At 60.4% G+C, this 57,671-nt stretch carries 45 protein-coding genes (2 of these 45 cut by a window edge); 22 read left to right on the top strand and 23 right to left on the bottom strand.

Annotated elements, in window-relative coordinates:
• From CAG02_RS20440 to kdgD, 3 genes are all read right to left on the bottom strand, one after another.
• Positions 1-1,351, bottom strand: the 5' portion of a protein-coding gene (locus CAG02_RS20440; protein ID WP_085711879.1) for an MFS transporter. Its footprint begins 14 nt before the window's first position; the window shows 1,351 of its 1,365 coding nt (coding positions 1-1,351); the start codon lies at positions 1,349-1,351; the stop codon falls past the left edge of the window.
• Between the two features lie 98 nt (positions 1,352-1,449).
• Positions 1,450-2,889 carry an aldehyde dehydrogenase family protein gene (locus CAG02_RS20435; protein WP_085711804.1) on the bottom strand — a complete coding sequence of 480 codons (1,440 nt, stop codon included), beginning with the start codon at positions 2,887-2,889 and terminating at the stop codon, positions 1,450-1,452.
• 61 nt (positions 2,890-2,950) lie between these two features.
• The gene (gene kdgD, locus CAG02_RS20430) at positions 2,951-3,862 is read right to left on the bottom strand and encodes a 5-dehydro-4-deoxyglucarate dehydratase (RefSeq protein ID WP_007953624.1); all 912 of its coding nucleotides are present in this window, start codon (positions 3,860-3,862) and stop codon (positions 2,951-2,953) included.
• Between the two features lie 234 nt (positions 3,863-4,096).
• On the opposite strand from kdgD, the gene CAG02_RS20425 reads away from it, so the two are divergent.
• The 3 genes from CAG02_RS20425 to CAG02_RS20415 all read left to right on the top strand — a co-directional run bounded on the left by CAG02_RS20425 (position 4,097) and on the right by CAG02_RS20415 (position 6,084).
• Positions 4,097-5,404: a phospholipase gene (locus CAG02_RS20425; RefSeq protein ID WP_085711805.1), complete on the top strand. Its 1,308-nt coding sequence runs from the start codon at positions 4,097-4,099 to the stop codon at positions 5,402-5,404.
• 11 nt (positions 5,405-5,415) lie between these two features.
• Positions 5,416-5,607, top strand: a complete 192-nt coding sequence (locus CAG02_RS20420) for a hypothetical protein (RefSeq protein WP_085711806.1) — start codon at positions 5,416-5,418, stop codon at positions 5,605-5,607.
• 102 nt (positions 5,608-5,709) lie between these two features.
• On the top strand, positions 5,710-6,084 hold the full coding sequence (locus tag CAG02_RS20415) for a hypothetical protein (RefSeq protein WP_085711807.1): 375 nt from the start codon (positions 5,710-5,712) through the stop codon (positions 6,082-6,084).
• A 4-nt stretch (positions 6,085-6,088) separates the two neighbouring features.
• Here CAG02_RS20415 and CAG02_RS20410 read toward each other — a convergent pair whose 3' ends face one another.
• From CAG02_RS20410 to CAG02_RS20395, 4 genes are all read right to left on the bottom strand, one after another.
• Entirely contained in the window at positions 6,089-6,835 is a 747-nt protein-coding gene (locus CAG02_RS20410; protein ID WP_085711808.1) for a FadR/GntR family transcriptional regulator, read from the bottom strand.
• A gap of 106 nt (positions 6,836-6,941) precedes the next feature.
• Complete coding sequence (locus CAG02_RS20405) at positions 6,942-8,669, bottom strand: ABC transporter ATP-binding protein/permease (RefSeq protein WP_085711809.1); 1,728 nt, start codon at positions 8,667-8,669, stop codon at positions 6,942-6,944.
• A gap of 96 nt (positions 8,670-8,765) precedes the next feature.
• Positions 8,766-9,326 carry a response regulator transcription factor gene (locus CAG02_RS20400; RefSeq protein ID WP_003221630.1) on the bottom strand — a complete coding sequence of 187 codons (561 nt, stop codon included), beginning with the start codon at positions 9,324-9,326 and terminating at the stop codon, positions 8,766-8,768.
• Positions 9,319-10,581: an ATP-binding protein gene (locus CAG02_RS20395; RefSeq protein WP_085711810.1), complete on the bottom strand. Its 1,263-nt coding sequence runs from the start codon at positions 10,579-10,581 to the stop codon at positions 9,319-9,321. Before CAG02_RS20395 ends, CAG02_RS20400 begins: the two co-directional genes overlap by 8 nt.
• Before the next feature lie 315 nt (positions 10,582-10,896).
• On the opposite strand from CAG02_RS20395, the gene CAG02_RS20390 reads away from it, so the two are divergent.
• Positions 10,897-11,616: an SIMPL domain-containing protein gene (locus tag CAG02_RS20390; RefSeq protein ID WP_085711811.1), complete on the top strand. Its 720-nt coding sequence runs from the start codon at positions 10,897-10,899 to the stop codon at positions 11,614-11,616.
• 75 nt (positions 11,617-11,691) lie between these two features.
• On the opposite strand, the gene CAG02_RS20385 is transcribed toward CAG02_RS20390, so the two are convergent.
• Positions 11,692-12,051, bottom strand: a complete 360-nt coding sequence (locus tag CAG02_RS20385) for a DUF6124 family protein (RefSeq protein ID WP_085711812.1) — start codon at positions 12,049-12,051, stop codon at positions 11,692-11,694.
• An 881-nt stretch (positions 12,052-12,932) separates the two neighbouring features.
• Between CAG02_RS20385 and CAG02_RS20380 the strand changes: the two genes are divergently transcribed.
• From CAG02_RS20380 to CAG02_RS20340, 9 genes are all read left to right on the top strand, one after another.
• Positions 12,933-14,534: an ABC transporter substrate-binding protein gene (locus tag CAG02_RS20380; RefSeq protein WP_085711813.1), complete on the top strand. Its 1,602-nt coding sequence runs from the start codon at positions 12,933-12,935 to the stop codon at positions 14,532-14,534.
• A 260-nt stretch (positions 14,535-14,794) separates the two neighbouring features.
• Complete coding sequence (locus CAG02_RS20375) at positions 14,795-16,417, top strand: ABC transporter substrate-binding protein (protein ID WP_085711814.1); 1,623 nt, start codon at positions 14,795-14,797, stop codon at positions 16,415-16,417.
• A 294-nt stretch (positions 16,418-16,711) separates the two neighbouring features.
• Positions 16,712-18,310 carry an ABC transporter substrate-binding protein gene (locus CAG02_RS20370; protein WP_085711815.1) on the top strand — a complete coding sequence of 533 codons (1,599 nt, stop codon included), beginning with the start codon at positions 16,712-16,714 and terminating at the stop codon, positions 18,308-18,310.
• A 178-nt stretch (positions 18,311-18,488) separates the two neighbouring features.
• Positions 18,489-19,901, top strand: coding sequence for an OprD family porin (locus CAG02_RS20365; protein WP_085711816.1), 1,413 nt, complete (start codon positions 18,489-18,491; stop codon positions 19,899-19,901).
• Positions 19,902-19,979: 78 nt separating this feature from the next.
• On the top strand, positions 19,980-21,575 hold the full coding sequence (locus tag CAG02_RS20360; RefSeq protein WP_085711817.1) for an ABC transporter substrate-binding protein: 1,596 nt from the start codon (positions 19,980-19,982) through the stop codon (positions 21,573-21,575).
• A 73-nt stretch (positions 21,576-21,648) separates the two neighbouring features.
• Positions 21,649-22,659, top strand: a complete 1,011-nt coding sequence (locus tag CAG02_RS20355) for an ABC transporter permease subunit (RefSeq protein WP_085711818.1) — start codon at positions 21,649-21,651, stop codon at positions 22,657-22,659.
• An 11-nt stretch (positions 22,660-22,670) separates the two neighbouring features.
• Positions 22,671-23,597 (top strand): ABC transporter permease subunit, encoded by a 927-nt coding sequence (locus CAG02_RS20350; RefSeq protein ID WP_085711819.1) that lies wholly within the window; start codon positions 22,671-22,673, stop codon positions 23,595-23,597.
• A 10-nt stretch (positions 23,598-23,607) separates the two neighbouring features.
• Positions 23,608-24,576 carry an ABC transporter ATP-binding protein gene (locus tag CAG02_RS20345; RefSeq protein ID WP_085711820.1) on the top strand — a complete coding sequence of 323 codons (969 nt, stop codon included), beginning with the start codon at positions 23,608-23,610 and terminating at the stop codon, positions 24,574-24,576.
• A complete protein-coding gene (locus tag CAG02_RS20340) occupies positions 24,576-25,556 on the top strand; it encodes a peptide ABC transporter ATP-binding protein (protein WP_085711821.1) in 981 nt (326 codons plus the stop codon). The genes CAG02_RS20345 and CAG02_RS20340 overlap by 1 nt, the downstream gene beginning before the upstream one ends.
• A 105-nt stretch (positions 25,557-25,661) precedes the next feature.
• Here CAG02_RS20340 and CAG02_RS20335 read toward each other — a convergent pair whose 3' ends face one another.
• The 3 genes from CAG02_RS20335 to CAG02_RS20325 form a co-directional block, all read right to left on the bottom strand.
• Complete coding sequence (locus CAG02_RS20335; protein ID WP_085711822.1) at positions 25,662-25,919, bottom strand: hypothetical protein; 258 nt, start codon at positions 25,917-25,919, stop codon at positions 25,662-25,664.
• A 156-nt stretch (positions 25,920-26,075) separates the two neighbouring features.
• Positions 26,076-27,311 carry an MFS transporter gene (locus CAG02_RS20330; protein ID WP_085711823.1) on the bottom strand — a complete coding sequence of 412 codons (1,236 nt, stop codon included), beginning with the start codon at positions 27,309-27,311 and terminating at the stop codon, positions 26,076-26,078.
• A 205-nt stretch (positions 27,312-27,516) separates the two neighbouring features.
• On the bottom strand, positions 27,517-29,100 hold the full coding sequence (locus tag CAG02_RS20325; protein ID WP_085608055.1) for a peptide chain release factor 3: 1,584 nt from the start codon (positions 29,098-29,100) through the stop codon (positions 27,517-27,519).
• A gap of 357 nt (positions 29,101-29,457) precedes the next feature.
• On the opposite strand from CAG02_RS20325, the gene CAG02_RS20320 reads away from it, so the two are divergent.
• From CAG02_RS20320 to CAG02_RS20300, 5 genes are all read left to right on the top strand, one after another.
• A complete protein-coding gene (locus tag CAG02_RS20320; protein ID WP_170931630.1) occupies positions 29,458-30,147 on the top strand; it encodes an ABC transporter permease in 690 nt (229 codons plus the stop codon).
• 21 nt (positions 30,148-30,168) lie between these two features.
• The gene (locus CAG02_RS20315; protein ID WP_085711825.1) at positions 30,169-31,062 is read left to right on the top strand and encodes a glycine betaine ABC transporter substrate-binding protein; all 894 of its coding nucleotides are present in this window, start codon (positions 30,169-30,171) and stop codon (positions 31,060-31,062) included.
• A 13-nt stretch (positions 31,063-31,075) separates the two neighbouring features.
• Positions 31,076-31,729, top strand: a complete 654-nt coding sequence (locus tag CAG02_RS20310; protein ID WP_007953690.1) for an ABC transporter permease — start codon at positions 31,076-31,078, stop codon at positions 31,727-31,729.
• The gene (locus tag CAG02_RS20305) at positions 31,726-32,880 is read left to right on the top strand and encodes a betaine/proline/choline family ABC transporter ATP-binding protein (RefSeq protein WP_085685646.1); all 1,155 of its coding nucleotides are present in this window, start codon (positions 31,726-31,728) and stop codon (positions 32,878-32,880) included. The genes CAG02_RS20310 and CAG02_RS20305 overlap by 4 nt, the downstream gene beginning before the upstream one ends.
• 592 nt (positions 32,881-33,472) lie before the next feature.
• Positions 33,473-34,636, top strand: a complete 1,164-nt coding sequence (locus CAG02_RS20300) for a type III PLP-dependent enzyme (protein ID WP_039769212.1) — start codon at positions 33,473-33,475, stop codon at positions 34,634-34,636.
• A 44-nt stretch (positions 34,637-34,680) separates the two neighbouring features.
• On the opposite strand, the gene CAG02_RS20295 is transcribed toward CAG02_RS20300, so the two are convergent.
• The 4 genes from CAG02_RS20295 to CAG02_RS20280 all read right to left on the bottom strand — a co-directional run bounded on the left by CAG02_RS20295 (position 34,681) and on the right by CAG02_RS20280 (position 39,496).
• Positions 34,681-35,592 (bottom strand): hypothetical protein, encoded by a 912-nt coding sequence (locus tag CAG02_RS20295; RefSeq protein WP_085711826.1) that lies wholly within the window; start codon positions 35,590-35,592, stop codon positions 34,681-34,683.
• A 12-nt stretch (positions 35,593-35,604) separates the two neighbouring features.
• Positions 35,605-37,821 (bottom strand): alpha-xenorhabdolysin family binary toxin subunit A, encoded by a 2,217-nt coding sequence (locus CAG02_RS20290; RefSeq protein ID WP_085711827.1) that lies wholly within the window; start codon positions 37,819-37,821, stop codon positions 35,605-35,607.
• Positions 37,822-38,056: 235 nt separating this feature from the next.
• Positions 38,057-38,815 carry a tetratricopeptide repeat protein gene (locus CAG02_RS20285; protein ID WP_256576926.1) on the bottom strand — a complete coding sequence of 253 codons (759 nt, stop codon included), beginning with the start codon at positions 38,813-38,815 and terminating at the stop codon, positions 38,057-38,059.
• Complete coding sequence (locus CAG02_RS20280; protein WP_085711828.1) at positions 38,816-39,496, bottom strand: Fe2+-dependent dioxygenase; 681 nt, start codon at positions 39,494-39,496, stop codon at positions 38,816-38,818.
• A gap of 207 nt (positions 39,497-39,703) precedes the next feature.
• Here CAG02_RS20280 and CAG02_RS20275 point away from each other — a divergent pair, with 207 nt between their 5' ends.
• Together CAG02_RS20275 and CAG02_RS20270 are read left to right on the top strand one after the other, a co-directional pair.
• Entirely contained in the window at positions 39,704-42,022 is a 2,319-nt protein-coding gene (locus CAG02_RS20275; RefSeq protein ID WP_085711829.1) for a TonB-dependent siderophore receptor, read from the top strand.
• A 132-nt stretch (positions 42,023-42,154) separates the two neighbouring features.
• A complete protein-coding gene (locus tag CAG02_RS20270) occupies positions 42,155-44,683 on the top strand; it encodes a sulfite reductase flavoprotein subunit alpha (protein WP_085711830.1) in 2,529 nt (842 codons plus the stop codon).
• 55 nt (positions 44,684-44,738) lie between these two features.
• Here CAG02_RS20270 and CAG02_RS20265 read toward each other — a convergent pair whose 3' ends face one another.
• From CAG02_RS20265 to ptsP, 4 genes are read right to left on the bottom strand one after another with little or no spacing between them, the layout of a single operon-like run.
• Positions 44,739-46,280 carry an alkaline phosphatase gene (locus CAG02_RS20265; protein WP_085711831.1) on the bottom strand — a complete coding sequence of 514 codons (1,542 nt, stop codon included), beginning with the start codon at positions 46,278-46,280 and terminating at the stop codon, positions 44,739-44,741.
• A gap of 59 nt (positions 46,281-46,339) precedes the next feature.
• Entirely contained in the window at positions 46,340-48,073 is a 1,734-nt protein-coding gene (locus CAG02_RS20260; protein WP_085711832.1) for a PTS fructose-like transporter subunit IIB, read from the bottom strand.
• 11 nt (positions 48,074-48,084) lie between these two features.
• Positions 48,085-49,026: a 1-phosphofructokinase gene (gene pfkB / locus CAG02_RS20255; RefSeq protein ID WP_085711833.1), complete on the bottom strand. Its 942-nt coding sequence runs from the start codon at positions 49,024-49,026 to the stop codon at positions 48,085-48,087.
• On the bottom strand, positions 49,026-51,887 hold the full coding sequence (gene ptsP, locus CAG02_RS20250) for a phosphoenolpyruvate--protein phosphotransferase (protein ID WP_085711834.1): 2,862 nt from the start codon (positions 51,885-51,887) through the stop codon (positions 49,026-49,028). Before ptsP ends, pfkB begins: the two co-directional genes overlap by 1 nt.
• Positions 51,888-52,193: 306 nt before the next feature.
• Between ptsP and cra the strand changes: the two genes are divergently transcribed.
• Positions 52,194-53,189 carry a catabolite repressor/activator gene (gene cra, locus CAG02_RS20245; RefSeq protein WP_085711835.1) on the top strand — a complete coding sequence of 332 codons (996 nt, stop codon included), beginning with the start codon at positions 52,194-52,196 and terminating at the stop codon, positions 53,187-53,189.
• 3 nt (positions 53,190-53,192) lie between these two features.
• On the top strand, positions 53,193-53,969 hold the full coding sequence (locus CAG02_RS20240; protein ID WP_085711836.1) for a TatD family hydrolase: 777 nt from the start codon (positions 53,193-53,195) through the stop codon (positions 53,967-53,969).
• Here the strand turns inward: CAG02_RS20240 and CAG02_RS20235 are convergent, their stop codons facing one another.
• From CAG02_RS20235 to ampD, 4 genes are all read right to left on the bottom strand, one after another.
• On the bottom strand, positions 53,970-54,359 hold the full coding sequence (locus tag CAG02_RS20235) for a hypothetical protein (protein ID WP_085711837.1): 390 nt from the start codon (positions 54,357-54,359) through the stop codon (positions 53,970-53,972). It lies immediately after the preceding gene.
• 153 nt (positions 54,360-54,512) lie between these two features.
• Positions 54,513-56,543 carry a methyl-accepting chemotaxis protein gene (locus tag CAG02_RS20230; protein ID WP_085711838.1) on the bottom strand — a complete coding sequence of 677 codons (2,031 nt, stop codon included), beginning with the start codon at positions 56,541-56,543 and terminating at the stop codon, positions 54,513-54,515.
• A gap of 184 nt (positions 56,544-56,727) precedes the next feature.
• A complete protein-coding gene (gene ampE / locus CAG02_RS20225) occupies positions 56,728-57,564 on the bottom strand; it encodes a regulatory signaling modulator protein AmpE (RefSeq protein WP_085711839.1) in 837 nt (278 codons plus the stop codon).
• A protein-coding gene (ampD, locus tag CAG02_RS20220; RefSeq protein ID WP_085711840.1) for a 1,6-anhydro-N-acetylmuramyl-L-alanine amidase AmpD crosses the window boundary here: on the bottom strand, positions 57,561-57,671 show its end. The gene runs 450 nt beyond the window's last position; only the last 111 of its 561 coding nucleotides appear in the window; the start codon falls outside the window, past its right edge; the stop codon is at positions 57,561-57,563. Before ampD ends, ampE begins: the two co-directional genes overlap by 4 nt.

The following is a 57,671-nucleotide window of genomic DNA, read 5'->3' as shown; positions in this document are numbered from 1 at the left end:
GAGACAATTTACCGGTGGCTTCGGAACCGCCATTGGTTGGCGGCTCTTTCAGTACCACACGTTTGATCGGGCCGACGATCACCAGATAGCTGAACACCGCCACCAGTGCGTTGGCACCGACGAACACCAGCGCCCACTTGAACGAACCGGTGGAGCTGATGATGTAGCCGATGACGATCGGCGTAGTGATCGAGGCAATGTTGCCGAAGGTGTTGAACAGCCCGCCACTGAGACCGGCGATCTGTTTCGGCGAAGTGTCGGAGACCACCGCCCAACCCAGTGCGCCCACGCCTTTACCGAAGAACGCCAGGGCCATGAAGCCGACCACCATCCACTCCACTTCAACATAGTTGCACGCGACGATGCTGCTGGAGACCAGCAGGCCGGCGATGATCGGCGCCTTGCGGGCGAAGGTCAGCGAGTGGCCCTTGCGCAGCAGATAATCGGAAATCACTCCGCCGAGGACACCGCCGATAAAACCGCAGATCGCCGGCAACGAGGCAATGAAACCGGCCTTGAGAATGGTCATGCCGCGCTCCTGCACCAGGTACACCGGGAACCAGGTCAGGAAGAAATAGGTGATGCCGTTGATGCAGTACTGGCCCAGATAAACGCCGAGCATCATGCGGTTGGTCAGCAACTGACGGATGTAGTCCCATTTCGGGCCGTCAGCCTTTTTGCCTTGTTTCTGATCCATGTCGACCATGCCGCCGTTGTCGGCGATGAACTTCACTTCCGCTTCGTTGGCCATCGGGTGCTGGCGCGGGCTGTGGATAACCTTCAGCCAGATCAGCGAGAACAGGATGCCGAACACGCCCATGACAATGAACACGTGTTCCCAGCCGAAGGCATAGACGATCCAGCCCATCAGCGGCGCGAACAGCACGGTGGCGAAGTACTGTGCCGAGTTGAAGATCGCCGAAGCCGTACCGCGTTCGGCGGTCGGGAACCAGGCCGCGACGATGCGTGCGTTGCCGGGGAAAGATGGCGCCTCGGCCAGCCCGACCAGGAAGCGCAGCATGAACAACGCGACGATGGCCGTGGACATGCCGAACTCACCGACGAAGCCTTGCAGCACGGTGAACAGCGACCAGGTGAAAATGCTCAGGGCATAGACTTTTTTCGAGCCGAAGCGATCGAGCAGCCAGCCGCCGGGGATTTGCCCGGCCACGTAGGCCCAACCGAATGCAGAGAAGATGTAGCCGAGGGTGACCGCGTCGATGCCGAGGTCTTTTTGCAAACTGGAACCGGCGATCGCGATGGTGGCGCGGTCGGCGTAGTTGATCGTGGTCACCAGGAACAGCATGAGCAGAATCAAATAGCGGACGTGAGTCGGCTTGGACGATTGCATGTAGATGTACTCCCACTGATTATTTTTATGCGGGTAAAACATTCTTTGGTCTTGTGCCGCGCAGGGCCTTGGCAATAACCCTGCGCGGGTGCAGCGACTTACGAACCGATGTAGGCGGTTTTCACCACGGTGTAGAACTCTTGCGCATAACGGCCTTGCTCACGTGAGCCATAGGATGAACCCTTACGGCCCCCGAACGGAACGTGGTAATCGACGCCGGCGGTCGGCAGGTTGACCATCACCATCCCGGCCTGGGAATGACGTTTGAAGTGGTTGGCGTACTTCAGCGACGTCGTGGCGATGCCCGCCGACAGACCGAATTCGGTGTCGTTGGCCATGGCCAGTGCGGCCTCGTAATCCGCCACGCGGACGATGTTGGCCACCGGGCCGAAGATCTCTTCGCGGCTGATACGCATCGACGCTTCGCTGTCGGCAAACAGGGTCGGCGCGAGGAAATAACCCTCGGTGTCGCAGGTCACCAGACCACCGCCGCTGACCACGCGAGCGCCTTCGGACTGGCCGATGTCGATGTATTTCAGGTCCTGCTCAAGCTGCGCTTGCGAGACTACCGGACCGATGTCGGTGCCGGCCTTCAGCGCGTGGCCGACCTTGATCGACTTCATGCGCTCGGCCATGGCTTCGACGAACTTGTCGTGAATGCCGGCGGTGACGATCAGTCGGCTCGACGCGGTGCAACGCTGGCCGGTGGAATAGAACGCGCTCTGCACCGACAGCTCGACCGCCTGCTTGAGGTCGGCGTCGTCGAGAATGATCTGCGGGTTCTTGCCGCCCATCTCCAGCTGAACCTTGGCCTGGCGCGACACGCAGTTGACCGCGATCTGACGCCCCACACCAACGGAGCCGGTGAAGCTGATACCGTCGACTTTCGGGCTGTTGACCAACGCTTCACCGACCACACGACCGCTGCCCATCACCAGGTTGAACACGCCGGCCGGGAAGCCTGCGCGGGAGATGATTTCGGCCAGTGCCCAGGCGCAACCCGGCACCAGATCCGCCGGCTTCAACACCACGCAGTTGCCGTAGGCCAGGGCCGGGGCGATTTTCCACGACGGGATGGCAATCGGGAAATTCCACGGGGTGATCAGGCCGACCACGCCGAGGGCTTCGCGGGTGACTTCAACGTTGACGCCCGGACGTACCGACGGCACGTAGTCGCCGGACAGACGCAGGCACTCGCCCGCGAAGAACTTGAAGATGTTGCCGGCGCGGGTCACTTCGCCGATGGCTTCCGGCAGGGTCTTGCCCTCCTCCCGGGCCAGCAGGGTGCCGAGTTCTTCGCGACGGGCGAGGATTTCGGTGCCGACCTTGTCCAGCGAATCGTGGCGAGCCTGAATGCCCGAAGTCGACCACGCCGGGAACGCGGCGCGTGCGGCGTCGATGGCGGCGTTGACCTGAGCCAGATCAGCCTTGGCGTAGTCGCCGATGGTGTCGCTCAGCTCGGACGGGTTGATGTTGACCGAGTAATCGTTGCCGGCGACCCATTCACCGTTGATGTAGTTGTCATAGCGCTTGGTCACGAATCATTCTCCTGACGCAAAAGGCCGCTGATTGCTCAGCGGCCTTATTTATAGGGTTGTGTTACTGCGCACCTTGCTTGTCGATCAGCGCGGCGAGCATTTCGTACTCTTCGCGGGTCAGGTCGGTCAGCGGCGCCCGCACCGGGCCTGCGTCATAGCCGGCGATCTTGGCGCCTGCCTTGACGATGCTCACGGCGTAACCGGCCTTGCGGTTGCGGATGTCCAGGTATGGCAGGAAGAAGTCGTCGATGATCTTGCCGACGGTGGCGTGATCTTCGCGGGCAATCGCGTGGTAGAAATCCATCGCGGTTTTCGGGATGAAGTTGAACACCGCCGAGGAGTAAACCGGCACGCCCAGCGCCTTGTAGGCAGCGGCATAGACCTCTGCAGTCGGCAGACCACCGAGGTAGCTGAAGCGATCGCCGAGACGACGACGGATCGACACCATCAGCTCGATATCGCCCAGACCATCCTTGTAGCCGATCAGGTTCGGGCAGCGCTCGGCCAGACGTTCCAGCAGCGGCGCGGTCAGGCGGCAGACGTTGCGGTTGTACACCACCACGCCGATGTTCACCGATTTGCAAACTGCTTCAACGTGGGCGGCGACGCCGTCCTGGCTGGCTTCGGTCAGGTAGTGCGGCAGCAGCAACAGGCCTTTGGCGCCCAGACGCTCGGCTTCCTGAGCGTATTCGATGGCCTGGCGGGTCGAACCGCCGACACCGGCGAGGATCGGCACGCTGCTGGCGCAGGTGTCGACGGCAGTCTTGATGATTTCCGAGTATTCGCTGGCGGCCAGGGAGAAGAACTCACCGGTGCCACCGGCGGCGAACAGGGCCGAAGCACCGTACGGGGCCAGCCATTCCAGGCGTTTGATGTAGCCCGCGCGGTTGAAATCGCCCTGGGCATTGAAATCGGTGACCGGGAACGACAGCAGGCCGGCGGAGAGGATGGACTTCAGTTCTTGTGGATTCATTATTCGAACACCCTGGTAGCAACGTTTTTTGTGAGTGGACCGTTCAGCCTTCGCTGAAGTTGTAGGTCATCGTACAACTTAAAAGATAACCGTCAACTGCATTTCATCGACGTCATCCACGTCCGAGTAGGACTCTGCTTATCTTGACGTAGGAAACATCTGGGCTAGCCTGACAAATACTGTTTATAAGTACAGTATGTTTTTTTATCCGAATGACATCTCAAGGAGCCGGAAATGTCAGACCCACAAAAACAAACAGCGCCGCGTATCGCGCGCTTCGAGGAGCTGTTCAGTGAAACGGGGATCGAAATCGAGGGCGAGCAGTCGCATATCGTGCTGCTGGCTACCGACTCGCACATCGAGCCCCCGCCTCCCGTCGCCAGCCCGCGTAAACCTGCGGCGGGCAAAGGGATCGGGCTGTATTACGAAATGCTTGAACACACCGCCATCGGCGACAGCGTCCTGTTGCGTCTGGACACAACGACACCGCCACGGCCGGCCGGCAAGATTCCCCTGCACCTGCCCAACGGATTGACGCTGACCTATGGGCAGATACTGGGATTGGGTGGCGATTTCTATGGGATCCCCGAACAACCGATCTGCGACGGCGCGACACCCGCCGAGCGTGTGCAGCGCTTTAGCGCTGCGTACAACTCTTTGGCAATTGCGCCTGCCGCCAAAGCCGAAGTCGGCAATATCCTGGAGGTGGCAAAGCAGGAAGCTGCCGCCGTTGAGCAAGCCATCAGCGAGGGTAAACCCGCCCATGAGGCCTACGACAAACTGGGTGATACGTTGTCCGAAGAGTGGAACAAAATCACCGGCGGTGGCAGTTTTGTATCCGCCCTTTTCCCGTTGGGACGTTATCTGAAACTGGCGGCCAACAATCCCGACCATTTTGGTGAATGGGCACAACGCGCCTACATCGCCGGACATGCAGCAGCGCTCAGGCAGGCGGTCCACGCCCACGAAAAGAAGGACAACGCAGCCCTCGAACAGGCCTACGCCATGAATGCCTTCGCCGATCATTTCCTCACTGACCTGTTCGCCTCCGGCCACCTGCGCGTACCGCGCCGCGAACTGGCAGCGGTGGTGACTCCCGGGGATCTGGGTTCACTGATCTCCCGCTTCATGCACGACGAAGACAACCGGTTCGGCCTCAAAGTCCGCAACGGTCTGGGCGAACATTGGCGCACCTATGGTGACAAACGCTATTTCGATCTCTTCCCCGAGGATGGGCAGCTCGCCAACCAGTCCCATGTCAAACAGGCAACCCAGGCGTCCGCCGACGAAGTGTTCGACGCCTTCCTCAGCGGCACCAGCCCCGATGAAACCGCTTTCGCGGCGCTGCAACAACTTCCGGACCTCGCTGATGTGCACAGACTGGAGAGCAATTTTGCGCCGCTGTTCCGCGTTCAGGGCGGCAAAGTGCTTCGACGCAAGGATGTGAACAACCTCAACGACACGGCCACCGTCGATGACTGGTGGGGCTGGAGCACCTATCTGCTGCTCAAGGACTATCAACCTGCCGGCAATACGGATTAAGGAGTGATTCGATGACCATCAAATTGAAACTGGAACTGGCTTCCGGCCAATCGCTGAAAGGCGCGCCGTTGCAATTACTGCTCGACGGTGTCGCCATCGCCCGCACTTCGGTGGATGCACAGGGTCTGGCCCTGTTCGAAGTCACCCCCGCCCCGGGCAAACTGACCGTCAGGGTCGATCGTTCGATTCTGCCCAAGAGCTGAAATGCCCGGACAAGATTGCCCCGGCGCGCCTCACCGATTCGCCGGGTAAAGTGCGACGACTGCCGCGAAGGATCGCGGCAGATCTTTCAAGGAGAACGAGCCATGACGTTTGCCGCTGCACACCTTCCGCAATTCCCCGATCACGCCAGCGACTCGATCATCCTGAGGCTGTCGAACCTGGATGACGACCTGATCGTCCGCGTACCCGACGGCCAGAACACCCCGCCGAACTGGGATGTGTACCCGATCCTCGGCGAGGATCCGGAAGAGCCTGAATGGCTGGGTTTGTCGGAGCCGACCGGCGTCTGGGATGACGCACTGGACGATATGGTCGGCCTGACGGGAATCGAACTGAGCATCCCGAGATTCGAGCTGGAAAAGTACCTGAACAGCACCGTCGAGCTGCGCTACAAGTTCGCTGATGAGGCCAGTCTGGAACCGTGTTCCGAACCGTTGAAACTGTACATCGAAGCCTGATCCCTCAGCCCTGAGCCTGCGCCTCTTCATGGGCCTGACGCAGCCGTTCGCGGCTGTTGGTCAGGTGCAGGCGCATGGCCGCGCGGGCGGCATCGGCATCCTGGCGGGCGATGGCCTCGTAGATTTCCTCGTGCTCGCGGCTCAGGCGATTCATGTAATGCTGCTGATCATCATGGGCCAGGCGCGCCGAATTCAGCCGCGTACGCGGAATGATGCTGGTGCCCAGGTGGGTCATGATGTCGGTGAAGTAGCGGTTGCCGGTGGACAGCGCGATTTGCAGATGGAACTGGAAATCCGACGCCACCGCATCGCTGGCATGGGCCACGCTTTCGTTCAGCGCATCGAGGGCGGCGCGCATCGCGGCCAGTTGTTCAGCGCTGCGACGCTGTGCGGCGAGGCCGGCGGATTCGACTTCAAGGCTGATACGGAATTCGAGAATTGCCAGCACATCACGCAAGGTGACCACGGTGGCCGGGTCGATCCGGAAACCGCTCGGGCTCGGCGTATCGAGCACGAAGGTGCCGATGCCGTGGCGGGTTTCGACCTGCCCCGCAGCCTGCAGCCGGGAAATCGCCTCGCGTACCACCGTGCGGCTGACGCCATGGGCTTCCATGATCGCCGACTCGGTGGGCAACTTGTCGCCACGCTTGAGCAGACCGTCGCGGATCTGCTCGGTCAGCACCGTCACCAGTTCCTGTGCCAGGCTGCGGCGCTTGCGAGGGAGGCGCGGGGTGTCGATCGGGGTTTCCATGGTCTGCGTTTGTCTCGAAAATTCGGTAAGAGGGGCATCATAGCCCAAGGGAGTTGTACGATCACCGTCCTCTATGGGAGCAGGCTCCCACAGAGGACGGTGCACATCAGGCCGTCACGGTCTGCTCGACCAGATGCCCGCTGTCGATCCGCACATGCCGTGGATGGAAGCGCTTGAGGCTGCTGCGATGGCCGACGCTGACGATGCTCAGGCCCGGCAGCTGATCGATCAGGGCCTGATACAGCGTGGCCTCGTCTTCTTCGTCCATCGCCGACGTCGCTTCGTCCATGTACAGCCAGTGCGGTGCGTAGAGCAGCGCACGGGCGAAGGCCAGTCGTTGTTGTTCACCCGGCGAGAGCATGCGTTGCCAGTGGTTGGCTTCGTCCAGACGTGCCACCAGATGCGGCAGACGGCAGGTTTCCAGCACTTGTGCATAACGTTCCGGCGCGTAGGTGTCGCCCGGTTGTGGATAACTCAAGGCGTCGCGCAGGGTGCCGATCGGCAGATACGGTTTCTGTGGCAGGAACAGATAACGGGCGGACGGCAAGCGGATACTGCCGTGACCCGACGGCCACAGATGCCCCATCGCCCGGAACAGCGTGGACTTGCCGCTGCCGGAGCGGCCACTGAGCATCACCCGGTCGCCCGGTTCTACGGTCATCGTGGCACTGGTCAGCAGATGACGGCCATCGGCCAGATCGAGCCCGAGGTTGTGTACCTTCAATTCGCTGCCCTGATTCTGCACGTCGATGGCCGGTGCACGCTCTTCGTTGCTGGTCATGGCCTGATGGAAGCTCAGCAGACGATCGCACGTGGCGCGCCAGGAAGCGAGGTTCTGGTAAGCACTGATGAACCAGCTGAAACTCTCCTGAACGTTGCCGAATGCCGAGCTGATCTGCATGAGTTCACCGAGCTCGATCTTGCCGGCGAGGTAACGCGGCGAGGCGACGATGAATGGGAAAATGATCGCGGCCTGGCTGTAACCGGCCGTGAAAAACGTCAGGCGCTTGGAGACTTTCATGATGTCCCAGAAGTTGTGCCAGACATTGCCGAAGCGGCCGCTCAAGCGACGATTCTCATTCGGTTCGCCGTTGTACAGAGCAATGCTTTCGGCATTTTCCCGAATCCGCACCATGGAAAAACGCAGGTCGGCTTCAAAGCGTTGTTGTTGGTTGTTCAGACCGATCAAACGACGACCGATCAAGTGCGTCAACCAACTGCCCACCACCGCGTAAACCAGCACGCACCAGAACATGTAGCCGGGAATGGTGATGCCATAGACTTCGATGCTGCCCGAGACGCCCCACAAAATAATCGAAAACGACACCAGGCTGACGATATTGCGCAGCAGCCCGATACCCAGCTCAAGGGTATTGGAGGTGAAATTGTTGAGGTCTTCGGAAATCCGCTGGTCCGGGTTATCGGTGTAACCACCCTGCTCCAGCTGGTAGTAATTCTTGTCGGCGAGCCAACGGGAAAAATGCTTTTCAGTAAGCCAGGCCCGCCAGCGGATCGTCAGCATCTGAGTCAGGTAGAGCCGATACACCGCACCGACAATCGCGACCGCAGCAATCGCGCAGAAGTACAGGATCAGATGCCAGAACGCCGCTTCATCTTTCTTTTGCAGCGCATTGTAGAAGTCCTTGTACCAAGTGTTGAACCACACCGAGATGCCCACGCTGAGCAGCGAGAGTGCAATCACGGCAATCAGCAACGTCCAGGCCTTGCCCTTCTCTTCGCTGCGCCAGTAAGGCGTGGTCATGGCCCACACCTTGCGAAAAAACTGCCCGCGCACAGCATCGTTGACCGCGGAATATTCAGCGTTCTGATTCATGGAAAAGGCTCGATAAAGAAAAGAACAGACACGCACCGATCATAGTTGATCGGTGCGCTTTATCGCGAGGGCTGGCGATGGCCGTTCAGCGCAGGTTCAGCGACGAACCGGGCGCTTCTGCAGCTTGCGCTGCAGGGTACGGCGGTGCATGCCCAGGGCACGGGCAGTGGCGGAGATGTTGCCTTCGTGCTCGGTCAGCACACGCTGGATGTGTTCCCACTGCAGACGATCCACCGACATCGGGTTTTCCGGCACCAGGCTGTCGAGGTCGGCGTGCTCGGACAGCAGCGCTGCCAGCACGTCATCGGCGTCCGCCGGTTTGCACAGGTAATTGCAGGCACCGCGCTTGATCGCTTCGACTGCCGTGGCGATGCTCGAGTAACCGGTGAGGATCACCACGCGCATTTCCGGGTCCAGTTCCAGCAGCTTGGGCAGCAGGACCAGACCGGAATCGCCGTCCATTTTCAGGTCCAGCGCGGCGTAGTCCGGCAGATCGGCCTGGGCGATAGTCAGGCCTTCCTCGGCGGAACCGGCGGTGCTGACGCGAAAACCACGGCGGGCCATGGCGCGGGCCATCACCCGGGTGAAGGTCGCGTCGTCATCGACCAGCAGCAAATGCGGCAGTTCTTCGCCTTCGACTTGGATTTCGTCACTCATGTTGCTCTCCTCGGGCGCCGTGGGGCAGGCGCAGCTCGGTGAGCGTGCCGCCTTCCTCATGACTATAGAGTTTCACTGAGCCGCCGGCGCGTGTCACGCTGGCCTTGCTCAAAAACAGGCCCAGGCCGAAGCCCTTGCCCTTGGTGGTAAAAAACGGTTTGCCGATCTGCTCGGCGATGGCCAGCGGCACACCGGCGCCGTGGTCGCGGATGCTGATGGTCAGGTCTTCGGCGGTCCAGTCCAGGGTCACCTGAAGATTTTCCGGGCAGGCGTCGGCGGCATTGTTCAGCAGATTCAGCAAGGCCTGAGTCAGATCCGGCGGCGGCGCCACACGCGGCAACGTGCCCTGGCCCAGGCGCTGGAATCGATAACTGGCCTCGGGACGCATCAGGTGCCAGCGGTTGAGCGCTTCGTCGAGCCACTCGGTGACGTCCTGCATCTCCACGGCCATCCGGCGATTGGCCTCGGCGGCGCGCACCAGTTGTTGCAGGGTCTCCTTGCAGAGCTTCACCTGATCCTTCAACACCTTCAGGTCTTCCTGAAGCATCGGGTCGTGATGATCCTGCTGCATTTCATTGAGCAACACGCTCATGGTCGCCAGCGGCGTGCCCAGTTCATGGGCGGCACCGGCGGCCTGAGTCGCCACGGCCAGCAATTGCTGGTCGCGCAGGCCTTCTTCACGGCGGATCGCACGCAATTCTTCCTGCCGGCGCAGCTCTTCGGCCATGCGCGCGGCGAAGAACGTAATCACCGCCGCTGCGAGTGCGAAACTCAGCCACATGCCGTAGATCTGCAGGTTCTCCCGGGCCACCGGCAGGGTTTCCAGCGGATAGAAATGCGTCAGCATCAGGGTGTACAGGGCCAGCGCAATGCCGGACAGCACCACCGAATAACGCCACGGCAGCGTCACCGCAGCGATGGTCAGCGGCACCAGATAATACGAAACGAACGGGTTGGTCGAACCACCGGAGAAATACAGCAAGGCGCTGTGGATAACCAGATCGCAGGCCAGTTGCAGCGCATATTCGAGCTCGGTGACCGGCCACGAAGTGCGCAGGCGCACGGCGGTGAACACACACAGCAGAATCGAACAGCCGAGGGTCATCACCAGTTGCACCCACGGCAACGGCAACAGCTCCAGCCAGTAGGCCAGGCCCACGGAACCGGCCTGCGCGGCCAGCACCAGGGTGCGGATGAAAGTCAGCCGCCAGAGATTCTGGCGAGTGGCGGAAGTCAGTTGTACGGGGGCGAGCATGAGCTCTCCTGATGAGCGCTCCAGGCGGATCGCACGGAGTATAACCAAGGCGCGGGCTTGAGAGGCGAAAGTGCGGCAAACGACCACATGGCGCAAAGTTTTTCTGCGGCTATAAGGGCCCCTTCGCGAGCAAGCTCGCTCCCACAGGGAACGCGTCCCAAATGTGGGAGCGAGCTTGCTCGCGATTGGCTGCGCAGCAGCCACCAGCCATCTGTATAGAAGTTGTAACTGGGCGAACCGGATCATAAAAGCTAGAGTCTGATGGTTTCACGCAGGCCCCCGAACCATCACCTGCGCCCTCATCAAGGAGCTTTCATGCACACATTTCGCCGCAGCGCCGCCCTTCTCGCCCTGACCGTCGGCAGCGTCGCCAGCCTTCCGGCCCTGGCCGCCGATGAGCTGCACTACAACCAGATTTCCCTGCGCGCCGAAGTCAGCCAGGAAGTGGCCCGCGACCTGATGATCGTGACCCTCTACACCGAAGAACAGAACACCGACCCGGCCAAACTCGCGGCCGACGTCAGCACCACCATGAACAAGGCCCTGACCCAGGCCAAGCAGGTCAAAGACATCACCCTGCGCCAGGGCAGCCGCAACAGCTACCCGATCTACGACACCAAGGGCCAGAAAATCACCGGCTGGCGCGAACGCGCCGAACTGCGCCTGGAAAGCACCGACTTCGCCGCCCTGTCCAAACTTACCGGCGAACTGCTGACCGACCTGAAAATGGGCGGCATGGACTTCGCCATCGCCGACCCGACCCGCAAGGCCAGCGAAGACAAACTGCTGAAAGAAGCCGTCACCGCCTTCAAGGCCCGCGCCCAGCTGGCCACCGACGCCCTGGGCGGCAAGGGTTACAAAATCGTCAACCTGAACCTCAACAGCAACGGCTACCCACAACCGTACATGCGCGCCCCGATGATGATGAAAGCCGCTGCCGGCATGGACGCTGCACCGGTCACGCCTGAAGTCGAAGCGGGCACCAGCCAGGTCAGCCTGACCGCCGACGGCTCGATCGAAGTGTTGATGCAATGATTGAAATGACGGCTGAATGAAAAACCGGCGATCAGTGAATGATCGCCGGTTTTTTTGTGCCCGGGATTTGCGTTGTCAGGATCGCGGATCAACCCGATCCAGCGCCCGGTTCACCGCCAGCTCGGCCAGCATGATGATCTGCTGGATGCCGAGCGCCGTACTGCGCTGCGAACCGCTGAGTTCATTGGCGAAATTGCTGGCGATGGTACTGGCCGACGCCAGGGATTCGCAGGCATTGGCCAGCAGGCTTTCGGTGTCGACGTTGGGCGTGACCATATACATCGTGCTCGGGCGCGGTCTGGAAGGGTTGGGGCAGAGGTAATAGTCGAGGGCGCGTTTGATGGCTTCGCGGTTGCGGGCGAGGTCTTCGGCGCGCATGGCTTCTTCGAGGGGCGTGGGTGTTTCGAGGGGTGGGTCGGGGACAACCTTGTTCATTGATTAACTCCTTGCTGACTTGAAGCCACCAAATGCCGTTCTCACGCGGCGAAGAGGTGGCAGCTATGTGCGGGGTGAGAAACCGGGCAAGGAGATTCCGGCCAGACCAAAGTCTGCCCGCACACGGCCGCCATAAATCAACTACAGGCAGCAGAAAGCTGGCGGCAATTATGGTCGGACTGACGTTTGAATAACACTCGCTTGCCTGGGTTCTCACACCCAATCACAGAGTTTTCTGCGACAACCAAAGACTAGGGATCGTGCTTCCGACGGACAACCTGAAAACATTGTGGGAAGGTTCGGAGAATCCCACACATCTTTAAACATTCGAAAATGGAACGCGGAGCGTCCCGGGCGGCATTCCCACGCGGAGCGCGGGAACGATCAAGCGGTCCGCAGTTGCTTTCCGCTTTCCGCTTTCCGCTTTCCGCTTTCCGCTTTCTGCTTTCCACCACTCAACACAATGAGCGTTAGCTCGAGTAACGCTTTTGACGTGCTGGCCCCTTCGGCAGGCTGAGTGGAGGGATTCATCCGGGGGTGGGAGCGCAGCGACCGTGCGGCGCAGCCGCATGCATCGAGAGGAGGTGCAGCGAAGCAAACCGTAGGCGATGCCCCCGGATGAATCCCGGAACGAAGGAACACCGAGCCACAGCGAGGTGCCGTACGCCGGGGCCCAAGACCTTTGCTTCCTTTGGGGCGTTTGCCAAAGGGAGTCGCTGTAAGAGCGAAACCGCCAGCGGCATCACCCGAAGAAACGGATATGCCAAAAAACCGCTGGATATACCGAGATAGACACCCCCCCTCAAAAAACGATATTTCCGAACACCCCCAAATCCCCGCTAACCTCAAGGAACAACCACCTCCAGACCCACGGGCCAGACATGCATAGATTCACCCTAAAACCACTCCTGATCACCCTGGCCCTGACCGCCATAACCCCAATCGCCAACGCCGCAACAAACCTGGTCTACTGCTCCGAAGCCAGCCCCGCAGGCTTCGACCCCAGCCAATACACCAGCGGCACCGACTTCGACGCCTCCGCCGAAACCGTCTTCAACCGCCTCACCCAATTCAAACGCGGCGGCACCGAAGTCGAACCCGGTCTGGCCACAAGCTGGGACGTAACCCCGGACGGCCTCCAGTACACCTTCCACCTGCGCCAGAACGTAAAATTCCACACCACGGATTACTTCACCCCCACCCGCACCTTCAACGCCGACGACGTCCTGTTCACCTTCCAGCGCCTGCTCGACCCGGACAACGCCTTCCGCAAGGCCTACCCCGCCGAGTCCCCGTACTTCACCGACATGGACCTGAACACCACGATCAAGTCCGTGGAAAAACTCGACGAAAACACCGTGCGCTTCAACCTGAACAACGTCGACGCCGCGTTCGTGCAAAACCTCGCCATGAGCTTCGCCTCGGTGCAATCGGCCGAATACGCCGCGCAGTTGCTGAAGGAAGGCAAGGCAGCAGACATCAACCAGAAACCGGTCGGCACCGGCCCGTTCGTGTTCAAGCGCTACCAGAAGGATTCGCAGATCCGCTACGCGGCGAACAAGGACTACTGGAAACCCGAAGATGTGAAAATCGACAACCTTGTGTTCTCGATCACCCCGGACGCCGCCGTCCGCCTGCAGAAGCTCAAGACCGGCGAATGCCAGGTCAGCGGCTACCCGCGCCCGGCCGATATCGACGTGATGGAAAAAGACCCGAACCTGCGCGTCTTGAAGCAGGCCGGTTTCAACCTAGGCTTCCTCGCCTACAACACCACCCATCCGCCGCTGGACCAATTAAAGGTGCGCCAGGCGCTGGACATGGCCATCGACAAACCGGCGATCATCAAGGCGGTTTATCAAAGTGCCGGGCAACTGGCGCAGAACGCCCTGCCGCCCGCGCAATGGTCCTATGACCCGAATATCAAGGACGCACCGTACGACCCCGTAAAAGCCAGGGCGCTACTCAAGGAAGCCGGGGTTGCACCGGGTACAACCATTAATCTCTGGGCGATGACCGTGCAGCGCGCGTCCAACCCGAATGCGCGGATGTCGGCACAGATGATCCAGCAGGATTGGGAGAAGATCGGCATCAAGGCCAACATCGTCAGCTATGAATGGGGCGAGTACATCAAGCGCGCCAAGAATGGCGAACACGACGCGATGATCTACGGCTGGACCGGTGACAACGGTGACCCGGACAACTGGCTGGGCGTGCTTTACAGCTGCGCGGCGGTGAAAGGCAGCAACTACGCCAAGTGGTGCGATCCGGCCTACGACAAGCTGGTGCAGCAGGCCAAGGTGTCCACGGATAAATCGCAACGGGTAAAACTGTATCAACAGGCGCAACTGATCCTTAAACAGCAGGTGCCGATCACGCCGATCGCCAACTCCACGGTGTTCCAGCCGCTGAGCAAGGAAGTCACCGACTTCAAGATCAGCCCGTTCGGTCTAACCCCGTTCTATGGCGTGGGTATAAATAAGTAACACCCGGCCCCAAGGCGGCGCGCAAATCGTGACCAATGCACCGTTTTGGGGCTTCATTTGCACCGTAAAAACCGACCGCAAACGGTCAAATGCGTCAGAAGTTATACAGATGCGACATTAAGGTACGTTCGTGCCACCGTTTGATGCCGCCGGGCGCTCTGGATCTTGCATTGGGTATGGGCCCTGCATAAGTATCCGCAGGCACGACTCACGAGGTCGTACCTCACTATTAAAAAATGACAACAAATCATGAGGCCAACATGCTTAAACACGCGGTCATTCCGTTTTTAGTCGGCGCAGGCTTGTTAGCCTCCGCACCTTTCGCTTCCGCTGCGACTAACCTGGTGTTCTGCTCCGAAGGCAGCCCGGCCGGTTTCGACCCAGGCCAATACACCACCGGAACCGACTTCGACGCCTCAGCCGAAACCATGTTCAACCGTCTGACCCAGTTCGAGCGTGGCGGCACCGCCGTTGTTCCTGGGCTGGCGACCAGCTGGGACATTTCCCCGGACGGCCTGACCTACACCTTCCACCTGCGTGAAGGCGTGAAGTTCCACACCACCCCGTATTTCAAGCCGACTCGTGAGTTCAACGCCGACGACGTGCTGTTCACCTTCAATCGCATGATTAACAAGGATGACCCGTTCCGTAAGGCGTACCCGACCGAATTCCCGTACTTCACCGACATGGGGATGGATACCAACATCACCAAGATCGATAAAGTCGACGACCACACCGTCAAGTTCACTCTGAAAGAAGTCGACGCCGCGTTCATCCAGAACATGGCCATGAGCTTTGCGTCGGTTCAGTCCGCCGAGTACGCAGCGCAGCTGCTGAAGGAAGGCAAGGCTGCCGACATCAACCAGAAGCCGATCGGTACTGGTCCGTTCGTGTTCAAGAGCTACCAGAAAGACTCCAACATCCGTTACACCGGCAACAAGGACTACTGGAAGCCTGAAGACGTGAAGATCGACAACCTGATCTTCGCCATCACCACCGACCCGTCGGTACGTATCCAGAAGCTGAAGAAGAACGAGTGCCAGGTCACGCTGTTCCCGCGTCCGGCCGACCTCGCCGCACTGAAAGCCGATCCTGCGTTGAAGATGCCTGACCAGGCCGGCTTCAACCTGGGCTACATCGCCTACAACGTGATGGACAAGGTCAAGGGCAGCAACGAAGCCAACCCGCTGGCCGACCTGCGTGTTCGCCAGGCGCTGGACATGGCTGTGAACAAGCCACAGATCATCGACTCGGTTTACCAGGGCGCAGGCCAGCTGGCCGTCAACGCCATGCCGCCGACCCAGTGGTCCTACGACACCACCATCAAGGACGCCAAGTACGATCCTGAGAAAGCCAAGCAGCTGCTCAAGGAAGCCGGCGTCAAGGAAGGTACCGAGATCGTCCTGTGGGCGATGCCGGTTCAGCGTCCGTACAACCCGAACGCCAAACTGATGGCCGAAATGCTCCAGTCCGACTGGAAGAAGATCGGTCTGAACGTGAAGATCACCAGCTACGAGTGGGGCGAGTACATCAAGCGTTCCAAAGGTGGCGAGAACCAGGCCATGATCATTGGCTGGAGCGGTGACAATGGTGACCCGGACAACTGGCTCAACGTGCTGTTTGGTTGCGACTCGCTGAGCGGCAACAACTTCTCAAAATGGTGCGACAAGAAATTCGACGGCCTCGTGAAAGAAGCCAAGCGCACCACTGACCAGGCCAAGCGCACCGAACTCTACAAAGAGGCGCAACACGTCCTCAAAGACGCAGTCCCTATGACACCTATCGCTCACTCGACGGTGTATCAACCCATGCGCGCCAACGTGCAGGACTTCAAGATCAGCCCGTTCGGCTTGAACTCCTTCTACGGCGTCAGCATCAAGTAAAAAAGCCGGCGGCGACGTTTTCAGCGTCGTCGCCGTTTTTTCTGCCGAATAGTTAGGAAATTGCCTACATCCATTTCCACTTGGTCTGACCAAGCTGGTTTCGGACGTGTCGCCTTTTCCTACGAGTCTTTAGGACTCAGCGCATTTACTGCCAGACCTGCGGTCCCTACCGTCGGGTTCTGACCAGTGACTGCGTGGGCTATCGGTTTGCTGTGGGTTTGAGCTCAATGCGGCCACAACTTCCCTGGAAGGGATCGCGGCGCATTGAAAAACACTGAGACAAGAGGGAGCGTCATGCGCCACACCTTGGTTTTTTCCGCATTGTTGGGCGCCGGCCTGTTGGCCGCCACGTCCGCGAGTTTTGCCGCCAGCGACAGTCTGGTGTTCTGCTCCGAAGGCAGCCCGGCCGGTTTCGATACCGCGCAATACACGACCGCGACCGATAACGACGCCGCCGAACCGCTGTACAACCGTCTGGCCGAGTTCGAAAAAGGCGCGACCAATGTCGTACCGGGCCTGGCAACGAGCTGGGATATTTCCGAGGATGGCCTCAAGTACACCTTTCACCTGCGTGAAGGGGTGAAATTTCATACAACGGCGTACTTCAAACCTACCCGCGATTTCAACGCCGACGACGTGCTGTTCACGTTTAACCGCATGCTCGATCCGCAACAGCCCTTCCGTAAGGCTTATCCGACCGAGTTCCCGTATTTCAACGGGATGAGCCTCAACAAGAACATCGCCAAGGTCGAGAAGACCGGGCCGTTGACCGTGGAGTTCACGCTCAACAGCGTCGACGCCGCGTTCATCCAGAACATCGCCATGAGCTTCGCCGCCATTCTGTCCGCCGAATACGCCGACAAGCTGCTGGCCGAAGGCAAACCGAGCGATATCAACCAGAAGCCGATCGGCACTGGTCCGTTCGTGTTCAAGAGCTATCAGAAAGACTCGAACATCCGCTACACCGGCAACCCGCATTACTGGGATCAGAGCCGCGTGAAGCTGAAGAACCTGATTTTCGCGATCAATACCGACGCATCGGTTCGCGTGCAGAAGCTCAAGGCCGGCGAATGCCAGGTCACTCTGCATCCACGCCCGGCGGATGTGCCGGCACTGAAGAACGACCCGAAACTGCAACTGATCGAAAAGCCGGGCTTCAACCTTGGCTACATTGCCTACAACGTGCGCCACAAACCGTTCGACCAGCTCGAAGTGCGTCAGGCGCTGGACATGGCGGTGAATAAACAGGGGATTCTCAACGCTGTTTATCAGGGTGCCGGTCAACTGGCGGTCAACGCCATGCCGCCGACCCAATGGTCCTACGACACAACGATCAAGGACGCCGCCTACAACCCGGAAAAAGCCAAGGAACTGCTCAAGGCTGCCGGCGTCAAGGAAGGCACCGAGATCACCCTGTGGGCCATGCCGGTGCAGCGCCCGTACAACCCGAACGCCAAGCTGATGGCCGAAATGCTCCAGGCTGACTGGGCCAAGATCGGTTTGAAAGTGAAGATCGTCAGCTATGAATGGGGCGAGTACATCAAGCGCACCAAGAATGGCGAACACGACGTCAGCCTGATCGGCTGGACCGGCGACAACGGGGACCCGGACAACTGGCTCGGCACGCTGTACAGCTGCGACGCCATTGGCGGCAACAACTATTCCATGTGGTGCGACCCGGCTTACGACAAGCTGATCAAGGAGGCCAAGGTCGTCACCGACCGCGACCAGCGCACCGTGCTCTACAAACAGGCCCAGCAATTGCTCAAGCAGCAAGTGCCGATCACGCCTGTCGCCCACTCGACGGTCAACCAGCCGCTGAGCGCCAGGGTTGAAGGGTTCAAGGTCAGTCCCTTCGGCCGCAACGTGTTTTCGGGTGTCAGCATCGATTAAACCCATAACCGATTAGCCGCAATGCTGAGGAGGCTGTCTACCTCCTCACGCAAGCGCTTTGCCGAAATTTGCCGATCAGGCCTTTTGCAAACGTTTGCGATGTGTGAATGAGTTCTAAAACCAAAAACCGGCCCAACAAAAAAAGCCGGCATAAAAAGAAAGTAAAGGAGCTTCACCCATGAAACTGAGCAGCACCGCGATACTGGCCTTGGCCATCAGCAGCATCACCGCCACGGCGTTTGCCGAGGAGCAGAGCCAGGCGTTCACCCCGGTGACCGTCAACGAGAAAAGCGCCCAGGCTGACGCCACCGGCTTCCTCGAAGGCTCCAAAGTCAGCGGCACGACCCGTAACTGGTACGCCAACGAGCAACTGAAGCGCGGCGGCAAGTTCACTTACCGCAAGGACGGCGTTGCCACCCCGACCGATCGTCGTATCAACTGGGTACAGGGCACCATCGTCAACTTCACCTCCGGCTTCACTCAGGGCACCGTGGGTGTCAGCACTGAAGTAGCCGCTTACAACGCCGTGGCCCTGGAGCGTGACCGCAAGGCCCTGGCCTCCAACAACGGTGGTGCACCGGGTTCGCGTCCAGGCGCGGGCAACAACCGTACCCTGACCAAGGAAGGCGGTGACGCTGAAGGTCAGTGGAGCAAACTGGGCCTGGCCAACGTCAAGTTCCGCGTTTCCAACACCACCCTGACCGCCGGTCGCCAGAACTTCAGCACGCCAATCGTCGACACCATCGGCAACCGTGCGCTGCCTTCGAGCTTTGAAGGTGTGAGCCTGCACAGCGAAGAGCTGAACAACCTGTCGTTCGACGCCGGCAGCTTCGACCGCGTATCGCCGCGTACCGAAGAGAGCCTGTCGAAATTCCGCACCGAGTACAGCGCCAACGGCGCCGAAACCGATCGCGTGAGCATCGTCGGCCTGAACTACCAGCCGCTGCAGAGCCTGAAGACCAGCCTGTACGCCTCCAAGGCTGAAGACTTCTGGAACCAGTACTACTTCGGCGCCACCCACGAACTGGGCGACAGCAACGTCGTGAGCCTGACCACCGGCCTGAACTACTACAAGACCGTCGATACCGGCAAGAAAGAGATGGGCAACATCGACAACGACACCTACTCGCTGTCGTTCGGCCTGACTCACCAGGCCCACAGCCTGACCTTCTCGTACCAGGCGATCAACGGTGACGAGTACTTCGACTACCTGCACGAAACCAACGGCATCTACCTGGCCAACTCCCTGCTGTCCGACTTCAACGGCCCGAACGAGAAATCCTTCCAGGTCGCCTACGGTCTGAACATGGCCGAATACGGCGTGCCAGGCCTGAAGTTCAACATCTACCAGGCCCGCGGCTGGGGCATCGACGGTACTCACTACACCGGCACTGCGTATGACGTACGCAGCATGGACGGCGAGCACCACTACGAATACGGCATCGGTGCCACTTACGCGGTACAGAGCGGCCCACTCAAGGCGACCACCGTGCGTGCCACCTACACTGCTCACCGCGCCAGCGAAAACCAGGCTGACGGCAGCATCAACGAGTTCCGTCTCGTGACCACCGTACCGTTCAACATTCTGTAAAAACGCGTGCCGACGGCTGACTCAGTGACGAGTCGGCCGTTCGGCTTTTTGTCTTCAACCGATTGCAGAGGGTTATCGATGAAAATGCTTCCCCTACGTGCGGCCGTCGCTGCCGCCCTGTTGAGCGCCGCCATCGGCGTCTCGGCCAAACCCTTGGTGGTCTGCACCGAAGCCAGTCCGGAAGGCTTCGATATGGTCCAGTACACGACTGCAGTCACTGCCGACGCGGTGGCCGAAACCATCTTCAACCGCCTGGCCGACTTCAAGCCCGGCACCACTGATGTGATCCCGGCGCTCGCCGAGTCCTGGGACATCAGCGACGACGGCCTGACCTACACGTTCCACCTGCGCAAAGGCGTCAAGTTTCACACCACCGAATATTTCAAGCCGACCCGCGACCTGAACGCCGACGACGTGGTCTGGAGCTTCCAGCGTCAGCTGGACCCGAATCACCCGTGGCACAAGCTGTCGAGCGTGGGCTTCCCGTACTTTGAAAGCATGGGCTTCAAGGAACTGCTCAAGAGCGTCGAGAAAGTCGACGACAACACCGTCAAGTTCACCTTGACCCGCCGCGAGGCGCCGTTCCTGGCCGACATCGCCATGGCGTTCTCCTCGATCTACCCGGCCGAATACGCCGACCAGTTGCTCAAGTCCGGCAAGACCGGCGACCTGAACAACAAGCCGGTCGGCACTGGCCCGTTCGTCTTCCAGCGCTACAACAAGGACGCCCAGGTTCGCTTCAAGGCCAACCCGGACTACTTCCGTGGCAAGCCGCCGGCCGATGCGTTGATCCTGGCCATCGCCACCGACAACAACGTGCGCCTGCAGAAGCTCAAGGCCAACGAGTGCCAGATCGCGCTGTATCCGAAGCCCGATGACATCCCGAGCATCAAGAAAGACGACAAGCTGAAAGTCGATGAAATGGACGCGATGACCGTTTCCTACATCGCCATGAACACCCAGCACAAATACATCAGCGACGTGCGGGTGCGTAAAGCGATCGACATCGCCTTCGACAAGGAAGCCTATGTCAACGCGCTGTTCGGCAAGGGCAACGCGACCGTGGCGGTCAACCCGTACCCGCCGACCCTGCTGGGCTACAACCACGAGCTGAAAAACCCGCCACGTGACCTCGATGCAGCGCGCAAACTGCTCAAGGAAGCCGGCGTGCCGGAAGGCACCGTGTTTACCCTGTTTACCCGCAACGGCGGCGGCCCGACCAACCCCAACCCGATGCTCGGCGCGCAAATGATGCAGGCTGACCTGGCGAAAGTCGGGATCAAGATCGACATCCGCGTGATGGAATGGGGCGAAATGCTCAAGCGCGCCAAGGCCGGCGAACACGATATGGTGTCGGCCGGATGGGCGGGCGACAACGGCGACCCGGATAACTTCCTGACGCCTATGCTCAGTTGCGAGGCCGCCAAGAACGGCGAAAACTACGCTCGCTGGTGCAACGAGAAATTCCAGACCCTGCTCGACGAAGCACGGGCTAAAGTAGATCCGGCCGAACGCGCCAAACTGTACGAAGAAGCCCAGGCCATCTTCAATCAGGACCAACCGTGGATCAGCATGGCCCACACCCGGATGTTCACCGCAATGCGCAACAACGTAGAGGGTTATCACATCAGCCCTCTCACAACCAATAACTTCGCCACCACCCAGGTGAAGTAGATAAGAAACTCCCGGCCTCCCTGACCCCAGGGTCGCCGGGCACGCCTAACCGGCTGATGAGGTACCACACAAGATGTTTAGTTTTATTGCCCGCCGACTGGGGTTGTTGATCCCCACGTTTTTCGGCATCACCTTGCTGACTTTCGCGTTGATTCGCATGATTCCCGGCGACCCCGTGGAAGTGATGATGGGCGAACGTCGGGTCGACCCCGAAATGCACGCTCAGGCAATGGAACGCCTCGGTCTGAACAAACCGCTGTACGCCCAGTACCTGGACTACATCGGCAAACTGGCCCACGGCGATCTCGGCGAATCCCTGCGCACCCGTGAGAGCGTATGGACCGAGTTCACCTCCCTCTTCCCGGCGACCCTGGAACTGTCCATGGCCGCCCTGTTGTTCGCCGGCATCCTGGGCCTTCTGGCCGGGGTGATCGCGGCCCTCAAGCGAGGATCCCTGTTCGACCACGGGGTGATGGGCATCTCCCTGGCGGGGTATTCGATGCCGATTTTCTGGTGGGGCCTGATCCTCATCATGTTCTTCTCCGTGAGCCTGGGCTGGACCCCGGTTTCCGGGCGGATCGACCTGCTCTATGACATCGAGCCACGCACCGGTTTCATGCTGATCGACACCCTGCTGGCCAATGACACCGGCGCTTTCCTGGATGCGCTGCATCACCTGATCCTGCCGGCCATCGTCCTCGGCACCATTCCGCTGGCGGTGATCGCGCGGATGACCCGTTCGTCGATGCTCGAAGTGCTGCGTGAAGACTACATCCGTACCGCCAAGGCCAAAGGCCTGTCGCCGTCGCGCGTGGTGTTCGTGCACGGTCTGCGCAACGCGCTGATCCCGGTGCTGACCGTGGTCGGCCTGCAAGTCGGCACCCTGCTGGCCGGTGCAGTACTGACCGAGACCATCTTCTCGTGGCCCGGCATCGGCAAATGGCTGATCGAAGCCATCGGCGCCCGGGACTATCCGGTCGTGCAGAACGGCATTCTGTTGATCGCCTGCCTGGTGATCCTGGTCAACTTCGTGGTGGACATCCTCTACGGCTTTGCCAACCCACGCATCCGTCATCAGCGCTGAGGTCAATACCCATGAGCACTCCAACATCCTCAGTAGTCACCGCTGCACCTGGCGCGGATCAAAGTCTGCTGTACCCGTCGCCGTACAAAGAATTCTGGCAAGCCTTCGCGAAAAACAAGGGCGCCGTTGCCGGCCTGCTGTTCATGCTGCTGGTGATTTTCTGCGCGATCTTCGCGCCGTGGGTCGCCCCGCATAACCCGAGCGAGCAATACCGTGACTTCCTGCTGACGCCACCGGCGTGGCTCGAAGGCGGGCAGATGCAATTCCTGCTCGGCACCGATGAACTGGGTCGCGACCTGCTGTCGCGTCTGATCCAGGGTTCGCGCCTGTCGCTGCTGATCGGTCTGTCGTCGGTGGTGATGTCGCTGATTCCGGGGATCCTGCTGGGTCTGTTCGCCGGTTTCTTCCCGAAAGTGGTCGGCCCGACCATCATGCGTCTGATGGACATCATGCTGGCCCTGCCGTCGCTGCTGCTGGCCGTGGCGATCGTCGCCATCCTCGGCCCTGGCCTGATCAACACCGTGATTGCGATTGCCGTGGTTTCGCTGCCGTCCTACGTGCGTCTGACCCGTGCAGCGGTGATGGGCGAACTGAACCGCGACTACGTGACCGCTGCGCGCCTGGCCGGTGCCGGCCTGCCGCGCCTGATGTTCATCACCGTGCTGCCGAACTGCATGGCACCGCTGATCGTCCAGGCGACCCTGAGCTTCTCTTCGGCGATCCTCGATGCCGCCGCCCTGGGCTTCCTCGGCCTCGGCGTCCAGCCGCCAACCCCTGAGTGGGGCACCATGCTGGCCTCGGCCCGCGACTACATCGAACGTGCCTGGTGGGTCGTGAGTCTGCCTGGTCTGACCATTTTGCTCAGCGTGCTGGCAATCAACTTGATGGGCGACGGCCTGCGCGATGCGCTGGACCCGAAACTCAAGAACGCCGCCTGAGGAGATTCCCATGTCACTGCTAGAAATCAAGAATCTCAACGTTCGCTTCGGCGACAAGAACGCCACTCCGGTGGTCGACGGCCTCGATCTCAAGGTCGACAAGGGCGAAGTGCTGGCCATCGTCGGCGAATCGGGTTCCGGCAAGTCCGTGACCATGATGGCGCTGATGGGCCTGATCGAGCACCCGGGGATCGTCACCGCCGACTCTCTGAGCTTCGACGGCAAGGACATGCTCAAACTGAGCAATCGCCAGCGTCGGCAGATCGTCGGTAAAGACCTGTCCATGGTGTTCCAGGACCCGATGACCGCGCTGAACCCGAGCTACACCGTCGGTTTCCAGATCGAGGAAGTGCTGCGCCTGCACCTGAAAATGTCCGGCAAGGCCGCCCGCAAACGCGCCATCGAACTGCTGGAAAAGGTTGAAATCCCCGGCGCTTCAAGCCGCATGGACGCCTATCCGCACCAACTGTCCGGCGGCATGAGTCAGCGTGTGGCGATTGCCATGGCGATTGCCGGCGAGCCGAAACTGCTGATCGCCGACGAGCCGACCACCGCACTCGACGTAACGATCCAGGCGCAGATCATGGACCTGCTGCTGGCGTTGCAGAAAGAGCAGAACATGGGCCTGGTGCTGATCACCCACGACCTCGCCGTGGTGGCCGAAACCGCCCAGCGCGTCTGTGTGATGTACGCAGGTCAAGCCGTTGAAGTCGGTCAGGTGCCGCAACTGTTCGACATCCCGGCCCACCCCTACAGCGAAGCGCTGCTCAAGGCGATTCCGGAACACAGCCAGGGTGCCGAGCGTCTGGCGACCCTGCCGGGCATCGTTCCCGGCCGTTACGACCGTCCGCAAGGCTGCCTGCTGTCGCCGCGCTGCCCGTACGTGCAGGACAGCTGCCGCGCGCAGCGTCCGACCCTTGATCCGAAAAGCCACAGCCTCGCCCGCTGCTTCTACCCGTTGAACCAGGAGGTGGCGTAATGGCCGTCGTACTTACCGCCCGCGACCTGACCCGTCACTACGAAGTCTCCCGTGGCCTGTTCAAGGGCCATGCGACCGTACGCGCCCTCAACGGTGTGTCGTTCGAGCTGGAGGCCGGCAAGACCCTCGCCGTCGTGGGCGAATCGGGCTGCGGCAAATCCACCCTGGCCCGTGCCCTGACCCTGATCGAGGAGCCGTCGTCCGGTTCCCTGAAAATCGCCGGACAAGAAGTGGCCGGCGCCGACAAGGCCCAGCGCAAGCAACTGCGCAAAGACGTGCAGATGGTGTTCCAGAGCCCGTACGCGTCGTTGAACCCTCGGCAGAAGATCGGTGATCAACTGGCCGAGCCGCTGCTGATCAACACCAACCTGTCGGCCGCCGAACGTCGCGAACGCGTCCAGGCGATGATGAAGCAGGTCGGTTTGCGTCCCGAGCACTACCAGCGTTATCCGCACATGTTCTCCGGCGGCCAGCGTCAGCGTATTGCGCTGGCCCGGGCGATGATGCTGCAACCGAAAGTGCTGGTGGCGGACGAACCGACTTCGGCACTGGACGTGTCGATCCAGGCGCAGGTGCTGAACCTGTTCATGGACATGCAGCAGGAGTTCAACACCGGTTACGTGTTCATCTCGCACAACCTGGCGGTGGTGCAGCACGTGGCCGATGAAGTGATGGTGATGTACCTCGGGCGCCCGGTGGAAATCGGTCCGAAGCACGACATCTATGCCCGTCCGCTGCACCCGTACACTCAGGCGCTGCTGTCGGCGACTCCGACCATCCACCCGGATCCGGACAAGCCGAAGATCAAGATCGTCGGCGAGCTGCCCAACCCGCTGAACCCGCCACCGGGCTGCGCGTTCCACAAGCGCTGCCCGTACGCGACCGAACGTTGCAGCGCGGAAGAGCCGGCTCTGCGCCAGCTCGACACGCGTCAGGTAGCGTGCCACTACGCCGAGCAGTTCCTCGACGGCGCGGCATAAAAAACCCGCCCTGTTGCCGGGGCGGGTCGTTAAAGCGTTGACCAAACCTCTTCTTTCTCGATTGCGCATCAGTCGCGGAAGAAGAGGTTTTCTTTTGTCTGCGATCTATGTCTGGCTGTCGCCATCGTCCGGATCATCGGTGTCCGGCTCGTCGGTGGTCGAGTCGTCATCGTCCTTGCTGCCACCCTGGTCCTGATCACCGGGTTCGGATTCGGACTTGGCGAGCATGATCACACCCGCGTGCCCCTGGGCCGCATTGAAGCCCTGTGCGGGCGCCGCGCTGCTCGCCCACGCCGCCGTGGTGCCAAGCGTCAGCATCACCAAAACCTTAAGCAACAACACTATGCGTTGAAAAATGCTCATAAGCGTTTCCATCCTTTCGTGGTTGAAGCCAGAGTGCCGGTCCGGCGCTGAATAAAATCTAGTTCCGATCAGCCGGGTTCACCAGATAGGACGCTAACCAATGCCCGGAAATGCCATGGCTGGACAGACCGCTTTCGAATAACCCCCATAACCGGATCAGCTAAGCGAGGCGGCCTTGCGGGTTTGCACGGGCTGGCCGGCCGAGACGCGCAAACGGGTCGCCAGACAAACCAGCGGGACCGACAGCAGTGCCAGTGCCGCACTGGCCACCCAGACGCTGTGCCCTCCGAATTGCCCGTAAAGCTGTCCGCTGAGCACCGGCGACAGCAGCGCACTCGCGCTCCAGGCCATGAAGAACAGACCGAAGTACTGGCCGCTTTTGCCGCGTTGCGCATGCTGCATGACCAGCACATTCAGCGGCGGCATGAACAGCGCCTCCCCCAGCGTCCAGACCACCGTCGACAGGCAGGCATAAATCAGCCCGGAACCCAGTGGCAGCATGCCGAGCCCGAGCGCCAGCAGCACGCAACCGGCGATCAAGGGCCGACGCGAGCCCCACCGTTCGCCCCAATGCGAGATTGGAATCTGCAACGCCACGACAAGGACCGCGTTGATCGCGAACTGCCAGCCGATGGCCTCGGTACTCAAGCGATAGTAGTCGCGCAGATAGTTGCCGAGGGTGCTGTAAACGGTGTCGAACGCCATGCCGAGCAGGACGGTCGCCGCCAGCAGCCAGAGAAACGGTTTGTCGCGATATGGCAGACCGGAGCCGGCCTGCGCCTCTGGCGTTTCGTCCGGGATCAGCACTGCTCGCCGCCAGGTCGTGCGGACGAACCAGAGCAACGCGACCAGCGTCAGCGCCGCACTGATGAAGAACACCCAGCGAAAATCCGTCTGCGCCAGAACACCGCCCGCGATACCGGCAGCGGCCATCCCGAGATTTCGCGCAATACGACTCAGGGCCTGCGCGCGCGGGCGCTGTGCAACCTCGCAATATTCCATGATCAAGCGTTGATGCAGCGTCCGGATCGCGCCGTCGATCGTACCGCTGAGCAACAGCAAGCCGGCCAGCAACCACATCTGCGTCACCAGCCCGAGCCCGAGCAGCACCCAGGCTGAAATGAAGAACAGCGCGGCCGTCAGCCGCGCGGTGCGGATATGATCGCTGAGCAAACCGCCCAGCATCGAACCGATCAACAACCCGCCGCCATACGCCGCCAACAGCCAGCCAACCGTCTCGATGGCGAAGCCCAGCTCCTGACGCAGATACAACGCCATGAACAGCTTGACCATGCTGCTCAGGCGATTGATGAACAACAGCGCCGCAAGTACCCAGGCCATCGTGGAGAAGTAACCATCGAATCGCAGCAAATGAATGAGCCGACCGGTCATTCCGTTGATCCTTCAGAAAGCTCGCTTTTGGCCTTGAACACTAGACCTCGTCGCCCGGATTGTCGCGGCTAAAAACGCCGCTGCGGTAAAAGCAGACACAAACCACAAGCGTTCGGGAAAGAACCTACAACGACTGTCACCACCGCCCGGGCAATAAAAAGCCCCGAGGCTCGCGCCTCAGGGCTCTGGATGTTGCAGTCAGCGCTTAGTGATGCTCACGGGTCGCACGGAATTTCACGTCCGGCCAGCGCTCTTCCATCAGGGCCAGGTTGACCCGGGTCGGGGCGAGGTAGGTCAGGTGACCGCCGCCGTCCAGCGCGAGGTTTTCCACAGCCTTGTTGGAGAATTCCTCAAGTTTCTTCTTGTCGCTGCATTCGATCCAGCGCGCGGAGTACACGGTGATCGGCTCGTAGGAGCACTCGACCTTGTATTCCTCTTTCAGGCGGCTGGCGACCACATCGAACTGCAGCACACCGACGGCGCCGAGGATGATGTCGTTGCTGCGCTCCGGGAAGAACACCTGGGTCGCGCCTTCTTCGGCCAGCTGTTGCAGGCCCTGGCGCAGCTGCTTGGATTTCAGCGGATCGCGCAGGCGTACGCGGCGGAACAGTTCCGGGGCGAAGTGCGGGATGCCGGTGAAGCCCAGGGTTTCGCCTTCGCTGAAGGTGTCGCCGATCTGGATCGTGCCGTGGTTGTGCAGACCGATGATGTCGCCGGCGTACGCTTCTTCCAGCTGTTCACGCTCAGAGGAGAAGAACGTCAGGGCATCGCCGATGCGTACGTCCTTGCCGGTGCGCACGTGGCGCATCTTCATGCCTTTCTCGTACTTGCCGGAGCAGATACGCATGAAGGCGATGCGGTCGCGGTGTTTCGGGTCCATGTTCGCCTGGATCTTGAAGATGAAGCCCGAGAACTTCTCTTCCACCGGCTCCACGGTGCGCTCGTTGGCCACCCGTGGCAGCGGACGTGGCGCCCAGTCGACCACGGCGTCGAGGACGTGATCGACACCGAAGTTGCCCAGTGCGGTACCGAAGAACACCGGGGTCAACTGGCCGTCGATGAACTCCTGCTGGTTGAACTCGTGGCAGGCGCCCTGCACCAGTTCCAGCTGCTCGAGGAAGCGGTCGTACTCGTCACCCAGGTGGGCGCGGGCTTCGTCGGAGTCGAGCTTTTCGATGATCTTGGTTTCGGTACGTTCGTGACCGTGGCCGGCGGTGTAGACAATGATGTAGTCGTCCGCCAGGTGGTACACGCCCTTGAAGTCGCGGTAGCAACCGATCGGCCAGGTGATCGGCGCGGCCTTGATCTTCAGGACGGCTTCGATTTCGTCGAGCAGTTCGATCGGGTCGCGGATGTCACGGTCGAGTTTGTTGATGAAGCTGACGATCGGCGTGTCACGCAGACGGCAGACATCCATCAGGGCGATGGTACGTGGCTCTACACCTTTACCGCCGTCGAGGACCATCAGGGCCGAGTCCACCGCGGTCAGGGTGCGGTAGGTGTCTTCGGAGAAGTCTTCGTGGCCCGGGGTGTCGAGCAGGTTGATCATGTGTTCGCGATACGGGAACTGCATGACCGACGTGGTAATGGAAATACCCCGCTGTTTCTCCATCTCCATCCAGTCGGATGTCGCATGGCGATCGGATTTACGGGATTTCACCGTACCGGCCACTGCAATCGCCTTGCCCATCAACAGGAGCTTTTCGGTGATCGTGGTTTTACCGGCATCGGGGTGGGAAATAATGGCGAAAGTGCGGCGTTTCGCGACTTCGGCGGCCTGTCTGGTCATGGGAAATCGCCTGGCGGTGATTCAAAAAAGGGCCGCGATTATAGCCCAAGTCAAGACAATAACCGAACCGTTGAGCACATTAAGGGTGGCCAAATGCTGCCTCAGATGGGAACCTTTTAAAGCACGGAGACGTCCATCCCCTGTTACGACTTTTCGTCAGGGGCTGAAAAATCAGCAAGTTAGCCTGACGAGGCTGCGCTCATGGCTCGCTTTCAGACCGCTTTTGGCCGGTGCTGGGGGAGCTGCTTCTCGCGAACGTTCACTCCCGGCAGCCAGGCATGGCATGCCACTCGGGACAGCGTCCGCCGACTATAAAAAAGGAGTCCGCCTGTGGCTATCCGCTATGGCAAAGGGCTGATGGGAGGTGCGGTGGTGATCGCGCTCCTGGCCCTGCTGGTCCACTGGATCGGCATCAACACGATCGAACACTACCGCGACGATTTGTTGTTTTACCTGCAAGCTCATCTGATTCTCGTCCTCGCTTCAATGCTGGCCGCCCTTGTCGTGGGCATCCCCGCCGGTATCTTCCTGAGCCGCCCGACCATGGTCGGCCGCGCCGAACGCTTCATGCAGATCTTCAACATCGGTAACACCGTGCCACCGCTGGCCGTACTGGCGATTGCCCTGGGGATACTCGGCATCGGCAGTGGTCCGGCGATCTTCGCTTTATTCCTCGCCTCGCTCTTGCCGATTGTGCGCAACACCTACGAAGGCTTGAAAAACGTCCAGGGCTCGCTGAAAGAAGCCGCCACCGGCATCGGCATGACCCCGCGCCAGGTGTTGTGGCAGGTCGAATTGCCCAATGCCGTGCCGATCATCGTCGGCGGTGTGCGGGTGGCTCTGGCGATCAACGTAGGGACTGCGCCGCTGGCGTTCCTGATCGGTGCCAACAGCCTCGGCAGCCTGATTTTCCCCGGCATCGCCCTGAACAATCAGCCGCAACTGCTGCTCGGCGCCGCGTGCACCGCACTGCTGGCCCTGCTGCTCGATGGCGTGGTCACCCTCGCCAGCCGTCTCTGGCTGGAACGCGGTTTGCGCCCGTCTTAAGGCTTCGGCAAAGGAATATTCATGAAACGACTTAGCTTGATTCTGGGCTGCGCCCTGCTGTTCGCAGGATTTGCCCAGGCGGCGGAAAAGCCGCTCATTCGCCTCGGCGCCCGAGTATTTACCGAACAAACCCTGCTCGCGGAAATCACCGCGCAATACCTGCGCAGCAAAGGCTATGACGCGCAGATCACCGGCGGTCTGGGCAGCAATCTGGCCCGCAGCGCCCACGAAAGCGGGCAACTGGACATGCTCTGGGAATACACCGGCGTATCGCTGGTGGCCTACAACCATGTCACCGAAAAACTCGACAGCGAACAGTCCTACGCCCGTGTGAAAGAACTCGACGCAAAAAAAGGCCTGGTCTGGCTGACACCGTCGAAATTCAGTAACACCTACGCCCTAGCCCTGCCAAAAAAAGTGGCCGAGGAATATCCGCAGATCAGCAACATCAGCCAGCTGAACGACGTGCTGAAGTCTGAAGCCAAGAGCAATCATCTGGTGGCGCTGGACACAGAGTTCGCCAACCGCTCCGACGGTCTGGACGGCATGGTCAAGCTCTACGACATGAACCTGACCCGCCAGAACATCCGGCAGATGGACGCTGGGCTGGTCTACACCGCACTGCGCAACGGCCAGGTGTTTGCCGGTCTGGTCTACACCACCGACGGCCGCCTCAATGCTTTCGGCCTGAAGCTGCTGGAAGACGACAAGCATTACTTCCCGGACTACACCGCAGCGCCGGTCGTTCGTCAGGCCTACCTCGACGCCCATCCAAAATTGGCTGAGCAACTCAAACCGCTGGCCGAGCTGTTCGACGACGAAACCATGCGTCAGCTCAACGCGCGGGTCGATGTCGATCACGAAAGTCCGTCGAAAGTCGCTGCCGATTTCCTGCGCCAGCACCCACTGAACTGAAGGAGGAAAAGTCATGGAATTTTTGAACGCCTTTTCCCACCTCGACTGGCAGCAGGTGATGCACCTGACCTGGCAGCACATCACCCTGGTCGGCATCGCCGTCAGCCTGGCGATTCTTATCGGCGTGCCGCTGGGCATCCTGATGACGCGTTTCCCGAGCCTCGCCGGCCCGCTGCAGGCCAGCGCGACGGTGCTGCTGACCGTGCCGTCGATTGCGTTGTTCGGCCTGCTGCTGCCGTTCTACTCGAAGTTCGGCCAAGGCCTCGGCCCGATGCCGGCGATCACCGCCGTGTTCCTCTATTCACTGTTGCCGATCATGCGCAACACCTACCTCGCCCTGACCGGCGTAGAGCCGGGCATTCGCGAAGCCGCACGGGGCATCGGCATGACCTTCGGCCAACGCCTGCGCATGGTCGAGTTGCCGATCGCAGTGCCGGTGATCCTCGCCGGCGTGCGCACCGCCGTGGTGATGAACATCGGCGTGATGACCATTGCCGCAACCATCGGTGCCGGCGGCCTCGGCGTGCTGATCCTCGCCTCCATCAGCCGCAGTGACATGTCGATGCTGATCGTCGGCGCGCTGCTGGTCAGTCTTCTGGCGATCTTCGCCGACCTCATTTTGCAGTGGCTGCAACGTTCGCTGACTCCAAAAGGACTCCTCAAATGATCGAACTTCAAAACCTCAGCAAGACCTTCCAAAGCAACGGCAAAGATGTGAAAGCCGTGGACTCGGTGAGCCTGACCGTCAATGAAGGCGAAATCTGCGTGTTCCTCGGGCCATCGGGTTGCGGCAAAAGCACCACGCTGAAAATGATCAACCGCCTGATCAAACCCACCTCGGGCAAGATCCTGATCAACGGCGAAGACACCACCGACCTCGACGAAGTGACCCTGCGCCGCAACATCGGCTACGTGATCCAGCAGATCGGTCTGTTCCCGAACATGACCATCGAAGAAAACATCGTCGTCGTACCGAAACTGCTCGGCTGGGACAAACAGAAATGCCACGACCGCGCCCGCGAACTGATGAGCATGATCAAGCTTGAGCCCAAGCAATATCTGCATCGCTATCCCCGTGAACTTTCCGGCGGCCAGCAGCAACGGATCGGCGTGATCCGCGCACTGGCGGCGGATGCACCACTGTTGCTGATGGACGAACCGTTCGGTGCGGTGGATCCGATCAACCGCGAGATGATCCAGAACGAGTTCTTCGAGATGCAGCGGGCGCTGAACAAGACCGTGATCATGGTCAGCCATGACATCGATGAGGCGATCAAGCTCGGTGACAAGATCGCCATCTTCCGCGCCGGCAAGCTGTTGCAGATCGATCATCCGGACACCCTGCTCGCCCATCCGGCGGACGACTTTGTCAGCAACTTCGTCGGCCAGGACAGCACCCTCAAGCGTCTGCTGCTGGTGAAGGCGGAAGACGCAGCGGACAACGCTCCATCGGTGAGCCCGGAAACTCCGGTGGCCGATGCGCTGGAATTGATGGACGAGCATGACCGTCGCTACGTGGTGGTCACCTGCGCAGAGAACAAGGCACTGGGTTATGTGCGACGTCGCGACCTGCATCGTCAGACCGGTACGTGCGCGCAGTTCCTGCGTGAGTTCAACGCCACGGCTGCGTACGACGAGCATTTGCGCATCCTGTTGTCGCGCATGTACGAATTCAATCGGGCGTGGCTGCCGGTGATGGATGCCGAGCGAGTGTTCCTTGGCGAGGTTACCCAGGAGTCGATTGCGGCGTACCTGAGTTCGGGTCGTTCGCGCGGAATGAAGACCAATATCGTGTCGCCGGCCGAAGCGGTGGCCTGATCAAAAGCAAAAGGGCTGTTCGACAGCCCTTTTTTTCGACCGCCGGATCCTCAAGGCCGGGATTTTTTCGCCGACGATGGGCCGGCAAGAAATATCAACACACCAGAGCGCCGAACCCAGCCGATTTTTTCAGCCTCAACCAGCAAATCCCCCCTCACCGGCCCTTCTCGCCGCCAACGTCGCCGATGTTGAAGTGATCATAGTTATCCATGAATTGGCACGCATCAGCATCGAACGTGCAGGTATTTTTAACACCTTAAAATTATTGCGGAACATCTGACCGTCATCTCGGTCGGCTACAAAGAGTGATATCCGCGACGCACGTCAGAAGCGTGCAAAAACGCGACATTTTTAGTTGATCTCAGGCCCCTCACGCCCTAAAGTTCGCGCCGAACGTCCATGCTGGAAACGATCCATCCGGCTCAAGTACTGACGACGAGACAGCAAGGCCAAGGGAAAGAAAGACTACATTTCCCATGGCCTTTTTGCTTTCGGCGACATGCCTTGGGAAGTAGGCGAACCAAAGTGGGGATACGGAGGACGTTCATTTGCACCCATTGATAATTTTAGTTTGCCAGTAGGAGTTCCCAGCATGTCGATCCAGGTCGAAGACTATTTCGCGCGCGAAACCTTTCAGAAAATGAAGGCGTTCGCCGACAAACAGGAAACCCCGTTCGTGGTGATCGACACCGCGATGATCGCCCAGGCCTACGATGACCTGCGCGCCGGTTTCGAATTCGCCAAGGTCTACTACGCGGTCAAGGCCAACCCGGCCGTCGAGATCATCGACCTGCTCAAAGAGAAAGGCTCGAGCTTCGACATCGCCTCGATCTATGAGCTGGACAAAGTGCTGAGCCGTGGCGTCAGCCCGGACCAGATCAGCTACGGCAACACCATCAAGAAATCCAAGGACATCCGCTACTTCTATGAGAAGGGCGTGCGTCTGTTCGCCACCGACTCCGAAGCCGACCTGCGTAACATCGCCAAGGCTGCACCGGGCGCCAAAGTCTATGTGCGTATCCTGACCGAAGGCTCGACCACGGCCGACTGGCCGCTGTCGCGCAAATTCGGCTGCCAGACCGACATGGCCATGGACCTGCTGATCCTCGCCCGCGACCTGGGTCTGGTGCCGTACGGCATCTCGTTCCACGTCGGTTCGCAACAGCGTGACATCAGCGTCTGGGACGCGGCGATCGCCAAGGTCAAAGTGATCTTCGAACGCCTGAAGGAAGAAGACGGCATCCACCTCAAGCTGATCAACATGGGCGGTGGTTTCCCGGCCAACTACATCACCCGCACCAACAGCCTGGAAACCTACGCCGAAGAAATCATCCGCTTCCTGAAGGAAGACTTCGGTGATGACCTGCCGGAAATCATCCTGGAGCCGGGCCGTTCGCTGATTGCCAACGCCGGTATCCTGGTCAGCGAAGTGGTGCTGGTTGCGCGTAAATCCCGTACAGCCGTCGAGCGTTGGGTCTACACCGATGTGGGCAAGTTCTCCGGTCTGATCGAAACCATGGACGAAGCCATCAAGTTCCCGATCTGGACCGAGAAGAAAGGCGAGATGGAAGAAGTCGTCATCGCCGGCCCGACCTGCGACAGCGCCGACATCATGTACGAAAACTACAAGTACGGCCTGCCGCTGAACCTGGCGATTGGTGATCGCCTGTACTGGCTGTCGACCGGTGCGTACACCACCAGTTACAGCGCCGTAGAGTTCAATGGCTTTCCGCCGCTGAAGTCGTTTTACGTGTAAATGACGCTTTAACTGAAAAGGCCCATGCTTGCATGGGCCTTTTTTTATTTACGCAGCCATGTCTCTAGATGATTGATCATAGACATGAACTCGTCAGCACCCTCCTTCGTGGCGGCGAGCTGGAAGTTCAACTCTCCGAGTTTCGTTACGCGTTCTGCTCTTAACAGCTCATAAAATACCGTGTCGATGCGCAATCCTGTTTCCTCCAGAAACACACTGATTTGCGAACTTACGGAAGCCAGGCCGCCGAACAACGCGGCAATATCGGCTTTGTATTCTGCGGCCCTGACGAGTGAATCCGTTGAAGACCAAGCGAAGTCCCAAACCGGCGTCGTGCGAGCTTCGCGGAATAACTCCTCGACCAGTGCCGGCTGGGTATGACACTGGCACGAGCGATGATCCATCGCCCTGACAAACACCGACTTGAGTCCGAACGACTCGTCATGCACCTCGGCGATGGTGTATTTCAGTTGGCGTATCGCTGCCCTCAACGATGAAAAACGAAGCGCCAGTTCGTGAACGAGGTCCGGGACATCGGTAGGGGGAAACAACCTCCAGGTCGGCGACCTGGATAAGCTGTACAACTTGAAATCCACCTGGCTGAGGGGCTCGTTCCTTGAAGTATTGCGGGTAATTTCCAGCGTTTCGGTAGTGAACGCAGCTAGATCCGCAACGTAATTACTGCACAGGCGCCGAGCCTCTTCGGTGCGCTGCCAGAACTCCTGCAAGTAGCGTGCATTGAAGCTGGCGTTGTTCAAACGCGAATCGCTGGCCAGTACCGCCAGTTGATGACCGCTGGCTCTGCGGCGCTCAAACACCAAAGGAATGTTGTTGAAGGTTGGGTGAAGAGAACCGAGGAAACTTGTGTATCGATCCAGCACGCGTCGCTGCGTTGTGGAGAATTCATAGGCAAGTGTTTTCATGAATGACAGGGAAGCGGCGGGCAGGTCGCCCACCGCCTCGACTCCTTACTGCTGAACAGTTTTCAGGTACTGCCTGACGTCGGCAATCCGGGTGAGTGCGGCAACCGTCCGTTGCTCGGCAGGCTGCGACTTGTCCTGTTTGAAGTCTCGGGCGAAGGACTCGAATACGGCCACCAGATTCGAATACTCATTCACGTAACTCCAGCGCTCTTCGTCCAACTGGTCGAGGACTTGCACCAGCTGAATCTTTCCATCGATCTGGTAGATATCGTTGACGTGCTTCTTCAACTGCCCCCTCAAATCAGCCGCCTTATCCTTGAGCTGGTTGTAACCCGCCAGCATGTTCAGATAAGAAATGGCCTCGCCGATACCCGCGATCATTTTTTTCAAGGTATCAATGGCAAGCAGTGCAATCTGAACCTGCGGTGGCGCCAGCCCCAGTGCTTTCAGGTTATCCAGCGTCAATCGGGCTTCCTGACCGATTTTCTCCACCCCGGCTTTCGCGATCAGCTCGAGCGCTTCAGACACCGATTTCATCTGCTTTTCGAAATCGGCGATTTTTTCTTCCGACTTGACCTTCAATGCCTCCGCGAACGCACGGTCCTGCTGTAGCTCCACAATCCATTTCGCCGAAGCCGATCGGTCATAAGCCGTACTCAAGCCGTTGTGCGTCATTTTCAAATCGTTCGCGTGCTCGGAGACTTTCATCGATACATTCTTGAGCTCGATTTCCATTTCTTCGCGGATTTCATCCGCGTCTTCCGGGTAATCAATCAGTTCGCTCTGAGCTGTCTTCAGCTTATTCTGCGCACGCTCCAGACTGATCCCGGTTACCTGGGCATGGTTACGGAGCCCGAATGTGGCGTTCTGGATAGCCATCGTCAGCCCGTTCATTGTGCGAACGGTGCCCGGCAGATAATCGAACTGCTCACCCAACATTTGCGCAGTGACATTACTGGTCTGAACAGCCGCCGCGTGGGCACGCAAGGCTGCGGCGTCAAAATCCGAATTAACGGAACTATTTAGCGAAAACAGCACTGCTTTACTCCCGAACATTGTGAAACTGCTTCCATACTCTTTATCTGCCGCAGCAAAGACGCCCAACAGCTGATCGGAACTTACTTTTATCTGTTCCCACGGATCAATGATTCCAATAATCTGGTTCTTGAACTTCCTCAAGGAAGTTGCTTCCTGGAGCAAGTCAACTTCTTTGACCGACGCATTGATATAGGTACTCAGCGCATTCCATACCAGCATCAGGTTTTGCGTGGCAACTTCAGCCTCTATCGCTACATAACTCAGGTTCTGCAAGTCGTCGCGAATCTTGTTCAGGGAACTCAGTGTCTGATTTTTGCTGGCCATCAGCTGGTTGGAGGCCAGTTGCTCTGCCTTACGCAGGTTTCGCTCCTTGCGGATCTTTTCGGCCTTGACGCCCTGATAGATGCCAAGAATCAAACCACCGATATTCAGCGTCGCTGCGGACCTGATCGCTTCCTGAACCAACTGATCATATTGTTTGTTCAGTTCATCGATTTCTTTCGAACGCTGATCGATCTCGTCCTGAAGAACCTGAATGTCCGCCTGATAAGTATTGCGAGACACAAACTCCAGTCGCAACCTGATCTCCGGCAGCACGATCTCGCGCATGTCTGCGCCAAAGCTGTCCAGTTCGGACCTGACATGCTCGGCCTTCCCGTGGCACTGCATGACTTTGGCCAGCATGTCATTAAGGTAGGCCTTGATTTCCGGAACATCACTGGACGGCAAGCCGAGGTCTGGAAGACCCGGAATCGTGCGTTTCAGCTCCAGATACTCTTCCGGCGTATTGATATCGTATTCCTCCAGATACCTGGAGGCTTTCAGGTCTTCGTAGATCTCAACGATCCCTTTACCCGTGCGAATAATGCTGCCGGCAAAAATCTTCAGATCAGTACCGGTGAGCATGATTTTTTCACGCAACGGCGACCAGCGTTTCGCATGGTCGTAGGTGTAGGTGAATGTCCGCAGAAAGTCTGCTGCCTTGAGACCAACGCCCCCTGTATCCCCGGCGCCATAGTTCAGATAGGCAACGACGTCCGCCAGCCGAACGGGAAGCGACAGCCCCAGCACTTCATACTTGCGCAGGCTGATAATCTGTTCTTTGGTTAATTGAATACCGGTTTCCCGATTGTACTCTTCACCCTCGCCGAGCGAAGCACTTACAAACATTCGAGGTGCTTTTGCAGCGGCCTCGACAATCTTGTTGTCCATCTTGAATTCCATAAGAGACTCCTTGTCTTCTTCGGATATTTAATAAAAGTCATATCGGGTACTCGACACCATCAAGCGAGTCATTCCAGCTTGAGCATCGATATCGCAAAACAACCTTAGGACAGCAAGATAACAACCAACAAGATCTTAAATATTAGAATTCGAGACAACACCATCACTCACCCGCACCACTAGCCGACAACAGCCCAATCAACTGTATAAAAACGACCAGCTGAAGAATAAATAATTACAAACCAGTCAGTTCTGCCAGTCGTAACTTATAAGCATCGGCCATCGCACGGATTTGCGGATGTTGTGCATTCAACAAAGACACACTGGCGACTCGCAGGAAATTCAGATTACCAACGGTCAATGCTTTCTCCAGCCAGACCAGCGCGTCATCGACGCGCCCCTCATCCGCCAGCACCGCCGCATGACTGAACTGCCCGCGAAAATCCCCGCCCTCGGCCGAGCGTCGATACCAGTCACGGGCCGCTGCCGGATTCGCCGGGCACACTTGCCCTTCTTCCAGATAACGACCGAGCAGGTTCATCGACTTGGCATGCCCGGCTTCGGCCGCACGCTGATAAAGCGCCATGGCATGAAGATGATCGACCGCCACCCCGCGCCCGGTCGCCAGCAGATTGGCGAGGTTGTACATCGCCCAGTCCAGCCCGGCATCCGCTGCAACGCGATAATGCCTGGCGGCAACCGCTGCGTCGGCCACGCAACCCCATCCGTGTTCATGGCAACGGCCGAGCATGTTTCGCGCCATCAGATGACCTTGCCCGGCGGCAATTTCAAACCAGCGCAATGCCAGCGGTTGATCCTGAGCAATCCCATGACCATCGAGCAGAATCTGCCCAAGCAACGCCTGCGCTTCCAGCACGCCCTCACCTGCCGCCATCAGAATCGCCTGGGCCGCACGGGCCGGGCTTTCTTCAAGCATCGCGGTGAGGCGTTCGCCATCGAGGACTTCCTCGCGGCGCAAACGAAAGTCCGCCACTTACACCTCGACCCAGCGACGCAACAGGTTGTGATAGGTGCCAGTGAGGCGGATCAACGAAGGATGATCGGGCATGTCCCGAGTCAGTTGCTGGATCGCGCCGTCCATCTCGAACAGCAACGCGCGCTGGCTGTCTTCGCGCACCAGGCTTTGGGTCCAGAAGAACGAGGCATAACGTGCGCCGCGGGTGACCGCGTTGACCTTGTGCAGGCTGGTGCCGGGATACAGAACCATGTCGCCGGCGGGCAGTTTCACGCGCTGGGTGCCGTAGGTGTCCTGGATCTCCAGCTCGCCGCCGTCGTAATCCTCGGGTTCGCTGAAGAACAACGTGGCCGACAGATCGGTGCGCACCCGCTCGATGCTGCCCTTGGGCTGGCGCACAGCATTATCGATGTGAAAATCGAAACTGCCACCCGCCGTGTAGCAGTTGAGTAACGGCGGAAATACTTTGTGCGGCAGCGCCGCCGACATGAACAGCGGATTTTTCCACAGGCGTTCGAGCATCGCGGCGCCGATTTCCTTGGCCAGCGGATGACCTTCCGGCAGTTGCAGATTGTGCTTGGCCTTGGCCGATTGATAGCCGGCGGTGATCTTGCCGTCAGCCCAGTCGGCCTGTTCCAGAGCCTCGCGGATGCGCCGCACTTCGTCTTTCTCGAACAGAGCGGGGATGTGCAGCAGCATGTCGAAGTCACCTGATGGCAAAGAGGCGGCAATGGTATTGATTCTTATTGGCTGTGTAAAACCCGCTAGACGAATGAATCGGCAAAAACCGTAAGGTTAAATTGTAAAGAATGTAAATTCGTCGCGAATAACAATGTTTCGCAATTGATACGAATACCTGTTTACCCTATATTCCGCCGCCTCAAATCCTTGGGGAGGGGAATAAAAATGTCACGTCAACACACACAATTACCCGTCAGCTCACCACGTCTGCTCGCCTCTGCCATCGGCGTCGCACTGACCGCCGGCTCCGCAGGCCACATGGTGTTCGCGGCCGAAAAGACCGACAGCAAAGCCTCCGGCAATGCCATTGCCCTGGACGCCACCGCCATCACCGGCGAAGCCCAGGACTCGACGTCCTATCAGGTCGAGAAGGCCTCCTCGCCCAAGTACACCGCGCCGCTGGTCGACACGCCGCGCTCGGTCACCGTTATTCCGCAACAAGTCCTGAAAGACACCGGCGCCCTGAACATGCAGGATGCGCTGCGCACCGTACCGGGCATCACCTTCGGTGCCGGTGAAGGTGGCAACCCACAGGGCGACCGTCCGTTCATCCGTGGTTTCGACGCCCAGGGCGACACCTACCTCGACGGCGTGCGCGACACCGGTTCCCAGAGCCGCGAGATCTTCGCCGTTGAAAACATCGAAGTCAGCAAGGGCCCGAACTCCGCCATCGGCGGTCGCGGCGCGGCTGGCGGCAGCATCAATCTGGTGAGCAAGAAAGCCCACCTGGGCAACTCGTTCGACGGTGGTTTCACCTGGGGCTCCGACCAGACCCAGCGCTACACCCTGGACGGCAACTACCAGTTCAGCGACACCGCTGCCGGCCGTCTGAACCTGATGAGCCACGAGAGCAATGTCGCCGGTCGCGACAGCGTCGACTACGACCGTTGGGGCATCGCGCCGTCCCTGGCTTTCGGCCTGGGCACCGACACCCGCGTCAACCTCGACTACTACCATCTCGAAAGCAACGACACCCCGGACTCGGGCATCCCGTACACCATCCCGAAGGCCGGCTCGGCGGCACGCACCAAGTCCAACCCGGACAAACCTTACTCGGGTGGCGATCACAGCAACTTCTACGGTCTGGACGGCCGCGACTTCCGCAAGGGCCGCACCGACACCGCGACCTTCGCCATCGAGCACGACCTGAGCGACTCGCTGACCATCAAGAACACCCTGCGTCACGGCACCAGCATGCAGGATTACATCCTGACCCAGCCGGACGACAGCAAGGGCAACGTCAACAACGGCAGCGTCTGGCGTCGTGCGAACACTCGCGTGAGCAATACCGAGACCACCACCAACCAGACTGACCTGTTCGGCAACTTCTACGTTGCAGGCTTCAAGAACAGCTTCTCCACCGGTGTCGAATACACCCGTGAGGAAAGCCGCAAATCCTCGTACAACGTCAACACCGACACCACGCCGCGCACCAGCGCCGCGACCACCAACTGCACCCCGTCGATGATCGGCGCGTCGAGCGGCTACAACTGCACCTCGCTGTCGAACCCGAACCCGAACGATCCGTGGAACGGCGCAATCTCGCGCAACTACGCCGGCACCGACACCCAGTCCGATACCTACGCGCTGTATGTGTTCGACACTCTGGAACTGTCCTCGCAATGGCTGGTGAACATGGGCCTGCGTTACGACCACTTCGAAACCGGCTACCACACCTACACCAACGCGGGCACCACCACCGCCAAAGGCGCTGACACCAGCGAGTTCGTCACCGGTCAGTTCGGCATCGTCTACAAACCGGCAGAGAACGGCAGCATCTATGCGTCCTACGCCACCTCCGCCACGCCACCGGGCAACACCCTCGGCGAAGGCATGGACGGCAACCCGCTGAGCGGCACCACCGATCGCAACGGCAACCTGCTCAAGAGCGACATGGAGCCGGAAACCACCAAGAACTACGAAATCGGTACCAAGTGGGATCTGCTGAATGATCGCCTGTCGCTGACCGCCGACATCTTCCGCACCGAGAAAGAAAACGCTCGTGTCCAGGTTGATACCACCTCGTACGAAAACGCCGGCAAGACTCGTGTACAAGGTATCGAGTTGTCCGCCAGCGGCAAGATCACCGACAAGTGGCAAGTGTTCGCCGGTTACGCCTACATGGACAGCGAACAGGTTGATGGCGGCCCGCTGAACCGTGCCACCGACGGCAACGAACTGCCTAACACGCCGAAAAACAGCGCCAGCCTGTGGACCACTTATCAGGTCACTCCGAAGCTGACCATCGGTGGCGGTGCGTTCTACGTGGATGACGTGTACGGCAGCGTGGCCAACACCACCATGGTCGATTCCTACGTTCGCTACGACGCGATGGCTGCGTACAAGCTGACCAAGAACGTCGACCTGCAATTGAACGTGCAGAACCTGACCAACGAAACCTACTACGACAAAGCCTTCTCGACTCACTTCGCCAACCAGGCGGCGGGCCGTACGGCATTGCTGAGCACCAACTTCCACTTCTGATCGAAGAGGGAAGTCTCAAGCCCCGTTCATTCACTTGAACGGGGCTTTTGTGCGTAATAAAGAACGTTTCTCGATAACCCACGGCATAATGCACGCCGTGAACACCACTTTCGAACGGACAAGGCTAGCGACGTGTTGAAGAAAACCCTGTTCCAGTTGCACTGGTTTTTTGGCATCACTGCCGGGCTGGTGCTGGCCCTGATGGGCATCACCGGCGCTGCCTATTCGTTTCAGGACGAGATCCTGAAAGCCCTCAACCCCTCCGTGTTGCAGGTGGAGAAACAGGTCGCCGGCGTCCTGCCGCCCGCCGATCTGGTGGCGCAGATCGAAGCTGCCTCGGGCAAGAAAGTCTCGATGCTCTCGGTCGAGACCGAAAGCGGCACCGCCGGGCGCGTCTGGTTCACCCCGCCAAAAGGTGAGCGTCGTGGCGAGATGCGTTACTTCGATCCCTACACCGCCGAATTCAAGGGTGAGGCCACCGGCCAGGACTTCTTCGGCCTGATGCTGCAGCTGCACCGGTTCCTCGCCATGGGCGATACCGGCCGCAACATCACCGGTGCCTGCACCTTGATGCTGCTGTTCTTCTGCCTCTCCGGCCTCTATCTGCGCTGGCCGCGCCAGTGGAACAACTGGCGCGTCTGGCTGACCCTGGACTGGAAGAAAAAGGGCCGCAGCTTCAACTGGGACCTGCATTCGGTGTTCGGCACCTGGTGCATGCTGGTTTACCTGCTGCTGGCGCTGACCGGATTGTCCTGGTCCTACGAGTGGTACAACAAAGGCCTGACGAAACTGCTGTCGGATGCGCCGCAAAACGAGCGCGTGCGCGGCGGCCGTGGCCCGGCCCCCGAAGGTCCGGCGCCGACTGCCGATTACGCGGCCATGTGGATCAGCATCTACAGCGCCGCCGGCCCGGGCCTCGCCTCCTACAACATCCGCATGCCGCCAGTGGCTGGCCAACCGGCGACCGTGTTCTACCTGCTCGACAACTCGCCCCACGAGCGTGCGCTGAACCAGATCACCCTGGACCCGGCCACCGGCGTCGTCAAACGGGTCGACCGCTACGCCGACAAGAGCTTCAAGGCGCAATTGCTGACCAGCATTTATGCGCTGCATGTCGGCAGCTATTTCGGTCTGGTCGGGCGAATCATCGTGACCGTCGCGGCGGTATTGATGCCGCTGTTCTTCATCACAGGCTGGCTGTTGTACCTGGATCGCCGACGCAAGAAAAAGCAGATCAAGGATGCCCGTCAGGGTCTCGAACAGCCGGCCGGCGATGGCCCGGCGTGGCTGATCGGTTTCGCCAGCCAGAGCGGTTTTGCCGAGCAACTGGCGTGGCAGACCGCCGGCCAGTTGCAGGCTGCCGGCCTGCCGGTGAAAGTGCAGCCGCTGGCGAATGTCAGCGAACAGGATCTGCAGGAATCGAACAACGCGCTGTTCGTGGTCAGCACCTTCGGCGACGGCGAGGCGCCGGACAGCGCTCGCGGTTTCGAACGCAAAGTGCTGAACCGTGCCTCGGCTCTCGACAACCTCAACTACTCGGTGCTCGGTCTCGGCGACCGTCAGTATCAGCACTTCTGCGGCTTCGCCCGACGCCTGCATCAATGGCTGGGGGAGCATGGCGGCAAGACCCTGTTCGCTCCGGTGGAAGTCGATAGCGGCGACCCATACGCGCTGCGGCACTGGCAGACCCAGCTCGGCCTGATCACCGGCCAGGTGCCGGTCGACACCTGGCAGGCACCGAGCTACGGCAACTGGACGCTGGTCCGCCGCGAGTTGATGAACCCTGACAGCAGCGGTTCACCGGTTTTCCTGCTGGGACTTTCCGCACCGGATACCAGCAGTTGGCTGGCCGGCGATCTGGTGGAAGTGCTGCCGCGCAACTGCCCGTGGGCCATCGAACATTTCCTCGACGGCCTCGGCATTCGCGGCGAAACCAGCGTTAAGGTCAACGGCCTGGAAGAATCGCTGGAAGTGGCCCTCGCCACCCGCCAGTTGCCCGAGCATCGCGCGCATCTGGTGGGCCTGCACGCTCAGGCGCTGGTGGATGCGATGGTGCCGCTGGCGATGCGCGAATACTCGATCGCCTCGATTGCCGCCGACGGCGTGCTGGAACTGATCGTGCGTCAGGAACAACACAGCGACGGCACCCTCGGCATCGGTTCCGGCTGGCTGACCGAGCACGCTCCTGTGGGTGGCAGCATCAGCCTGCGGGTGCGGCGCAACAGCGGGTTCCATCTGCCGAACCAGCCTGTGCCGATGATTCTGCTGGGCAACGGCACCGGCCTTGCCGGACTGCGCAGTCTGCTCAAGGCGCGGATTGCCGATGGGCAGCAGCGCCAATGGCTGTTGTTCGGCGAGCGCAATCGGGAACACGATTTCCTCTGTCGCGCAGAACTCGAAGAGTGGTTGATCAATGGTGATCTGGCGCGTCTGGACCTGGCGTTCTCCCGGGATCAGGCCGAGAAGATCTACGTCCAGGACCGCTTGCGCGAATCGGCTGGCGAACTGAAGAAGTGGCTGGCGGACGGTGCCGTGATCTACATCTGCGGCAGCCTGCAAGGGATGGCGTCAGGCGTCGACCTGGCGCTGCATGACATCCTCGGCGCGGAAGAAGTCGAACGTCTGATCGAACAGGGTCGCTACCGCCGAGACGTTTACTGACCATAAATAACAACTGTGGGAGCAAGTTCGCTCCCACAGTTTGTTTGCGCTGAACTCAGGTCGGCTGCAACTTCTGCTCAAACACCGCCACCCCGTTCAGATCCCGCAACACCACACTCATCTCTCCGCTCTGCCCCTCGATATTCACCTCGCCAAAAAACTGGAATCCGGCAAACGGTGAGGCGTTTTGCGTCGGCGGCGCTTTCTGGAACACCACTTCCGGGCCAAAGGTCTTGTCCAGCGGATTGGGTCCGAAGCTACCGGCATTCAGAGGCCCTGCGACAAACTCCCAGAACGGTTCGAAATCCTGGAACGCCGCGCGATCCGGGTGATAGTGATGGGCTGCGCAGTAATGCACATCCGCTGTCAGGAACACGAAATTGCGCACCTGATGTTTACGTAGAAACCCGAGCAATTCGGCCACTTCCAGTTCGCGCCCCTGAGCCGGGCCGGGGTCGCCGTTGGCCACCGCTTCCCAACGCGGCACGCCGGGGCTGACTTCACCGTCCGGCACGCCAAGACCGATCGGCATGTCGGCCGCGATGACTTTCCACTGGGCTTTCGAGGCCTTCAATCCGCGCTTGAGCCAGTTCAGTTGCTCACGCCCGAGGAACGGTTTTTCCGCACCGAGATTGTCGTCGTTGGCGCCGCGATAGCTGCGCATGTCGAGCACGAACACATCGAGCATCGGCCCGTAACTCAGCTTGCGATAGATCCGCCCGCCACCGTCCGCTGCCTGACGGCGCATCGGCGAATATTCGAGCCAGGCCTGACGCGCGCGCCCGACCAGGGTGTGGATATCTTTTTCCTGATAGCGCTCGTCGAGCTGTTTGCCCGGCGACCAGTTGTTGACCACTTCATGGTCGTCCCACTGCCAGATCTGCGGCACTTCGGCGTTGAAGCGGCGGATGTTTTCATCCATCAGGTTGTAGCGGTAATTACCGCGATAATCGTCGAGGGTCTGGGCGACTTTGCTCTTGGCTTCTGTGGTGAGGTTGCGCCACACGCGGCCACCTTCGGTGGTCAATTGCGCCGGCACCGGGCCGTCGGCGTAGATGGTGTCGCCGCTGTGGATAAAGAAGTCCGGCAGGCGCAAACGCATGGATTCGTAAATGCGCATGCCGCCGATATCCGGGTTGATGCCGAAGCCCTGGCCGACCGTGTCGCCGCTCCAGACGAATCGGATATTGCGTCGCGCCGTCGGTGCGCTGCGCAGATGGCCGAGCCACGGTTCGCTGGCGACGCCGGTCTGGGCGTCCTTGAAATATACGCGATAGAAAATCGCCTGATCGGCGGGCAATCCGGTGAGTTCGACGCGGGCGGTGAAATCGCTGCGGGCATCGGCCAGCGCGGAGATAACGCGTCGCGGATGGCGGAACTGACTGCGGGTGTCCCACTCCACCACCATCCGCGCCGGACGGTCGCTGCGGCTCCAGATCATCGCCCGATCGCCCTGCAGGTCGCCGGACTGCACGCCGTCGGTGAGTTGCGGTCGATCCTTGACCGAAGCAATCACGGCCGGCGCCAGCCCCGGCATCAGCAAACCGGCGCCGACCACTTGCATCACGCGCCGGCGACCGAGGTTGAAATCGCTCATGCTGTTCTCCCTGAAAAAAGGAAAACTTAACCATCACCAGATGAAGCGGGTGTGACACCTCAGGCGTTGGCCGGCTCCAGCGCCAGCTCGACCGCTTCCGGCCGCTTGACCAGCGCATACACCACCGCCGTCAACAAGCTGCCCGCGACGATGGCCAGCAGGTAAAGCAGCGCATGGTTGATCGCGTTCGGAATCGCCAGCACAAACAGGCCACCGTGCGGCGCCATCAGCTTGCAGCCGAAGTACATCGACAGCGCACCGGTCAGCGCACCGCCGGCAATACTCGCCGGGATCACCCGCAACGGGTCTTTCGCGGCAAACGGAATCGCCCCTTCGGAGATAAAGCACAAGCCCAGGACCAACGCCGCTTTACCCGCCTCGCGCTCGGTCTGGGCAAACTTGCGCCGGGCGATGAAGGTGGCGATGCCCAGACCGATCGGCGGCACCATGCCGGCGGCCATGGTCGCGGCCATCGGTGCGTAACTCTGCGAGGCCAGCAGCCCCACCGAGAACGCATACGCAGCCTTGTTGATCGGCCCGCCGAGGTCGACGCACATCATGCCTCCCAGCAACACACCGAGCAGGATTGCGTTGGTGGTGCCCATGCTGTCGAGGAAGTGCGTGAGCGCCGCGAGCATCCCGGCCACCGGTTTGCCGACCACGTAAATCATCACCAGCCCGGTGATCAGGCTGGCGAACAGCGGGATGATCAGAATCGGTTTCAGTGCTTCCAGACTTTGCGGCAACGCCACATAACGACTGATCAGCTTCGCCGCATAACCGGCAATGAAACCGGCGACGATCCCGCCGATGAACCCGGCGCCCAGAGTGCTCGCCAGCAAACCGCCGATCATCCCCGGTGCCAGGCCCGGACGGTCGGCAATCGAGTAGGCGATGTAACCGGCCAGCAACGGCACCATCAATTTGAACGCGGTCTCGCCACCGATCTGCATCAGCGCCGCCGCCAGCGTGCCCTCTTCCTTGAACGCGGTGATGCCGAACACGAACGACAACGCGATCATCAAGCCGCCCGCCACCACCATCGGCAGCATGAACGACACACCCGTCAGCAGGTGTTTGTAGACGCCGGTTTTCTCTTGTTTGGCCGAGGCCTTGCCGTCGCTCGCGGCACTTTCCTGCTTGCCTTCGGCCAGGGCTTTTTTCAGCGTGGCTTCGGATTGCTTCAAGGCGATCCCGGTGCCGCAGCGGTAGATTTTCTTGCCGGCGAAACGCTCAGTGGCGACTTCGATATCGGCCGCCAGCAACACCACGTCGGCCTCGGCAATCGCCGTCGCGCTCAGGGGATTTTTTGCTCCGACCGAACCCTGGGTTTCTACCTGAAACTCATAGCCCAGACGCTTGGCGGTTTGCTGCAACGCTTCGGCGGCCATGAAGGTGTGGGCGACGCCGGTCGGGCATGCGGTGACGGCGACAATGCGCGGCACACGCTGCTCGACGGCAGCCGGGGCGACTTCGCTGGCGACATGGATTTCGGCTTCTTCGGCACCGCGGCGCAGCACCGCTTCGACATCCTGCAGCGCTTGCGCCGGCGCGATGCGGAATACCCGCTTGCCGATGAAACGCGTCATGTCGATATCGCCGGTGGCCACCAGCAACACCCATTCCGCCGCCTCGATAGTGACTGCCGACAACGCGCGTTCCGGATGCGCCGCATCCACCACTTCGACGCTGGTGCTCCAGCCCTGACGCTGGGCCGCGGCATCCAGCAGCCGGGCGCACAGCACACTGGTGACCATGCCGTTCGGGCAGGCCGTGACAATGGCTAACTTCATGACAAACCCTCTTATTGTTCTGTCAGGGGACGCACGCGCACGCCCTGTTCGAGCTGCGTCAGTTGCGCAGCATCGTGAATACCGAAACCGATCTGGGTCACCGCCTGCGCCGCAATCGCCGTGGCCGTGCGCAGGGTTTGCTCCGGCGTATCGGCGCTGAGCAGACCGTGGAGCATGCCGGCCAGCAACGAATCGCCGGCACCGACCGTGCTGGCGACGCTGACCTTCGGCGGCGTGGCATGCAACGCCGAGCCGACGCTGAACCAGTTCACACCGTCGGCACCGTGGGAAATCACCACATGCTCGATGCCTTGAGCGTGCAAACGACTGGCCGCTTCTGCCTCTGCGACGTGGGACAGCACTTCACACCCCAGCGCGTCGGCCAGCTCTTCGGTGTTCGGTTTGATCAGCCACGGGCCGGCCTTGAGTGCGGCGCGCAACGCTTCGCCGCTGGTATCCAGTGCCACCTTCAGGCCCAGGGCTTTCAGGCGCTCGATCAACTCGCGCAACCACTTCGCACTGACCCCGCGCGGCAGACTGCCGGCCACCACCACCGCGTCGTGCCCCGGCGCGATCTGCACCAGACGATCCAGCAACGCCTGTTGCGCCACCACGCCGACCACCGGACCCGGGCCGTTGATGTCGGTGATTCGTCCGTCCTGTTCCGCGACCTTGATATTGCTGCGGGTCTCACCGGGCACACGGATAAAGGCATCCGTGAAACCACGCTTGGCGAACAGGGTTTCGAACGCCTGCAGATTGTCTTCACCGAGAAATCCGCTGACCGTCAGTTGATGCCCCAGATCGGCCAGCACTTGCGCGACGTTGACGCCCTTGCCGGCGGCATGGGTGTGCATCTCGTCGCTACGATTGACCTGACCGGGTTCCAGACGCGGCAACTGCACCGTGAGGTCCAGCGCCGGGTTGAGGGTCAGGGTAAGAATCTTGGCCATTACAGGGCCTCCACTAATGCGCGCACTTCGTTGGCGCTGCCCACGGCCAGGGCTTGTTGAGCAAGGGTTTGCGTCCGGGTCAGGCTGAGTTCGCGGATGCGCGCCTTGACCTCGGCGATGCTGCGTCCGGAGACGCTCAATTCATCCACACCGAGGCCGACCAGCACCGGCACCGCCAGCGGATCCGCTGCCAGCTCGCCGCAGACGCCGACCCATTTGCCGTGGGCATGGGCCGCGCGCACGGTGATGTCGATCAGTTGCAGCACCGCCGGGTGCAGGCCGTCCGCCTGGGCGGACAGGGTCGGATGACCACGGTCGATGGCCAGGGTGTACTGGGTCAAGTCGTTGGTGCCGACGCTGAAAAAATCCACTTCCTTGGCCAGCACCGGCGCCAGCAACGCGGCGGATGGCACTTCGATCATGATCCCCAGTTGCAGGTCGGCGACCGGGATTTCCAGGCGCAGGCGTTCGGTCATGTCCCGGGCCTGACGCCACTCTTCGACGCTGCCGACCATCGGGAACATGATGCGCAGCGGACGGTTGTCCGCCGAACGCAGCAAGGCGCGCAACTGCGCTTCCATGATCTGCGGACGCTGCAAGGTCAGGCGAATCCCGCGCACTCCGAGGAAGGGGTTTTCTTCCTTGGCAATCGGCCAATACGGCAGCGGTTTGTCGCCGCCGACGTCGAGGGTGCGCACCACCAGCGGCCGACCGGCGAGACCATCGAGGACGCGGCGGTATTCGGCCTCCTGAGTCGCCTCGTCCGGCGCCTGCGGGTGGGCCATGAAAATCAGCTCGGTGCGCAGCAGACCGATGCCTTCGGCGCCCTGCTCGACTGCACTGGCGACGCCGGCGCTCTCGCCGATGTTGGCGAACACTTCCACGGCGTGGCCGTCGGTGGTGTGCGCCGGTTGATGGCGTTGTTCGGCGGCGGCTTTCAGGCGTTGTTCACGGGTGTCGCGTTCTTCGGCGGCGCGTTGCAGGGTCGCGGCATCCGCATCGACATGCAGGCGACCGCGCTGGCCGTCGAGCAGTAACGGCGTGCCCGGTTTCAGCAGCAACACCGCTGCGCCCGCACCGACCAGTGCCGGAATGCCCAGCGCACGAGCCACAATGGCACTGTGAGCGGTGGCGCCACCACGGGCGGTGAGAATCCCCGCGACCCGCGCCGGATCAAGCCGCGCGACGTCGGACGGACCGACTTCATCCATCACCAGAATGTACGGTTGCTCAGGCTCGGCAGGCGTCTGCACGCCGCACAGTTGCGCCAGCACCCGTCGCCCGATATCACGCAGATCGGCAGCACGTTCGGCGAGCAAGGCGTCCTGCAGGGATTCCTGTTGTTTTGCGGCGGCTTCGATCACGGCCATCCACGCTGCCTCGGCGCTTTCGCCTTGCTTGAGGCGGGTGTCGACTTCATCGGTGAGTTCCGGGTCGTCGAGCATTTCCTGATGGGTGATGAAAATCTCGCGGATCGCCTTGGCCTTGCTGCGTTCGATTAAACCTTGAATGTCCTGACGTACTTCGGCCAATGCGTTTTTCAAACGTTCGCGCTCGATGGCGGCAGACTCACCACGCAACGGGTAATCGATGGTTTGCTGGACCTGAATGTGCGCCGGGCCGATGGCGATGCCGGGCGCGGCGGGAATCGCTTGCAGCAGGCTGCCGGAGGCCGGGGCGCTCACGACTTCGGCGATGTCGGCGATGACTTCGCGCTGCTGACTGACTGCCGGCAACGGTTCGACTTCTTCGCCGAGGCCTTCTTCGATAGCGGCGAGCAAGGCCGGCAAGGCATCGGCGGCAATGCTCGGTTCGGCGATGATTTCCAGCACCTGGCCGCGACGGGCGCCGAGGCTCAGCAGTTTGCTCAGGCTTTTCACCGACACGGCGCTGTCCTGACCGTCGACGATGCGGACACGGATTTCACCGTCAAAGCTCTTCGCCAGTTGCGCGAGGATCTTCGCCGGCCGCGCATGCAGACCATGGGCGTTGGCCAGCGCAATCCGCGCACTCGGCCAGTCGGCCGGCAATTCGCCGCCGAGCACTTCGAGGACTTTGCGGCTGCTGGTGGCACGGCCCAGTTCATGGCCGCGACCTTCGATCAGCAGCGCGCACAAACGCTCGAGCAACGCTTGATGCGCTTCACCGAGGCTGGCCAGGCAAAACAGACCGCTGAGGGGCTGGCCGAGGTAACGCATCGGTTTGTCCGGGGTGACGAACGCCAGGCCCGGACGCTTCACGGTCTGCTCGCTGTGCAGCCACCACAGGCCATCGCCCAGCGGCAGCGCTTCGACTTGCTGCAACACCCCGGCAAAACCGTTGCTCACGCAATCGGCCTGACGCAGCAGACGCGCACCGCGCCAGACCAGCTCTTCGAAATCGTCGGCAGATACGCCGAGGCCGATCATCTGCGCATCCAGCGCCAGCTCCTGTGGCGCGCCCTGCAGCAGTTTCAGCAACGCTTCGGGCGAACTGGCGCGGCGCAGGGCCTGGCCCAGATCAGTCTCGCCGAGGGCACGGGTCAGCAGTTGCAGCAGGCGCAGGTGTTCGTCGGATTTGGCCGCGATGCCGATGGCCAGATAGACAATCTGGCCGTCGCCCCAGCCCACACCGTCGGGAAACTGCATCAGCCGCACGCCGGTGGCAAATACCTGATCGCGGGTTTCGGGCGTGCCATGGGGGATTGCAATCCCCTGACCGAGAAAGGTCGAGCCCTGGGCTTCCCGCGCCTGCAAGCCGGCCAGGTAACCGTCGGCGACCAGACCGTCAGCGACCAGATGATTGGCCAGCAATTGCAGGGCGGCGGGTTTATCCACAGCCGATTGGCCCATGGATATCTGCTCTACAGTGAGCTCGAGCATGCGATCTCCTTTTTGACGCGTTGGTGCGCCAGGTATTGTTTTGAATGGTTGCAGCTTAGGCGCTTGTAGGCTTCCCTTTCAGGAGGCAGTTTTGGCGGTTTCACGGCAGAACCGGCCAAAGGCGTCTAAAACGTAGAAAATACGCTTGCTGAAACGTTTAATCTAGATTGATCGGCACGTTACTCGATAATGTCTCATCCTTGAAGTCCAACTTGTCGGATGCGCTGCGACAATGGTCGCCTGCCTGAATCGGGTAGGATTGGCGAAAATGTGGCGGCAAGCTCGAAAAAACAAGGAAATCCCGGGTTGAAACTCAGTGATATCGCGCGGTTGGCCGGAGTGTCCGTGACCACCGCCAGCTACGTCATCAACGGCAAGGCCGAACAGCAACGCATCAGCACCGCAACCGTCGAGCGGGTACGGGCGGTGGTCGATCAGCACGGCTTTACTCCCAATCCACAGGCGGCCGGGCTGCGCAGCCGGCACACCCGGACCCTGGGTTTTATCCTGCCGGATCTGGAAAACCCCAGCTACGCGCGGATCGCCAAGTTGCTGGAACAAGGCGCCCGGGCGCGCGGTTATCAGTTGCTGATCGCCAGCTCCGACGATGCACCGGACAGCGAACGGCAACTGCTGCAACTGTTCCGCGCCCGACGCTGCGATGCGTTGATCGTCGCCAGTTGCCTGCCAGCCGGTGACGACAGCTACCGCCAGTTGCAGGCCAAGGGCTTGCCGGTCATCGCCATCGACCGGGTGATGGACCCCGAGCATTTCTGCTCGGTGGTCAGCGACGACCGCGAAGCCAGCCTGCACCTGACCGAAAGCCTGCTCGACCCGCAGCCGAAACAGATCGTGCTGCTGGGCGCCCGCCCGGAACTGAGCATCAGCCAGGAACGTGCCGCCGGGTTCAAACAGGCCCTCGCCGGCTTCAAGGGCGAAGTGCTGGTCGAGCACGCCGAGTCCTTCAGCCGCGAGTGCGGCAAGCAATTGATGGAAGAACTCCTGCAACGCCTCGGGCACTTGCCGGATGCGCTGGTGACCACGTCCTACGTACTGCTGCAGGGCGTGTTCGATGCGCTGCATGACTTCCCGCTGAAAAACCGCCCGTTGCGTCTCGGCACGTTTGGCGACACCCAGTTGCTGGACTTCCTGCCGCTGCCGGTCAACGCCATGGCCCAGCAGCACCAGTTGATCGCCGACAAGGCCCTGGCACTGGCGCTGGCGGCGGTCGAGCAATCGGACTACCAGCCTGGCGTGCAGGCCATCGCCCGTACCTTCAAGCAGCGTATTCACCGGGACTGAGCCGTGGAGCTGATCGACAGCCACACCCATCTGGACTTTCCCGACTTCGACGCCGACCGTGCGGCGTTGATGGCCGAAAGCCGCGCCCTCGGGGTGCGGCGGATGGTGGTGCTGGGGGTTTATGAAGGCAACTGGCAGCGGGTTTGGGATCTGGTGCAAAGCGATCCCGAGCTGCACGCAGCTTTGGGCTTGCACCCGGTGTATCTCGATCAGCATCGGCCAGAGGATTTGCTTGCACTGGGCGACTGGCTGACACGGCTGCGCGGTCATCGACAACTGTGCGCCGTCGGCGAAATCGGACTGGACTACTTCATCGCAACCCTCGACCGCGAACGCCAGCAGGCGCTGTTCGACGCGCAACTGCAACTGGCAGCGGATTTCGAGTTACCGGCGTTGATTCATGTGCGGCGCAGCCACGCGGCGGTGATTGCCACGCTCAAGCGCTTCAAGCTAAAGCGCGGAGGCATCATCCACGCCTTTGCCGGCAGCCGTGAAGAAGCGCAGGAATACATCAAACTCGGTTTCAAACTGGGTCTCGGCGGCGCGCCGACCTGGCCCCAGGCCTTGCGTATGCATCGAGTACTGTCGGATTTACCGCTGGGCTCGGTGGTGCTGGAAACCGACTCACCGGACATGGCGCCCGCCATGTACCCCGGCGTGCGCAACACACCGGCGCATCTGCCGGCGATCTGCAACGCGCTGGCGGGATTGATGAATATCAGTGCAGAACAACTCGCCGAGGCCAGCACCGCCAACTGCTGCGAAGTATTCGGCTGGTAGTCAGTCGACGTGAGCCTTGGCCGCATCGAGAATCAAGGTCATGTGCTGACGGTGGCGAACAAAACGTGCCAGCGCGAAGTACACGAAAATCACGATCAGTGAAGCATTCAACTGTTCAGTCACACTGAGCAGTCCCACCCATTCCATCACCAGCGCCACCAGCAACGCGGTACACACCGTCACCGATGCACTGAAGCGTAACCAGCCCAGCGAATCGAGGGACTTGAAGCGTCTGATCTGTTTCGGGCAGCGCAGCTCCAGGGTTTTCTGGCAGTGAGCGCAGGTGAACGGTTCATTGATCGCGATGGCATTCAGTTGCCAGGGTTTGAGCAGCAGCGTGGTCTGGCAATGGGCACAGCGGCCCTGGACTCCCAGGGTTGCAACAGACATGTGTGGCCTCCTCCAAACGGTCAGTTGATGTGATCTTGATCCATTGAAGACGAAAAATCAGAGCCCGGAGGAAATCAGGAAATTGCTTACAAACGTAAGCAAAGAAGTACTACAAATTATTCCGACATACCTGCCTCCGGAGAGGCAGGCTGCTTAAACCCGGAAGGCGCTGATCAACTGCTTCAACTCAACCACCTGCGCCGACAGGGCCCGACTGGCGTTTTCGGTCTGACAGGCACCTTCGGCCGTGCGCTCGCCGGCGCGGTTAATCTCAACGATGTTCTGGTCGATGTCATGGGCGACGGCCGTCTGCTGCTCCACGGCAGCGGCGATCTGCTGGTTCTGATCGACGATCATGCCGACCGCACCGAGGATGTTTTCCAGCGCCTGCTGGACCTTTTCCGACTGTCCGACGGTGCCGCTGGCCATCGAATGACTGACGCCCATGGCCTTCACCGCCGCGCCGACCCCACCGTGCAGCTTGGCGATCATCTGCTCGATTTCTTCGGTCGATTGCTGGGTGCGTTTGGCCAGCGTCCGTACTTCGTCCGCCACCACCGCAAAGCCCCGGCCCTGCTCACCGGCCCGCGCCGCCTCGATCGCCGCGTTGAGGGCCAGCAGATTGGTCTGCTCGGCAATGCTTTTGATCACCTCCAGCACGCTGCTGATCGACTGGCTGTCGCTGGCCAACTGATTGATCACCCGCACCGACTGATCGATCTCACTGGCCAGTGCCGCGATGCTGCCCTGCTGCGACTCCACCAGGCCACGTCCGCTGATGGTTTCGTCATTGACGCTGTGGGCGCTGCTCACCGCAGCCGCCGCACTGCGCGCAACTTCCTGCGAGGTCGCCGACATCTGGTTCATGGCCGTGGCCACCTGTTCGATCTGGGTACGTTGCCCGGCCACGGCCTGGTTGCTCTGCGCCGAGACATCTTCCACTTGTCCGGCCTGACGCTCGACTTCGCCGACCGTATGGCCGACCCGCTCGATCAGGTCGTGGATCTTGCGCACCGTGCCATTGAACACCTCGCCCAGCTCGCCCAGTTCATCGCGGCTATGGGCCACGAAGTTGACCGTCATGTCCCCGGCCGCGACTTTGTCCATCATCGCGCCAAGGCGTTTTAGCGTATTGCGGGTCGAGGCGTAGAAACCGCCATAGAGGTAGAAAATCAGCACGAACACCACCGACAGCGCCACGGCCTGCAACACCATGTGCGTGCGGTTCTGCGTCAGGCGTTGCTGTAATTGGGTATCGAGGAATTTCAGAGTGGCTTCGTTGAGCTGATACGTGCGGTCCATCAGCCCGGTGACCTGATCGTAAAAAGCCTGCCACGGCGCATCGAGGGTCTCGGCAACCACCACTTGCTCTTCGAAGATTTCGCTGGCCTGCTTCAGCGTGGCCTTGCTGGCGTCGGCCGCCGCACTCAGCGAATCCCGCGCGGCCTTGCTCGAGCCCAGCGCGTCCTGCAGTTTCAGCCCGTACTCGCCCTGAAGCTTTTCGATCTGTGCCAGCAGCTCATCGAAGCGGGTGCTGGAGGAACTGTTGAGAAAACCCTGCCCCAACGAAAAAGAGCCCATGGCCCGGCCTTCGCCGAGGGTCTGGGTGATGGCTGGCGTGATGGCTGTGACCAGTTCACTGAGCTGGCGGATGTCGCTCTGGTTGTCGCGGCTCAGGCCGGCCTGGCTGGCGACGATCTGGCTGAAAATCTGCGCACTGCCCAGCAGTTTGCCGATCAGCGCGCTTTTGCTTTGCAGAGAGTTCTCCGCTTGCTGGGCCTTGAACGCGGCAATCATTTCATCGCGCTTGGCATCGAAGACCTTGATTTGCTCCGGGTCCTCGGTCATGGCCGTCAGCCCTTGCAGGCGCGCCAGAACGTTTTGCTCGAGGCTGGTGATTTGCGATTCGACATTGCCGGCCTTGCCCGACTGACCGAGGGTGACGTTGATCTGCACCAGGTTGTTGAGGGTTTCCAGATCCCGACGCAGGGTCAGGCTGCTGCCCAGCAGGTCGAGGCTTTGCAACTCCACCCGGGTGCCCTGGAATTCGCGATAGGAATCGCGCACCAGATAGAAGTTGGTCACCAGCATCGGTACCAGGAACAGCACGCTGATCAGGCTGAACTTCATGCCGAAGCTCAGGCGGTTCATCAGCGAGACGGCGGGATAGAGCAAGCTCTTCACTGGAAGTCTCCCTTGGTTTTTTCTTGTTTTTATTGGCAGGCGCGGGGCGACAGCAGATAGCCACTATCGGGCGCTATCTCTGTATAGCTCAAATCGAAGGGAGGTTTTGTAACTTAAGGTTAACGGCAGAGGATCGCCCGAACGCGGGCTGCGTTCGGGCGACATTTTGATGTTCAGGCAGGCATCAGTGGATCAGCACGGTCCAAAGGGCAAACCCGGCGTACCACAACACCGCTGCACGCAGCAGCAGCTCCCACAGGCAATCGAGGGTGTTGATGCCTTCCGGGCCGACCACGGCGGGCGGAATTTCTCCGGCGGCCAGGCCAACCCTGTTGATCAATTGCGCGGCGCTGATGTTCCAGTTCAACAGCTCATGCAGCATGATCCGGCTGACCGCGACGAAGTTGCCGACCAGAGCCAGACTCGCCGCCAGCAGGCGCACCGGCACCCAGTCGAACGCGTGCCGCAGCTGCCCTGCCCGCTCGGCCAGTGCCGGGTTCTGTGCGTTTTCTTCAGCGAGCGCCAGCAGGCGATAGCTGAGCGCGGCAACCGGGCCAAGCAGGAAGTACCAGAAAATCACCGCGAAAAAGCTCTGGTAGGCCTGCCACAACAGATGCCGCTGCACTTGTTCCAGCAATTGCTCGCCACTCTCGGCGCAGATATCCAGATCGCGCTTGGCCACGTGAGCGGCGGCCTGCAAGTCTTCCCGACGCCAGGCATCACGGAACGGGCCGAGACCGCCAAGCAGATCGCCGCGCCCCAGGCTGTAAATCACCACCAGCAAATGCACCGGCAAGGCCAGCAGGCCATAGGCAACCGGCTCCAGCACCAGCAACAACAACCCCAGCAATGCCACCGGCAGCAGCACCAGAATGACCAGCACCAGCCACGGCCGTTTGGCCAGGTTGCCGCTTTCAAGCTTGTGCAGTTCGCGGATCCATCCGCCATCGCGTTGAACCCGATGGCGCAGGGCCGAGAACTTCTCGATCCATACCGCCAGCAGTAACACCAGAAAACTCATTGTCCTTCCTCTTGTGCCAGGGCGGCGCGGTAGCGTGCCCAGTCGAATGCGGGTCCAGGGTCGGTCTTGCGTCCGGGTGCGATGTCGCTGTGTCCGCAGATACGTTC

Origin of the sequence: Pseudomonas sp. R43(2017), assembly GCF_002112345.1 — a bacterium.
GTDB classification, from domain to species: Bacteria; Pseudomonadota; Gammaproteobacteria; order Pseudomonadales; family Pseudomonadaceae; genus Aquipseudomonas; species Aquipseudomonas kribbensis.
The sequence above is the reverse complement of the archived record's forward strand: the minus strand, read 5'-3'. Positions and strand labels throughout refer to the sequence as shown.

Excerpts from the sequence above, each read along its gene's own strand:
- CAG02_RS20350 (WP_085711819.1), top strand. The coding sequence starts at position 22,671 with ATGAGCACTCCAACATCCTCAGTAGTCACCGCTGCACCTGGCGCGGAT.
- CAG02_RS20275 (WP_085711829.1), top strand. The coding sequence starts at position 39,704 with ATGTCACGTCAACACACACAATTACCCGTCAGCTCACCACGTCTGCTC.
- CAG02_RS20345 (WP_085711820.1), top strand. The coding sequence starts at position 23,608 with ATGTCACTGCTAGAAATCAAGAATCTCAACGTTCGCTTCGGCGACAAG.
- CAG02_RS20370 (WP_085711815.1), top strand. The coding sequence starts at position 16,712 with ATGCGCCACACCTTGGTTTTTTCCGCATTGTTGGGCGCCGGCCTGTTG.
- CAG02_RS20360 (WP_085711817.1), top strand. The coding sequence starts at position 19,980 with ATGAAAATGCTTCCCCTACGTGCGGCCGTCGCTGCCGCCCTGTTGAGC.
- CAG02_RS20400 (WP_003221630.1), bottom strand. The coding sequence starts at position 9,326 with ATGAGTGACGAAATCCAAGTCGAAGGCGAAGAACTGCCGCATTTGCTG.
- CAG02_RS20235 (WP_085711837.1), bottom strand. The coding sequence starts at position 54,359 with ATGTCTGTTGCAACCCTGGGAGTCCAGGGCCGCTGTGCCCATTGCCAG.
- CAG02_RS20420 (WP_085711806.1), top strand. The coding sequence starts at position 5,416 with ATGACCATCAAATTGAAACTGGAACTGGCTTCCGGCCAATCGCTGAAA.
- CAG02_RS20415 (WP_085711807.1), top strand. The coding sequence starts at position 5,710 with ATGACGTTTGCCGCTGCACACCTTCCGCAATTCCCCGATCACGCCAGC.
- CAG02_RS20390 (WP_085711811.1), top strand. The coding sequence starts at position 10,897 with ATGCACACATTTCGCCGCAGCGCCGCCCTTCTCGCCCTGACCGTCGGC.
- CAG02_RS20385 (WP_085711812.1), bottom strand. The coding sequence starts at position 12,051 with ATGAACAAGGTTGTCCCCGACCCACCCCTCGAAACACCCACGCCCCTC.
- CAG02_RS20330 (WP_085711823.1), bottom strand. The coding sequence starts at position 27,311 with ATGACCGGTCGGCTCATTCATTTGCTGCGATTCGATGGTTACTTCTCC.
- CAG02_RS20365 (WP_085711816.1), top strand. The coding sequence starts at position 18,489 with ATGAAACTGAGCAGCACCGCGATACTGGCCTTGGCCATCAGCAGCATC.
- CAG02_RS20395 (WP_085711810.1), bottom strand. The coding sequence starts at position 10,581 with ATGCTCGCCCCCGTACAACTGACTTCCGCCACTCGCCAGAATCTCTGG.
- CAG02_RS20325 (WP_085608055.1), bottom strand. The coding sequence starts at position 29,100 with ATGACCAGACAGGCCGCCGAAGTCGCGAAACGCCGCACTTTCGCCATT.
- CAG02_RS20260 (WP_085711832.1), bottom strand. The coding sequence starts at position 48,073 with ATGAAGTTAGCCATTGTCACGGCCTGCCCGAACGGCATGGTCACCAGT.
- CAG02_RS20305 (WP_085685646.1), top strand. The coding sequence starts at position 31,726 with ATGATCGAACTTCAAAACCTCAGCAAGACCTTCCAAAGCAACGGCAAA.
- CAG02_RS20315 (WP_085711825.1), top strand. The coding sequence starts at position 30,169 with ATGAAACGACTTAGCTTGATTCTGGGCTGCGCCCTGCTGTTCGCAGGA.
- CAG02_RS20375 (WP_085711814.1), top strand. The coding sequence starts at position 14,795 with ATGCTTAAACACGCGGTCATTCCGTTTTTAGTCGGCGCAGGCTTGTTA.
- CAG02_RS20355 (WP_085711818.1), top strand. The coding sequence starts at position 21,649 with ATGTTTAGTTTTATTGCCCGCCGACTGGGGTTGTTGATCCCCACGTTT.
- CAG02_RS20425 (WP_085711805.1), top strand. The coding sequence starts at position 4,097 with ATGTCAGACCCACAAAAACAAACAGCGCCGCGTATCGCGCGCTTCGAG.
- ptsP (WP_085711834.1), bottom strand. The coding sequence starts at position 51,887 with ATGCTCGAGCTCACTGTAGAGCAGATATCCATGGGCCAATCGGCTGTG.
- ampE (WP_085711839.1), bottom strand. The coding sequence starts at position 57,564 with ATGAGTTTTCTGGTGTTACTGCTGGCGGTATGGATCGAGAAGTTCTCG.
- CAG02_RS20290 (WP_085711827.1), bottom strand. The coding sequence starts at position 37,821 with ATGGAATTCAAGATGGACAACAAGATTGTCGAGGCCGCTGCAAAAGCA.
- CAG02_RS20380 (WP_085711813.1), top strand. The coding sequence starts at position 12,933 with ATGCATAGATTCACCCTAAAACCACTCCTGATCACCCTGGCCCTGACC.
- pfkB (WP_085711833.1), bottom strand. The coding sequence starts at position 49,026 with ATGGCCAAGATTCTTACCCTGACCCTCAACCCGGCGCTGGACCTCACG.
- CAG02_RS20300 (WP_039769212.1), top strand. The coding sequence starts at position 33,473 with ATGTCGATCCAGGTCGAAGACTATTTCGCGCGCGAAACCTTTCAGAAA.
- CAG02_RS20335 (WP_085711822.1), bottom strand. The coding sequence starts at position 25,919 with ATGAGCATTTTTCAACGCATAGTGTTGTTGCTTAAGGTTTTGGTGATG.
- CAG02_RS20320 (WP_170931630.1), top strand. The coding sequence starts at position 29,458 with ATGGGAGGTGCGGTGGTGATCGCGCTCCTGGCCCTGCTGGTCCACTGG.
- CAG02_RS20310 (WP_007953690.1), top strand. The coding sequence starts at position 31,076 with ATGGAATTTTTGAACGCCTTTTCCCACCTCGACTGGCAGCAGGTGATG.
- CAG02_RS20410 (WP_085711808.1), bottom strand. The coding sequence starts at position 6,835 with ATGGAAACCCCGATCGACACCCCGCGCCTCCCTCGCAAGCGCCGCAGC.
- CAG02_RS20340 (WP_085711821.1), top strand. The coding sequence starts at position 24,576 with ATGGCCGTCGTACTTACCGCCCGCGACCTGACCCGTCACTACGAAGTC.
- CAG02_RS20280 (WP_085711828.1), bottom strand. The coding sequence starts at position 39,496 with ATGCTGCTGCACATCCCCGCTCTGTTCGAGAAAGACGAAGTGCGGCGC.
- CAG02_RS20265 (WP_085711831.1), bottom strand. The coding sequence starts at position 46,280 with ATGAGCGATTTCAACCTCGGTCGCCGGCGCGTGATGCAAGTGGTCGGC.
- CAG02_RS20405 (WP_085711809.1), bottom strand. The coding sequence starts at position 8,669 with ATGAATCAGAACGCTGAATATTCCGCGGTCAACGATGCTGTGCGCGGG.
- kdgD (WP_007953624.1), bottom strand. The coding sequence starts at position 3,862 with ATGAATCCACAAGAACTGAAGTCCATCCTCTCCGCCGGCCTGCTGTCG.